Origin of the sequence: Hymenobacter norwichensis DSM 15439 (assembly GCF_000420705.1) — a bacterium.
In the GTDB taxonomy this organism is placed as follows: Bacteria; Bacteroidota; Bacteroidia; order Cytophagales; family Hymenobacteraceae; genus Hymenobacter; species Hymenobacter norwichensis.
In genome coordinates this window covers 515,718-573,388 of record NZ_ATVL01000008.1, presented here as the reverse complement: position 1 = coordinate 573,388, position 57,671 = coordinate 515,718, and the positions used below count along the sequence as shown (strand labels likewise).

Genomic DNA, 57,671 nt, shown 5'->3' with positions numbered 1-57,671 from the left:
CCCCGTAGCCCAGCGCTGAGCGGGCGCAAAGTTCGGCTGTTCCCAGCCCTCCACAGGCTTCTTGAACGTGTAGTGCGCGGAATACGGCTGCTCTTGCACCGTGGGGATGATGGCGCGGTAGGAGGGAGCCGCCTTGCCCAGGAACTGATAGGCTTTGCCATCTACCCGCACCACGCCCTCCAACGACTGTGGCTGCCCAGTCCAGTGGTGTGTGGGAGCTGCCGTGAGCGTATCGTTGAACGCCCATATGCTGAAGTATGGGTCGTGGGTGATGAGCGGATACGCAGGTGGGCGGACTTGCTGGGCCTGTGCAGTTGCTACCAGAAGCAGCGCCGCAGATAGCACTGCCAGAACGCTACGCTGGCAAAGAAGGAGAGATAGACGCATAAATAGGTAGGAACTGGGTGGGTGGCAAGAAATGAGGCGAGCAACTCTTATAAAGATGGGTGGCGCTAACGAGAAAACAAGGCAAGACCCCAGACTTGGCTAACACAAACGATTTACTCACGATTCTGTGAACATCAAGAACACATATATAGAATATGATGATTGTGTGAATATTATGAATAGTGTGCAAATTTTTTTCTTCGTAAACGTTTGTGTATTACTTTATTTCCATAATATTGAACACTCCGATGCTGAAATCATGAGGAAGTGTATTCGACAGACACTGCTTGAAGCATAGAAGGAGCGGTCGGATAGCTTGAAAACTTCTCTCAATATTACGTGATTGGCGCAAACGTTTGTCTAGCTCAATTTCACAAACGATTGTGTTGCCTTGGGTATAGTTGCTTTCACATTTTGCTCACCTGATATATAGCCTCAAGTAGCTTAAAACACACTAATAGGAGCTCCTCCTCTCCTGAAGAAAATCAGCAAACAACTCACAAAACCCACCAGAATGAAACCAGATCTACGAATGCAAAGCAGATGGTTCGGAGTGCGGCGTACATTGCTTCCCACTGCACTGTGCGCAACATTAGGCCTAGCCAGCCAAGTGCCGGTTAGCGCTTCTTCAATGGCTGCCATGGAGTCACTCACCCCAGCCGCCGATGTGGTTGTGCGCGGGGTAGTCACCGACGATAAAGGCGAGGCCCTACCCGGCGTGAACGTGGTAGTGAAAGGCACCACCCGCGGCACCACCACCGATGCCCAAGGGATGTTCAGCATCAGTGTACCGCAAGAAGGCGCCATGCTGGTATTCTCCTTTATTGGATTTACCACTCAAGAAGTAGCTGGCAGCTCTACCGCGCGTATGTCGGTGAAGCTGAGCGCCGATGATAAGTCGTTGGATGAGGTGGTGGTAGTAGGCTACGGCACCCAGTCGCGCGCTACTGTAACAGGGGCCGTAGGCAAAGTGGAAAGCGCCGACCTGCTGCGCACGCCCGCCGTAACGGCCACTAGTGCGCTGGTAGGGCGCATTCCGGGCATTACGGCTCGGCAGCCCGACGCGCGCCCTGGCAATGGTACCAACATCCAGATTCGTAATCTGGGCGACCCGCTCTACGTTATCGATGGCATTGTTTCGGATGTGGGGCAGTTCAACAACCTGGGCATCACCGACATTGATAACATCTCGATCCTGAAAGACGCCTCAGCGGCCATCTACGGCATGCGGGCTGCCAACGGGGTAGTGCTGGTGACCACCAAACGGGGCCGCGCCGGCAGCAAGCCGGTTATCAACCTCAATGGCTACTATGGCGTCCAGAACTTCACGCAGTTTCCTAAGCCCGCCAACGCCTACCAACACCAGCGGGCACTGATTGAATCCGAGCAGAACCGGGCGCAGCTGGAGCGACGGGCGCCCAACGTCGTGTCGGACCCTGTAACGGGTATCCGGCTGATACCGGAGGAATTGGAAAAGTGGCGCGCTGGCACCGAATCGGGTTACAAGAGCTATGACTACCACGACATGGTGTTTCGCAGCAACGTGCCGCAGTCCTTCGTAAACGCCAGCGTATCAGGCGGCACTGATAATGTGACCTACTACCTGTCGGGCAGCTACCTGTCGCAGCAGGCTCTGATGAAGGACTACCACTTCAAACGCTACAACCTGCAATCCAACATCGAGGCCAAGGTAACGCCGCGCCTGAAAGTCGGCACCCAAATCAGCACCCGCTACGAAGACCGGCACCAGGCGGGGGTACCAGGAACGGATGACTACTTCAATCCGCTGCTGAGCGTGTTTTCGATGTGGCCTACCGAGTCGCCTTACGCCAACGACAACCCGCTCTACGTCAACCAGACCCACAACATCAACGTCAACCCGGCCACCTACGCCGAAGACATAACGGGCTATATTCAGGAAGACTGGCGTGCAGGTAAGATCAACTTGTTTTCGGAGTATAATTTTGATTTTGGGTTGAGTGCCCGAGTTACGGGCTCGTACAACTTCACCAACTTCAACTTCGACGGCTTCGAATACACCTACAATGGCTACCGCTACGACAAAGCCACCGATACCTACAACATTGTACCGGGTGGGGGCAACCAAAACCCTTGGCGCGAAACGCGGCGGCGCAACGTTATCGACCGGTTCGGGCAGGTGCAGCTTTCCTACAACAAGCAGTTCGGCGACCACGGCATTGCGGCGGTAGCGGCCTATGAGCGTTACGACACCGATAACCGCTTCAACGTTATTCACTCGGTTCCGCCTAACAACTACATTCCACTGCAGCTGTTCGCCAACCAGGATTATCTGGCCGACGAACGGTTTGAAACGGCCCGGGCGGGTTACGTGGCCCGCGTAGGCTACAACTACAAGCAGAAATACATAGTGGACGTGCTGGGCCGCTACGATGGCTCCTGGCTGTTTGCACCGGGTAGCCGCTACGGCTTCTTCCCGGCCGCTACAGCCGGTTGGCGCGTGAGCGAGGAACCCTTCCTGAAAAACAGTATCGGCAACACGCTCACCGAGCTGAAGCTACGCGGCAGCTACGGCCGGACGGGCAGTGACCCAGATGGTCTGAATGCCTACAGCTACCTGCAGGGCTACGATTTCAACAATGGCAACGCCATCTTCAACGGTGTGTATACCAGCGGTGTCCGGCCGCGCGGCCTGCCTATTACCACCCTCTCATGGGTGCGTAATTCCACTGCCAACATCGGTCTTGACTTTGGCCTGTGGGGTGGCAAGGTGTCGGGCGCATTCGATATTTTCGAGCGCCGCCGCAACGGGCTGCCCGGTGCCCGCTACGACGTAGTGGTGCCGAACGAAGTGGGCTACGGCCTGCCCGCTGAAAACCTGAACTCGGATGCCACCCGGGGTCTGGAGGGTGTGCTGACCTACGCCAGCAATGCCGGTGCCCTGACCTACTCAGTAAGTGGGCACGGTACGCTAGCTCGCCGCCGCGACATCTATTTCTATAAGCAGCGCTTCGGGAACTCCTGGGAAGAATACCGCGGGATCTACTCAGACCGCTGGGCCGATGTCGGCTGGGGCTATCAAGTACTAGGTCAATTCCAGTCGGAAGAACAGATTGGCGATTACCAAATTGACAACGACGGACAGGGCAACCGCACGCAGCTGCCCGGCGACCTGATGTATAAGGATGTCAACGGCGACAAGGTGATTAACTACCTCGATGAGCGCCCCATTGGCTACCGGCAGGGGGGTACGCCGCTCGTGACCTATGGCCTGAACACTAGCCTCGGCTACAAGAACTTCACGTTCAACTTCGACATTGTGGGCGCGGGTATGCAAACCTACCAGCGTGAAACGGAACTGTTGATTCCTTTCCAGAACAACGGGACTTCGCCTAACTACACCTTTGAGGACCGGTGGCATCACGAAGACCCCTTCAACGCCGACAGCCCCTGGATACCCGGCAAGTACCCGGCCATCCGCCGCGACAATGCCGGCCACGCCAACTTCAACCGCCGCAATGACTTCTGGATTCGTAACGTGAACTACATCCGGCTGCGCAACGTGGAGCTAGCCTACAACCTGCCCAAGCCTTGGCTAAGCAAGATTGGTGCCTCTGGTCTGCGGGTATATGTAAACGCCACCAACCTGTTCGTCATCAGTACTCTTGACGATATCGACATCGACCCAGAAGTGGCCTCCGGCAACGGGCTGGCATATCCGCAGCAGCGCTTGATTAACACGGGCTTCTCCATCTCTTTCTAAACGCCATCCACCCGCTTTCTCATGAAATTCTCGTTTAAAACCCTGGTGGTAGGGGCTGGTCTGCTAACGGGCCTCTCGGCTTGCGAAAAGGATTTTCTGGACCGCAACCCACCTAATATTATTGTTGACTCTCAGCTCTGGAACGACCCTGTGCTGATTACCGGGGTGCTGGCCAACTACTACGACCGGCTGCCCTCCCACACGCAGATAGATGCTGGCTGGGACCAGTACGCCGCCTACGATGAGGCTATGTGGTCGGGTAACGGCAACGGCCCCAACGACCTGTTCACTTTCAATGCCTTCCGGTGGAACTATTGGGATTACGGCCTAGTGCGCGACATCAACCTCGCCTTAGATAATATTGACAAGCTGAGCACCAGCCTTTCCAATGACCAGAAAACGCAGTTCAAGTCGGAACTGCGCTTTCTGCGGGCCTACGTGTATTTTGAAATGGTGAAACGCTACGGCGGTGTGCCACTAGTAACCAACCAGCTGATTTACGACTTCAGCGGCGACACCACGCCGCTGCAAGTGGCGCGTAGCAAGGAAAGTGACGCCTACGATTTCATTGCCAATGAGCTAGATGAAATCAAGGGCACACTGGGTAATAACGGGAGCAACTCCCGCGCCAACCGCTACACGGCTATGGCCCTTAAGAGCCGCGCCATGCTCTACGCCGGCTCCATAGCCAAATACAACGCACAGTCGGGCCTCAACATCCAGACGGCGGGCGGTGAGGTGGGCATTCCGGCCAGCCAGGCCGCAAGCTATTACCAGAAGGCGTTGGATGCGGCCAAGGAAGTATTGACTGGGCCGTACTCGCTGTATCGGGCGAATCCGAACCCGGGGGAAAATTTCTTTGAGGCCCTGACCAAGAAAACCAACAACTCGGAGGTGATTCTAGCCAAGGACTTCCTGACGGCCAAAGACCGCCGCCACGGCTTCAGCTACGACAACATTCCGCGCGGTATCCGGGAAGATAACCTGGGGTCGTCGTCCTTGTCGCCGATTCTGAATCTGGTGGAAGCCTACGAGAACCTGAACGGCACCTCCAGCCAGATAGCCACCCGCAATGCCACCGATACCGACTACATCTACTACACTACCCTGAACGAACCTTTCGCGGGTAGGGATGCCCGCCTCTACGGCACCATCATCTACCCCGGCACCACGTTCAAAGGGCAGGAAGTGCAGCTGCAGGCCGGTGTGAAATTGTGGAATACGGCCAACAACTCATACCAGACCATTGAAGGAGGTCTGGGCAGTGTGTATGGCGGAACGGCTTTCCCCAACGGCGACAACAAGCTGCTTACCGGCACCTCGGGCCCGATTGCCAACCAGCCCGAAGTATCAAACAGCGGCTTCTATATCCGCAAGTACCTCGACCCGGCGGGTGGATCCAGCACCCGTGGTATCCGCAGCGACATTTGGTGGGTGCGTTTCCGGTTAGGTGAAGTACTGCTTAATGCCAGTGAAGCAGCATTTGAACTGGGTAATACCACCGAAGCCCTGACCTACGTGAACCGCGTACGGGAGCGAGCCGGCTTCCCAGCCAACAGCCTCACCACACTTACGCTGGCGCGCCTGCAAAACGAGCGCCGGGTAGAGCTAGCCTTCGAAGACCACCGGGTATGGGACTTGAAGCGCTGGCGCATTGCGCACCAGATTTGGGATGGTAACCCCAACAACTACAACGCAGTGGCTTACGTGCTTTACCCATACCGCGTAGTACGCCCTGGCAGCCCGCAGGACGGGAAATACGTGTTCGACCGAAAGGTTGCTCCCCGCTTCCGGACCCCGCGTAACTTTCAGTTGTTCAACTACTACAACTTCATTGGAAACGGTATCCTCAACAACAACCCTAAGATTGTTCGCAATCCTTTTGAATAGCCTTCCACTCATGAAACAATTACTAACTCTTCTGGCTGGTCTGTTCCTTTTGGCGGGCTGCGAAACAGACAACTTCGATCCGCCCAAGTCGCAACTGACTGGCCGGGTAATCTATCAGGATGATGCTGTGGGCGTGCGCATGCAAGGTGTACAACTGGAGCTGTGGCAGCGCGGCTATGCCTTTTTCAACAAGATTCCGCTAAACGTAGCTCAGGATGGTAGTTTCTCGGCCACGCTGTTCGATGGTACCTACAAGCTGACGCGCCTCCGTGATAATGGCCCCTGGATGAACAACACGGATAGCATCACTGTGGAGGTGCGCGGCAATACCGTCGTGGACGTACCAGTGCAACCTTACTTTGTGGTGCGCAACGCTACATTCAACAAGTCGGGCAACGTGGTAACGGCTAGCTGCCAGGTTAGCCAGGCCACCACCGGCCGCAATATTGAGTCGGTGACCATGTTCGTGAATACCACGCAGTTTGTGGATACCAACAACAGCCTGGTTGGGCGCGACAATAAAACCGGTACGGCGCTGAGCAACCTGAGTCAGCCGCTGAACTTCTCATTCACGCTGCCCTCCAATGTGCGTAGTGTTTGTTACGTGCGCATTGGTGTAAAAACGCAAGGCGTAGGCGAACTGTATTACTCGCCGGTGCAAAAGATAATGCTCTAAGCATCGGGCATAAGGATACAAAAACAGGCGGCCAGTGGCCGCCTGTTTTTGTTTGTGGATAGAACCACAAAGGCAGATTTTACGCCGTCCGCACCTGTCCGTTGCCGCGCACTAGCCACTTGTAGCTGGTAAGCTCTTCCAGGCCCATGGGGCCGCGGGCGTGCAGCTTCTGGGTGCTGATGCCGATTTCGGCGCCGAGGCCAAACTGACCGCCGTCGGTGAAGGCGGTGGAGGCGTTGGCGTACACGGCGGCGGCATCTACGCTATTAAGAAACCGCTCAATGTGCGCGGCGTCTTCGGAAATAATAGCTTCGCTGTGCTTGGAACTATGGGCCATGATATGAGCCAAGGCTTCATCAAGGCCACCAACAGTTTTGATGGCCATTTTCAGCGACAAAAACTCGGTGCCGAAGTGCTCAGGCTGAGCGGGCTGCAAAAGCTGGCTGGGATAGAGGCCGCGCAACGCTGCGTAGGCGGGCTCGTCGGCGTAGATGGTTACACCGGCTTGCGCTAGCGGAGCCGCCAAGGTAGGCAGGTCAATCAGGCGGGCTTCGTGGAGCAGCATGCAGTCCAGGGAGTTGCAGACGCTCACGCGGCGGGTTTTGGCATTAGCGATGATGGCGCGGCCCTTGGCTAGGTCGGCCGTTTCATCGAAGTAGGTGTGCACGATGCCCGCGCCGGTTTCAATAACTGGGACTTTGGCATTTTTGCGCACGTACTCAATCAGCCCCTGGCTGCCGCGGGGAATCAGCACGTCCACGTAGCCGACGGCCTGGAGCAGGGCCTCGGTGGCTTGGCGGTCGGGGGGGAGCAGGCTGGCGCAGTAGGGCAGCAAGTCGTGGCGGCAGAGGACTTCGTGAATTACGGAGATGATGGCCTCGTTGGAGAAGCTGGCGTCGGAACCGCCTTTGAGCAGACAGGCATTGCCAGTTTTTAGGCATAGCGCTACCACGTCGAAGGTTACGTTGGGGCGGGCTTCGTAGATGATGCCGACCACGCCGAGCGGCACTCGCACTTTGGAAATCTGGAGGCCGTTGGGCATCTCTTTTTTCAGCAGCACCGTGCCCAGCGGGGAGGGCAGGGCGGCTACGCTTTCCATGTCCTGCGCAATGCCTTCGAGGCGGGCCTTGGTGAGTTGTAGCCGGTCGTAGTTGGGGTTGTCAGGGGCCATATGGGCCAGGTCCTTGGCGTTTTCGCTGAGTAGAAACGGCGTTTGCGCCAGGATAGCTCCGGCCAAATCGAGCAAAAGCGTATTCACCTTGGCCGGCGTGAGCAAGCCGAGGGTACGGCTGGCTACCTGGGTGGCTCGGAAGCTGGCTTGTAAATCCATAGCGGGGAAAAGTGGAAGAAGCTGCGGTAGTGTAGTTTGTATTCTTGATAATAACCAGAACGTCATGCAGAGCATGTGGCGCATCAAGCGAGATGCTTCGTCCCTGGCTTGATGCGCCACATGCTCTGCATGACGTTCTGGTTAGTTAACGCGTGCCTACTTAGCTGATTTCCGTACTTAGAAACAGGTAATCGTAGTGCACCAGGGGCTTCTGGTGTTGGAGGCCGAGGCGCTCCAGGGCTTTGTCGGCGCCGTATTCGGCTATGCCTAGCCCTATGGTTTTGCCGGCGTCGTCGAGCAGCTTGATGATGTCGCCCTTCTGGAACGTGCCCACGATGCCCAACAAGCCCACCGGCAACAAACTAATTGCTTTGCCGGGCGTGGTGAGAGCCGCTTTGGCACCCGCGTTGAGCTGCACGGCGCCCTTGGCGGCCGGTTCGGCGTGCGCCAGCCACTTCTTTTTGCGCGACGCGGTGCGGTTGGCCACAAACTTGGTGCTGACCACGTCTTCGCTCAGAATGCGCGGCAGGATGTTTTCGGTTTTACCGTTGGCAATGTGCACCGCTATGCCCAGTTGCGCCACTTTGTTGGCCATGTGGCACTTGGTAATCATGCCGCCACGCCCGAACTGGGAACGTTGCGTTGTCACGAAACCGGAGAAGCTGGTGGTGCTGGGCTCGATGACGGGAATCAGCTGGGCGCCGGGCGCTTTCGGGTCGCCGTCGTAAATGCCGTCCACGTTGCTGAGAATCAGCAGCGCGTCGGCATCGAGCATGGAGGCGACTAGGCCGGCCAGTTCGTCGTTGTCGGTGAACATCAGCTCGGTCACGGAAATAACGTCGTTTTCGTTGACCACCGGGATGATGTTGTTCTGGAGCAGCGCCTGAAAGCAGTTCTGCATGTTCAGGTAGTGCTGCCGGTCGCGGAAGTCCTCCTTGGTTACGAGCACCTGCGCGCACACCAGCTCGTGCTGCCCGAATAGCTCGGCGTAGGTAGCCAGCAGCTTCACTTGGCCTACGGCGGCCAGCAACTGGCGGTTGCTTACAGCGTCGGCTTTATCGGACACCTGTACCAAGCTGCGCCCCGCTGCCACCGCCCCCGACGACACCACAATTACTTCTTTGCCCGCTTTTTTAAGCGCGGCAATCTGGTCGACTAAGTGCTGGATGCGGGCTTGATCGGGGAGGCCATTTTCCTGCGTGAGGACGTTGGAACCGATTTTAACGATGATTCTCTGGTAAGCAAGCGCCATATTACTGGTGGTTTCTGCGCTGTTAAGGTAGGCACAGAATGCAACCACCACCTTCACCTTTTCCACGTTACCTGCTTATGCGCCGTTTAGGAAGCCTACTCTGGGGCCTGCTGCTGGTCGTGCTTGGGGCTAGTACCTGTGAGCAAACTGCTACGCACCAACAAACTGCTACGCACCAAACGGTTGCTTCTGCCGGCGCTGTTTCCTCTCAACCCAGCCCCATTATGAAAGCCGATCCAAAGCAGCTGCACGCCGACGTTGAGTTTCTGACCACGCTGCAACCCGCCCGCCATTACCGCAACCTGAAGTCGCTTAAACAGGCCGCCGATTATATAAAAGCCGCTTTCGAGAAGCTGCCTGATGGCCACATAGAAGAGCAAACCTTCAAGGCCGACGGCCGGCAGTACCGCAACATCATTGTGTGGTTTGGGCCCGCCGATGCGCCGCGCCTGGTGGTCGGTGCCCACTACGACGTATGCGGCGACCAGCCCGGCGCCGACGACAACGCCAGCGCCGTGGCCGGCCTGCTGGAAACGGCCCGCCTGCTGCAACAGCACGGCTCGAACCCAAAGTACCGGGTGGAACTGGTGGCGTACCCCAACGAGGAGCCGCCTTACTTCGCTACCGAGTACATGGGCAGCGCCGTGCACGCCAAGTCGCTGCACGATGCCAAGGTGCCGGTGCGGGCCATGCTGTGCTACGAAATGATTGGCTACTTCCGCGACGAGCCCGGCTCCCAGCGGTTCCCGAACGAGCAACTGGCCGCGCTCTACCCCAACACCGGCAACTTCATAATAGCCGTGGGCCGCACGGGGCAGGAGCGCTTCACCCAACAAGTGCAGGAACTGATGAAGACCAAGGCCGACATCGACGTTCAGCGCATCAATCTGCCCATCGAAATGGGCTTGGCCAGCCTATCCGACCACCGTAACTACTGGAAATACGGCTACGAGGCCCTGATGATCAACGACACGTCGTTCCTGCGCAACCCCAACTATCACCTCCCCTCCGACACCATCGACACGCTGGATTTCAAGCGCATGGCCGAAGTGGTAAACGGCGTGTACGCGGCTATATTGGGGTTATAGGGTTTCAACTCTTGACTTCCTTACTCAATGAGCCGAGTACAACTAACTATACTATCTGGACAGTAAGCAAACACAAACACAATTTTCCTCAACGCCACTAGGCCGTCATGCAGAGCGCAGCGAAGCATCTCGCGTGCTGACATTGTAGCCAGAAACCAAACGATTCAAGCGAGATGCTTCGCTGTGCTCTGCATGACGGCCTTTTAGCTGAAGAGTACTTGCATAATGGTTATTCTTCACGTGTCCAAGCACAAGCTATACAAACAGAGAGGCCCGCTGATTATTCAGCGGGCCTCTCTGTTTAGGGGTTAGTTTTTACTTTTCATTGCGCACATCAGGCAAAGGAGCTGAGGTTTACAGAAGCTCCTCTTCCAAGTCTTCCGGTTCGTCGGCCGCTGATGCAGTAGCGAAACGGCCTTTGAAGCGGGCGTACAGGGCATTCACGGCTAGCAGCAGCAACCCCATCAGGATGAAGACGATGGCGCGGGTGATGGTGCCGCTCTGCTTCAAGTCATATAGGCCCAGCCGAGCTAAACACGCCACGAGGCCCACCAGTGACGCATAGCGTAGGTCTTGCCGGCGCAGCATTAGGCTACTGATGAAGGCAGCCATTACTTCCAGCATCAGCAACACCGTCAGCACCGAGTGGTCGAAAGACTGGACCAGCAGTACCATAAGCGCCACGAATGAGGGGTAGAGCAGGGTGGGAACCAGTACCGGCCAGGTCAGCTGACCGAGTGCAGCCAGCGGGGCCAGCCACGCCGGCCAATACGCCTCGTCGCGGGCCAGCGGCGGCTTGTTGAAGGCCACGGCGGCATACACGAACAGCAGCGCTACGGTACTGGCCGCAACCAGCCAACGGGCCGTCAGGAGTTGGCCTGGCGCTATGTAGGTTAGGGCCACGTAGCTGCTCCAGAGCACAGCCGCCCCGAAGAAGAACACGCCGTACACTTGTAGGCGCCGGAGCCGGTAGGGGAGTTGCTGTCCGCCCAAGGTGAGCAGCAACGCCGCAGCTATCCAGAGCAAAGATTGCCATTCCGTTGCCACTTCCCACCAGAGGGTAAACGCCGAGAAAAGCAGGGCCAATTCCGGCAGGATGGGTTGCAGATATTGGGTGGAACGATACAGCGGCTCGGTGGTAGGCAGCCGTTGCCACGAAAAACCAGCTAGCGCCAGTACCAGCGCCGCCGCGGTGAAACGACGGGCCGGCAAGCCCAGTAGCAACTCAGTAGAGCTGGCTGCCAGCAAGTCGAAGTGGCCGAACAAGGCCAGCGTAAGCAGGGCGTAGGTGAGGTGCAGCAGGAACCGGTCGGGGTGGCCGTGGCGGGCCAGGGCTTCAGCGGAAGCGAAGCGCTGCCGCACCACGTAGGCCGTGGTGGCAGCTGCTGCGGCCAGGAGTATCCACAGCAATACGGGTACGGCTTCGGTATGAGGGGCAAAGGCCGCCCAAACGGTGACTGTGGCGTGCAAACCCAGCAAATACAGCCACGGCCAGCGCACATGCTGCTGTCGGCCTTCCCACCAAGAGCAGAACAGCCCAGCCCCCGACAGCAGCAGCAACGGCAGCAAGTAGCCTAGTACCAAGAACGGTTGAAACAGCTTGCCAATCGGGAGAACGTGGCTCCATTGTAGCCCGTGGTAGCCTACGCTCAGCAATAGCAACCCCAGCCACAAGCCCGGTACGGCTACGTATTTGCGCAACAGCAGGAGCGTAGCCCCAAGCCCGGCTAGAGCCCAACCGGCCCACGTATGCTCGTACACCAAGCCACTCGCCGCCAGCAACAGCAGGCCCGCCAACGTACCCAACACCCGCAACCGATACAGCGGATTGTAGGAAAGGGGTACTGCATCGAGCACCGGGGCTTGCCAGCGGTGGAGCAACATTTGAGCGCCTACCGTGGCCAGCGCTGCCCCCGTTAGCAGCAACGCCCGCAACGTGTCGGGTAGCAAGCCCGGACTGGTTCGGTACACCAGCGGCGCCAATCCGGCGGCCAAAGCCAGCGAACAGTAGAACAGCACTCGGTACACTAGCCACTCTTGGTAGCGGGCTAGCAGGAGCGTGAGGGCCAGGGCTTCCAAATAGAGCAGTGTGAGCGTGACGGGCCAGGAGAGGCCAGCCTCATGTAAGCCTAGGATGGCTACGGTGAGCAGCAACTGCCCAAGCAACAGGTGCAGCGGCCGGAACCAGCCAGGGGTGCCGCGCATCCACCAGGCCAACCCGAATAAGCCGCCTGCCGTAGCTGCCGCGCCTCCAATTAGGGCCGATACCGGGGGCGTATTCATGCCGAATAGCGCCTGCGTCAGTAACAGCGTCGCACCCACATATAATACACCAGTCAGGACCCGTAGGCCAGCGTGCAGGCTCCGGTCGTTGGGGTCGAAGAGCAGGCCCGCCAACTGAGGCAGGCGACCCACCAAGTGCAGCACAACGGAACTGCCGAAGGCGGGAACCAGCAGCAACAGGATGTTGCGGTGCAGTTCGGGGCCGGTGAGATGCAGCATCAGCGTGGTAGTAGCCAGCAGGAGCCAACCCCCGCTGAGCACGGTAGCTACCAGCATGGTGCGGTAGGCGGGTAGTTCGTTGCTGCGGCCGAAGAGGCCGGCTAGCAGCAGACTTTCCAGGTATAGCACCATCGCCACGGCAGGCCTTACCAACCCCAACTTATGAAACCCCAGAACAGCCACTAGCAGCAACGCCTGACCGCACAGTAGATGCATGGTTCGGAACCAACCTTTGGTGTCACGCAGCCACCACGCCACCCCAAACAGCAGGCCTGCCGCCGCGGCCGTGCCGCCTAGCAGCCCAGCTACCGGGGGCTTCGGAACCCCAAACAACGCCTGCACCAACAACGCCGCGCCGCCCAGGTACAACGCCCCAACCAAGCCGCTGAAGCCTCGGTAGAGTTCCTGCCCGCGGATATCATCTTGGTTGTCGAGCAGCCCTTGCCGTTCCACTAAGCGGTGGTAGCCCGCGCCCAGCCAACCGGCCAGCAGCAGCAAAAAGGCATTGCGGTGCAGCTCAGTGGGGGTGTAAGTGTTGATTTGTGAAACGTTCAGAATCAAGAGCCCTACGCCAGCCAGCATGGCCCCGGCCGAAGCCACTTGGAATACCACCGTTTCCCGCTCGCGAGCCATGATGAAAGCCACCAACAGCGTTTCGAGCAGCATAAAGAGCAGCACCAGCGTACCTGTCGCGTGCCAGCCTTGCAAAGAGAAGGCCGCGAACAAACCCAGCATCAAGGAAATAATACTGTCGGTGCGGAACAGCCACCGGATACCGAGCTGCCGCGCTTGCCGGGCCACCCAGAACGTGAGCAAGGCACCCAAGCCAAGCGGAATAGTTTTCCAGGGTGAGCCGGTGCTGTATTGGTATAGATTGATGCCTAGGCAGGTCCAGTTGAGCAGGTGGGCCACAAATAGCAGCACATCGAACCGCACGCTGGCGTACACCTTCCGGTACTGCACCACGGCCGCTGCCACGCCTACCAGCAGCACCAGCGCCATTGCACCCAGCCGCACCAAATTAGAGGGCGGCGCCAGTGATACTAGAGAATAATGCCAGTACTGATGGAAAACGAAAAAGCTGACGATACTCAACAGCAGCTGGTATTTCCAGCGCTGCCGGTATGTAATGGCAACACTGAACGCCGTCACGCCCGCTGCCGAGGCCAACGTCAGCAAATCATGCGGCAATACAGCCAGGGCCACCAAACTCAACACTCCGTGCAACGTGGCTACCGATTCGCGGCTGGCGTCCCAGGCCAGCCATAGGTTGGCCGCCACGCCGGCTAGCAGCAGCACGTAGCTAAACGGAGCTTGCACCCATTGCAAGCCGGGCACACTCACGGCCCCCACGCAGGCAAACAGAAACACCGCCGCTGCGCTGCTTTGCAGCCATACGTGCAGCTGGGCCGCAAATGGCTTGGCCCGCAGGTAATGATGAGCGCCGAGCAGGGCCGCGGCAAAAGCGGTAATCATGCCGAAGCGGGCGGGTGCGCTAACCCGCAGCGCCGTATACACCCCCAGAAACCCAATGCCCGTCACGAGCACCACGGCTCCGAGGATACCGGTCCAGTTGTCGAGAAAAAGCTGTTCAACTCGGTCCCACCACGTGGGGCCCGCCGGGGCAACTGCTACGGGCGCGGGAATGGAACGCGGGGCTTGGCGCTGCGCAATGGCTGGTGCCGGCACTGGCCGGGGCGCAGGAGCAGAAGGAGCCTTGGGGATAACCGGAGTGAGAGCTTCGGTAGGGGTAGGAACTGGTGCTAGGGCAGTTAATTCGGGTTCGGTGGCGAGAGGTGCGGCCAGCGGCGCCGGCGTTGGAGTGGGTTCTGATGTTGGTGCCACGGACGCAGCAGGTTCTGTTGCAGCAGGCTCTACTGCGGGAGTTGCTACTGCGGGAGCCTCTATTGGCGGCTCTACCACTGGCGGTGCCTGAGCGGCAGTAGCTGGTGGCGGAGAAGCGGCGGTTTCTGGCCGATACCATTCCAGCGCAGACGGAGGGGCTACTACTGTCGGGGGAGGGGCAACTGGTGCGGGCGTTTCGACCTCCTGCGGCGGCTCGGGGTGAGGACTGGCTTTGAGCTGTTGCAACTCCTGGCGCAGGCGTTCCACTGTCAGGGAAAGGGCGAGGTGCTCGTCTTCGCGCTTTTGTAGGCGCTGACTTAGCTCCCGCACGTGTTTGGTAAAGGCCTGATACAGCAGGCCGCCAACAATGGCAGCCAGCATCAGCAGGGTGGTTTCCATACCGGTAATGGTTAAGAATAAAACACAAAGTGGCTGCCGTCAAGCAACCGATAATAGCGCAGGGTAGGCGCGGCGGATAGCGTAATAGCGGCGGCCAACACCCTGCAATAGCATAGGGACCGGAACTTACAGATTGTTATTTGTATACCACACAAGTTAATGACAAAATTTTGTACAAAATATACGAATAGCCTCTTTCAATCCCCTCAATCCTTGTTTCAGGCAACACCAACCAAGCTGGCATTGAGGGGAGTTGTATCAACAGGGTAGTAGGTACTCATTCAATATTATATACTTGGAAGGAGGCCCAGGGCTATTAGGCAGCACAAATAGGATGTGTGTTGTTGCCATCCAAGCAAGTGGCAACGGTAACAAAAACGCGAGCCTCCTATTTAGGAAACTCGCGTTTGAATGGACTTGTGAAACGGGTGCAGCGCTAATACGCAAACATCACGCGGCGGAAGAACTTCACTCTAAATAAAATCAGCCAACAAACTAGGCCCGCCACTACCCCTGCTGTATTGAGTAGCACATCGTCGATGTCGGGTATGCCTATCTGAAAAAGATATTGGGTTAGCTCTATGGCAATGCTGAGGCCTGCTCCAATCAGGATAACCGTGTATTTGTTGGTGATTCTGAAAAGAATTATCAAGATGAACGGCAGCGGCATAAACAATGCTACGTTACCAAACAGATTGGTGAAGAAGTCCCATTGGCCCTTTGGGGGCATGTAGTGCAGCTGGTGGTAGCCCTGGATAGTGTGAATAAAAGGCACCAGGTTCAGAAAATCATCGTGCCAGACAAGTTGCTCCCTTCTCCTGGCGAAGAAAACGATGTACGTGAGTAGTGAGAAGTAAACTATGGAGAGCAACCATTTTAATGCTTTCATTCATTCGTTTTTAGGTGTCAATAGCAGATAACAGGTGGATATACGGTAGCCAGATAGCACTTTCAGAACGCAAAATTACATTGATAATCCTTTAGGTTCTGCTGACCTGCTTGGGCAGTAGCTAGATGATGTCCCACACGAAGAACAACTACAACCAACACTCGAGCCAGCTTTTAGTAGCCAACCACTGTAGCTCTTATAGCCTCAGCCCCCAGAGTGTTATACGTCTTTTCGAGAACTAACGGTCGTTAGTACTTTAGGCGTGAAAGAGTTAATTGTGAATCATTGTAAGGATATGGTATTAATTTTTAGGGGGTAAATGTAAAATATATAGCAATTGTCTCTATTTTGCCCCTCGAAAAGCAGGTGTAAACGAGAAATACTGTATGGATTCTGTTTCTAAGAGGCTAACTAGCTTAAGTATGTTTTCCTTGGTGGCGCTTGTGGTTGCAACCGCCGTAGCTGCCTTTGTGGACGTACCACACCCAGCGGCTGCCGCCGGCTCCATCAACGCTGCCGATGTAGCCTGGATGCTGACAGCTACGGCACTGGTACTACTTATGACTCCTGGCTTGTCGTTTTTCTACGGTGGTATGGTGCGACCCAAAAACGTTATCAGCACCATGCTGCAAAGCTTCGTGGCTATGGGCGTTATAACGGTGCTCTTCTACTTCGTGGGTTTCTCGCTGGCTTACGGCGACTCTTGGCACGGGCTAATTGGCAACCCCTTTACGTTTGCCATGCTGCGCAACGTGGGTACGGCGCCAAATCCGGCATTTGCTGCCACCATTCCGTTCGTGCTCTACTTCGCGTTTCAGTTGAAGTTTGCCATCATCACCCCGGCCCTGATTACCGGCTCGTTTGCCGAGCGGGTACGCTTTAAGGGCTATTTGGCCTTTATGGTGCTCTTTAGCTTGCTGATTTACTGTCCGTTGGCTCACTGGACCTGGCATCCTGAAGGTTTCCTGCACAAGTGGGGAGTCCTCGACTTCGCTGGTGGTACCGTGGTACACATTTCGGCGGGGGTAGCGGCGCTGGCGGGCGCTACGGTGCTCGGCCGCCGGGCCACGCACCTCACCAATACCGTTTTCTCGACCCCAAACGTGCCCTACGTATTGCTGGGTACGGGTTTGCTGTGGTTTGGCTGGTTCGGCTTCAATGCTGGTTCGGCGCTGGGAGCCAATGAATTGGCTGTGTCGGCTTTCGTGAACACCAACTTGGCTTCCGGTGCGGCGCTGGTGGCCTGGATGTTGGCCGACCTAGTGCGGGGTGGCAAACCAACGGCCATGGGCGTGTGCATTGGGGCCGTGGTAGGGCTGGTGGCCATTACGCCGGCCGCTGGCTACGTTACCTACGGCCAAAGCCTGCTGATTGGGGTAGTTGGCAGCCTCATCAGCTATGCCGCCGTGCATTGGCAGAACAGCCGCACCACCATCGACGATACGCTGGATGTGTTTCCTTGCCACGGGCTGGGTGGCATCGTGGGGATGCTGCTTACCGGCGTCTTTGCCGATAAAGTGGGCTTGGTACACGGGTCGGTCACTGTGTTTGGCTACCACTTGCTCGGACTGCTGATTGTGGTAGCATATTCCTTTATAGGCTCTTGGTTGCTGCTCAAACTCACCGATCGGGTGTTTGGCCTGCGCGTGAAGCCACAAGAAGAACGGCTGGGCCTCGACCTGAGCCAGCACGAAGAGTCCACCTACCATATTGATGAAGATTTCGAGCGCACCTACCGCAAAGAACTGGTAAAGGAAAGCGTGTAAGTACCCCTGCGCGCAGTAGTATCTGAGGAGTGAGTACAGCGCCAGGGTAGTTGACCAAGGAGTATTTGTGGGAGAAAAAGCCGCCAGATGGGGGACCTGGCGGCTTTTTCATGTCTGGGTGGTGAGGTGATTAGGTAGTGAACTTGATGTTCTGTTCCCGCGAATGGCGTCGGCAGAATACCGAACTCACTACCATCTTACTGTCAATCCATCTTGCTCAGGAAAAAGGAAACCAGGAAACCGACCACCGTAATTAGGCCGGTAAAATTGTGGGCCGTTTCAAAGGCTTCCGGAATCATGGTATCGGCAATCATAGCCAGTACTGCGCCGGCCGATACGGCCATGGTGGCTGCTACTACCTCGTCGGAGAAGCCGCTGAACAACGTGTAGCCCACCAGCGACGACACACCCGAAATCAAGGCAATTCCGGCCCATAGTAGAAACACGTAACGAGCCGAGCGCCCCGCTTTCTTCATGCCCGCCGCACTGGAAAGGCCTTCGGGTAGGTTGGAAAGGAAAATAGCCACTACGGCTACCATGCTCACTGCCCCACCAGCCAGCATGCTTAGCCCAATCACAATACTTTCCGGAATGCCATCGAGCAAGGCCCCAATGGCCAGCGCCAACCCATTGTCGTCGCCTGATTCGTTGCCGCTGGTTTCGCCCTGTTGCACCGCCGTGCGCTCTTGGTTTTGGTGCTCGCCGGAGCGTTTGCGGTGCTTGGCGCCGTACCGGGCTAGCATCCAGTTGGCTAGCGTATAGGCCGCTGCACCACCTACAAAGCCGAGGGCTGTGGCTGGAAGTCCGCCTTTGCGGTAGGCTTCTTCCATCAGCTCCAAAGAAAGGGTAGAAATCAGTACGCCGCTGCCAAAAGCCATAACGGCCGCAATAAGCCGCTGGGGTACCTTCGCAAAGTATCCCAAGGCCGCTCCTACCAGCAGCGCCGACCCCGATACTAGTCCCCAGAAACCTGCTACTGCCCAAGTAGGAAACGCCATAACTTATAGATTACCCAGCCAAAGCAGCTGTGCCCGCTTATACGAGCAGTGCCACTAAAGTTGCGGGTTCTTTCCCTGGAGGTAGTCAAAAGCTGCAATTGGCGGCTGGCGTGCGTGCTGTTGCTGAGGTTACGGCCTGAATCTTAACCGGGGTTAGCTACTGCTTGCTGCACTATAGCTAGTACAGCAGCTTCGTCTAGGCCGCTTATTTCCACTTTCTTAAATGGGGCCGTGTGGCCGCTTACCAGCGTTACGGCTGTTCTGCTTACCCCAAACACCTGTGCTAAGTAGGCCAGCAAGCAAATGTTAGCCTTGCCATCCTGCGCCGGGGCCTTCAAACGCACCGTTAGAGTACCATCGGGTGCAACCAAAAGCTGGTTGGCGCGGGCGTTGGGCTTGGCTTTAAGGTGCAGAAAAACAGGCACTGCGCGGGTAGATTCTGAGCTGAGGTAATAACCATAGCGCCTTGGCTACGCGGGGTCGTTGTAGGCGTCGTACACGTTCCAGGCCCAGATAACGAAGGGCACAACGAACGTCCAAGCTAGCAGAAAGCCTACCACGCCACCCACGGCCCAAATTAAAAAGGCTTTCAGAATCTGGCCCTTAATGAGCTGCCCCAAACCAGGGATAAAAAACGAGAGCAAAGCGGGCACGCCATAGGTCTGCTTCATGACAATAAGAGAATAACAGGTTGGAAATGAAAATCTGGAGTACATACGTAGCCACCAACTTTTCGCTCATTGCCAGCGGCGGCAATTGCGCCAGTTGCTTTATAAGTCGGTCAGCTAGTAGCTATCTAACCCGCTCCTGCCCGAAGGGGCACTGGTCGAGTACCACGCACCGGCCGCAGGCAGGCGTGTGGAAGTAGCAACACTTTTGCCCATGATACATGAACGCCTCGTGGTGGTCGTACACTTGCTGGGCATCCCAATCGGGTGGCAATAAGGCTTCGAGCAACGCATGCGCGGCTCCTTCACCTACCTTCGGGCCAATGAGGCCTAACCGTTGCGCTACCCGATGATGGTGGCTGTCAACGGGCATAGCAGCAATGCGTAGCTTGCTGAAAAGCAGCACCGCGGCGCTGGTTTTAGGCCCAACCCCCGATATGGATTCCAGCCAGGCCCGCGCCTCTTTCACCGATTTATCGGCCAGAAATGCCAGGTCGCAGGGGCCACCGCATCGCTCACTTATCTCGCGCAGCACGGCTTGGATACGCGGCGCTTTCTGCTCGGGCCAAGTGCAGGGGCTAATAGCAGCTTGCACTTCCTCGGTAGGCGCATCGCGCACCAAATCCCAGGTGGGAAAGCGAGCCACCAATTGCTGATAAGCGCGGTGCGAATCTTGGTTGCGGGTGCGGTGCGAAAGCAAGGCGCTGACCAACTCGCTTAGCGGGTCTTTGGTGCTGAAGAATCGAAATGGAGCCCCGTATTCAGTGCACAAACGGGCATGAACCAGCAACGCCTTTTCTTGGCGGCTCTCGAAAGAGGCTTCAGGGGCTTTTATAGTAGGCACAACCTTAGCTACGCAAGGATACAGTGTTGGTTGATGCGCGGTAGCTGATACTTGTTGGTTGAGGTTGATGTTTTGGCTAACCGCTAACAGCCAACAGGTATCAATCAACAATCAATCACCACCTCACACCTCGTCTCGCCAAATGGCTACCACTGGTTCCTCGTCGCCCACTATATAGGCGCGGCGCATCACATTGCAGTTACACTCCAACGCAATGTTGCCTTGTATGTCGATGCCAATAATACCCTTATCGCCCTGTAAATCGTCGTTGCGCAGGTTGATGGCCTCACGGCAGGCTTCCGCAATAGCTAAGCCTTTGTACTTCACTAGCGCATACACTTCGTGAGCCAGCGCGCCGCGCAAAATCACTTCACCGTCGCCGGTGCAGGAGGCCGCGCAGGCGTCGTTGCTGGCGTAGCTGCCGCCACCCAGCACCGGACTGTCGCCGATGCGGCCTTTGAGTTGCCCCTCAATACCGCCGGTGCTAGTGGCCACGGCTACGTTGCCATGCTGGTCGAGGGCCACGGCCCCTACAGTGTCTTGCTGCCGCGGCCCGGCTTGCTGCTGAACAATTTCCAGCCACTGCTTGCGCGTTTTTTTCACTTCAAAGTAATCGGGCGAGGCCATTTCTAGGCCTTCGCGCAATGCAAACTCCACGGCTCCTTCCCCGGCCAAATACACGTGCTGGCCTTTATCGAGCACGGCGCGCGCTAGCCGGATGGGGTTCTTCACGTACCTGACGCTGTTTACGGCTCCGGCTTTTAGGTTCCGGCCGTCCATGATGCTGGCATCCATTTGCACCTCGCCTTGTAAGTTGAGGCTGCTACCCCGCCCGGCGTTGAAATGCTCGTTGTCTTCGAGGCTACTAACGGCAGCTTGCACGGCATCGAGGGCGGTGCCGCCGTGGTGCAGAATAGCCCAGCCTGCCTGCACCGCTTGGCGTAGGCCCTCCCGCTGTTGCGCTTCTTCCTCTGGCGTTAGCTCGCCGGGTTTCATTGTTACGGCCCCGCCGTGTATCACAATGGCATACTTGCTCATAAGGTGAGGGCTCCTCAAGAATGGATGTATAGGCTGTCAGCAAAAAGCCTCAGCCCCACGCCAGATACTAGCGCAAAGACTGAGGCCGTTTTCAATTGAGCTACTCCCATGATGAGCAGCTATGCGAGTACAACGCGCTGCTTAGGTGAATAAGGCCGAAGAAGCTACTACAAAGTTGCGGGCAATACTCTTCACCGTAGCGGCATCTAGCGGCTCATCGAAGGCTTCGGAAGCAGCAGCGGGCGTGATACCAGCCGTGTTGGTAGTGATGTCAACGCCAGCATGCGTGGTGTTGCTTTCGGCGGGGAAGAAGATAGCCGTAGGCGCGCCCGTAGCCGGGTTGCCAGCATTGTATGTTGGAGCTGTAGAAGGGGTGGTGCTCGGTGAAGGTCCACCACCGTCAGTACCTGAAATCCAGCTCTTAGGCCGGCCGGTTTTGCCGCTGAGGTTGTTCAGGTCGCCAGCAATTGTAGTAGCACCTTGGCCACTCTGGCCAGCGGCTAAGCCGCGGCGCACTGTGCGCACGTGCGACGAGTGCCGAGCTTCTACAGAGTGAATGTTGAGAGCCGCTTCCAGCAGGTCTTTATTTGGCATCAGGGTAGGGGCGCCACCTTTGTAAGCGCGTACTCCGGTATCCACAAAGGCCTGCGACGAGCCCAAGAACAAGGCATAATCATTTACTAGGGCCGCTGCAAAAGGACCATTACCAGGACCTTTCGCACCGCTATAGTCAAAGGCGGCACGGGTAGGATCGGCAATTGCCTGGGAGCCTAGTGCCTCACGTAGCACCTTGATGTGGCCAGATTCGTCGTTACGAATCTTCACGAATGCGGGCTGGTCGGCAGGTGGAATCAAGCCAGTTGCTTTCAGACCACTGTCATAGAAGTAGTATTCTAAGTATTCCAAGCTCAGTGCCAGGTTCAGCACCGCCACGATGTCAGGCGACAGGTTGGAGGTTTGGCCGTAGGCGCGTTGGAAAATGCCGCTTACCAAGCCGGGTAGCACAGCAGCCGTTACAGCTTTGCCAGCCAGGCCGAAATGCTTGAATACACGCCGGCGCGAATCGAGACGGTCATAAATTTCAGGGTCAACCTTCTCGATTTCGGTGATAATTTTAAATAAATCCATGGGAGGAAAGACGATTTGGACGTGGAGGAATAGCCGCGGCTAGATTAGTTGAAGCTCTTGGCGCTAAGCTTGGAGCCTTCTTTCAAATACTGATTGGCCGCTTCCAGCACCTCTGAGGGCTTCTTCGACTTTTCTTTGCCCGTGCCCTCGCCAGCACCCGGAGCCGAGGTAGCGGAGGTCGGCGTGAACAGGTCTACCACGTCGCTATCTACGAAGCTGTTGTAGTTGCGTAAGTCACGGATAAGAGCCGCGTGGCGCGCTTCCACCGACACAATTTTGCCGGCAATAACTAGGTTGGCAGCCGACTCGATATAACGCCCAGCGCCGTTGTAAGCGGCCACACCCAAATCCTCAAACGTCTGGGCGGCCCGCAGTACCTCGTCCCGGCTGTCGAAGTTGATAGCACCAAATTCAGGTTCCAGCGCCTTAATAGCACTACCACCCAGGGCTGCCTTAAAGAAGTTGGCGTGCGCCAGTTCATGCAAAGCTAAATCGTCGAGGATCTGTTTTTCGGCAGCATTGGCGCCGGCATAGTACTGGCCAGTTTTCACCCGCGCATAGAAGGCAGCTTCCAGTTGCTCAAGCGCATAGGCGTAGTTCAGTACGCCCGTGTCGCCGGAGCCAACATCAAGGCGGTTGTCGTCTTCGCTGTCATCGTCGCAGCCAGCTAGTACGAGGCCGGTGAGCGCAACGCCAGCTCCAGTGTAACGCAGAAAGGAGCGACGGGAAGTGGAAGTCAGCTTATCGGCTGACTCCGGAGGAAGGAGAAGCTTGGTCATAGTAAATAGGTACATCAGATGTGAAACATGACTGATGTACGGCCCCCTCTATGGCCTTTGCTTCGGAATGAAGAGTAATTACGTGTTTGTTGGTACGGAATTACGTGTTTACTACGATAGGCGATTATGTTTTGTATTTTGTGTATAAAATTTATGCTTCGTAATTTTATAAGAGCACGTTGAAATGTTCTAGTCGTTACACAATAAAAGCCGCTTTAAACTCGTATGTAAACAAATTCAAAGCGTAATTTTGTTGGTGAGTGACAAATTAGCAAGGTGAAAGTATAAGCTCAACAATAGGAATATAAAGTTGTGTTAAGCTCGGCTATATAGCACTGGATCGGCCGTAAACTTAAGGTTCACAGCCGATCCAGTGCCCGATACACATGCTACTCTCAGTGCCTTATCAGCAAGCTCGCCGCTGCTTTACGCTGGCACAGCTACCTGGTCTGGCGTATCAATGCGGTTACCAATGGGGGCCTGCACCGGAGCCACGGTTACTATCACAAACTTCGAGGTGGGGGTGTTGCTCTTGTAGGCCACGCTGCCGATGGGTACCAGCACGTTGCCCTCGGGGAAATACATGGCGCAGTTGCCCTTCGGAATGTCGTAGGGCACGGCAATGAACTTCTCGGCGTGCCGCTGCTGCCCCTCGAAATGGCTGGTGATGTTCACCAGGTCTTTAGCTTTGATGCCCCGCACGGCCATATCCTCGGGGTTGAGGAAGATAACGCGCCGCTCGCCATGCACGCCCCGGTACCGGTCGTTGTAGTCGTACACGGTGGTATTGAACTGGTCGTGGCTGCGCATGGTCATCATCACCAGTTGGTCGGGCTCCAGTACATGCTTTTCGTAGGGCGTGCAGGTGAAGTTGGCCTTGCCGTTGTCGGTGGTGAATACCCGCTCTCGGGGGCCATTGGGCAGGTAGAACCCGCCGGGGTGGCGCACCTTCTCGTTGAACTGCTCGAAGCCCGGAATGGTCCGCTCCACGTAGTCCCGAATCAGGTCGTAGTTCTCGGTGCAGCCCACCCAATCCACGGTGCTCCGGCCATCGAGGGTGGCAATGGCCATGCCGCACACAATGGCTACCTCGCTCAGCATTTCGCCGGGTATGGGTTCCAGCACGCCTTTGCTCATGCTTACCACGCCCATCGTATTCTCGCAGCTCATAAACTGCTGCCCCGATTTCTGCATGTCAATATCGGTGCGCGACAAGCAGGGCAGCAGCAGCGCCATTTCGCCATTCACGAGGTGGCTGCGGTTGAGCTTGGGCGTGATGTGCACCGAGAGGCGCAGCTTGCGCATGCCTTCGGCCACAAACTCGGTATCGGAGCAGGCTGAGAGCATGTTGCCGCCCAGCGCCACAAATACCTTCACCTGGCCGTCGTGCAGGGCTTTCACGGCTTCCACCGTGTCCCAGCCAAACTCGCGCGGCGGCTCGAAGTTGAATTCCTTGGCCAGCGCATCCAGGAAGTTTTGGGTGGGCCGCTCCCAGATGCCCATCGTCCGGTCGCCTTGCACGTTGGAGTGGCCGCGCACCGGACACAGCCCCGCCCCCGGAATGCCCACCGCGCCCTTCAGGAAGTGCATGTTGGTGATTTCCTCGATGGTGTACACGCCGTTTTTCTGCTGCGTGAGGCCCATAGCCCAGCACGTAATGATTTTCTTGTGGCGCGCAATCAGGCTGGCGGCTTCCTGAATCTGGCTCCGCAACAGGCCACTGGTTTCCTCTATGTCCTCCCAGCTGGTGTTATTCAGGTTTTCCAGTAGCTCGGTGTAGCCCGTGGTGTACTCCGTGATAAAAGCGTGGTTGAGCACCATGCCGGGGTTGAGGGCTTCCATTTCCAGCAAGCACTTCATCAGCCCGCGCAGCACCAGCTGGTCACTGTTGATGCGCACTTGCAGGAAAATGTCGGTGATGGGCGTGCCGTCGCCGATTAAAGTGCCCAGGGCCTTGATGGGGTTCATGAAGTCCTGGGGGTTTTTGAAGTGGTTGAGGCCGGCTTCAATCAGGGGGTTGATGCTGATGATTTTGGCGCCGTTGCGTTTGGCCTTCTGCAAAGCCGTGAGCATGCGCGGGTGGTTGGTGCCGGGGTTCTGCCCAATAATGAGGATGACTTCGGCCTCATAGAAGTCGTTGAGCGTAACCGACGCCTTGCCCAGCCCGATGGTGTTGGTGAGGGCCGCGCCGCTGCTTTCGTGGCACATATTGGAGCAGTCGGGCAGGTTGTTGGTACCGAACTGCCGCACAAACAACTGGTACAGATACGCCGGCTCGTTGGGCACCTTACCCGAGGTATAGAAAATGGCTTCGTCCGGCGACTTCAGCGCGTTCAGTTCCTCACCCACCAATGCAAACGCCTCATGCCACGAAATAGGCGTGTAGTGCGTGGCGCCCGGCCGCAGCACCATCGGGTGCGTAATGCGGCCCGCGTTGTTGAGGTCCCGGTCGGTCATGTGCGACAAGTCCACCAGGCTGTGTTGGGCGAAGAACTCCGGCCCCACCGGGTCGGTCTGCGAGTCGGAGGTGGTGGCCTTGGCGCCGTTTTCGCAGAACTCGGCTACGGAGCGGTGGTCGTCGGGGTCGGGCCAGGCGCAGCTGGAGCAGTCGAAACCGTCTTTCTGGTTGAGCTTGAGCAGCGCGTGCGTACCCCGTATCGGCCCCTCGTAGCCCACCGCAAAAGCCCCCGATTTCAGCACCGCCGTTAAGCCCGCCGCCACCTTGGCCCGCGGCCCCAGCGTGAGGCCAGTGAACTGCTCGGGCGGCTGCGCCAGAATAGGGTGCTGGCGCTTGGCCCCGAGCGTGTCGGGCGCTTCCATGATGCGCTTGTCGGCGTCGGGCTTGTCGGAAGTGGCCCAGTGGTCGTTGGTGGGGGCGGCGCCTTGGTCGGGCCGCTCGCCACTTTTGGGCACGTTGTTGCTAGCCGTTTGCTGTTCGGTTTTGCCGGCTTTGCTGGGGTCTTCGGCAGGAGATTTTTCCATGATGTTAGAGCTTGGAAAAGGAGTGTCGTGAGGAGCGAAACAGCCGGCTCGGCAACGCCAGAACTAAACCTAAACGTCATGCTTCCTCCGGCGGGCGCCAGAAAAAGCATGACGTTCTGAGGCAAGCAAACTGGCGGGCGTGCGGCTGATTAGAGCTTACAGGTTCATCGTGTCCTTGATGTTGCCCATAATGGTGTCCGTCAGCGTCATCTGCTCGGTTTGAGCGTGGCCTTCGGGTACGGGCGGCGCCAGCTTGGGCTCGCCACCCAGCGGCGCGGCTTTCTTGACGTGGAACTCGCCTTTGCCGTCAATAGAAGGTCCCGAGGCCCAGCGCCCGGCCGGTGTGCTACCGTCGCCGCTGTTGATGTAGGTGCTCACGAAAGCGTAGTTGAAGTCCTGCACTTCCTGGCTTTGCGGGAAGGAATTCGGAATAGGGTGCACGTTTTGTAAGCCGCCCAGGTCCTCAATCACGGCTAGCCACTGATTTTGGTGCATGGTGTCGCGAGCAATCAGGAACGAAAGCATGTCTTTCATGCCGGGGTCGTCGGTCATTTCCCAGAGGCGGGTGGCCAGCAGCCGGCCTGTGCTTTCGGCCATTACGTTGGCATACATATCGGCAGCGGTATTGCCGCTACCTACCACCCAAGAGCCGTTGAAAGGCACTCCATTGGCATCAGTAGCCAGGGCCGCCATGCCCGAGGAAAGTAGGTGGCGCGGGTCCATGCCACCCATGATGGCGCCTACCACTTTGTCTTGGGCCATTTCATCTTTCAGGCTGGTGGGGGCGCCTTCCAGGTTCAGGGCCACGGCGGTGGCCAGCATTTCGATGTGGGCTATTTCTTCGGTACCGGTTTCCAGTAGCATGTCGCGGTACTTCACCGGGCCGCGCGCGCCCCAAGCCTGAAACAGGTATTGCAAACAGACGCGAATTTCGCCCTCAATGCCGCCAATGGCCTGCTGTAGCATGCGCGCAAAAACGGGGCTAGGCTTGTCAACCCGTACTTTGTACTGAAGTTCTCTGTCGTGGTAGAACATGGACTGAAAGTGGTTAAGTAAAGAGTGCACCCACCAGCCGGTAGGCCCACTTTTATACGTCTCGCCTTCCGGTGCCAGCCGCGGGAGAAACCCGTAATTAGCCTGCGGTTCGCCGCAAAATTATCGTCATATATACTTAGTAGTCAGGTTTAAATGGCTGAGCTTGGTGGTGTTGCCAGTGCCAGCGCTGCTTAGTTGAGCTGGGCATTGATGGTGCAGAGTAGCCGGGTGGCCCCCTCGCGCAGCACCCAGTTGCCGGGCTGCCCGGTCCAGTGCAAATTGCCGTCAGCGCTGAAGTGGTTGGTGAAGTTCAGGGAGTGCACGCGCAGAGTTTCGGTGCCCACCTGCTGCACGCGCAAGTGTTCCACGTATTGCAGTTCCAGCTTACCTGAGTCGAGGCAGCTGGGGTGCAAAGCCAAGTTGTGCGCCAAAGACGGCATGGCCGCCGAGGGGTACAGCAGCCCATCAAACGACGAGCCCAACTCACAAGCTTCGGCCACCGCAATAGACAGCCGGTAATGGTGCGCCGTATCGGGCGACACGGGCCGGGTGAAGGCCTTGGTCAAGAAAGCGGCAGCGTCGCGCACTGGCATAGGCATCTGCGCCAATACGTGCCGCAGTGCTTCGTCCCGGTCGGCGTGGGGGTCGTCGGGGCACTGGTCGGCGGGGTGGAAGCTAACCAGGCGCAGCGGCTGCCGACTAATCCAGCGGCTAATCAGGATTTCGTCGTTGGGCTGCACGCCGGCCTCGAAGAACGGCGGGTGCCAGGTGGCGCTGGCGTAGAACATGGGCGCCCCGGCCCGGTTGGCCCGTTGGTTGTGGGCCACTCGCTCCGGCGGCGGATAGGATACCTGCTGCACTTGGCTGGGAAGCTCCTGGCACGGCACGCCGCGGTACACCAGAGTGCCAGCGGGCAGTTGCAGGCAGCGCATAACCGGCTCCATGAGTAGACGCCGGACGTAACTGGAAAGTTGTTCGATGGAATGCCGCCGGCAACTCAGTTGCCGCAGCCTCCTAAGTTGCCGGCGAAGGCCAGCTTCAGCGAGGAGGGTGGGCAGTTGAACATTCATTTGTTGTAAAGGAATCTTGATTGGGTGGAATCCGGGAACTGATCTTGCAGCAGCAGAGGAGGGCCTTTGTAATTGGCCGCTGGTTGCAGACATAGCAGCAAGTTTAGCCCACTGGCCGCTAGCTGTTCCAGTACGGCCCCACTCATGCCGCACCAATGCAAAGTCACGCCGTTCACGTGGGCCAGACGATCGGCGTTCAGAATGGCGCGCTGACCCTGCCAAGTCATAGGCATGAGGCGCTGGCAATCAATCCAGACAACCAGTAATCTGCTGGCAATGGCTTCCTGGAGGGCGCATTCCAGTTGCCGGGCCGCTACCGCATCGGTGCAGGCCCCACGTAGGCTGACTCCTACATTCCCGCCAATTCGTTGAACATGCGCATTAAAGTCGTTCATCATCCATCAGCACGAATCCAATTATCTTCCCAACAAAGCTATTTACTCGTTGGGCCGCCTTAGTAAGGAGAAATGCTGATTTGCGGCTGCGGCTTACGCTGATTCTGGCACTGCGTACTCGCCCGGCGCTCGGTGCCCAGCCGCAAGGCAGCCCGGCGGTTTGGTTTAGCCCTGGGCCTATTGCGCAGCAAACCATAGCAAAGGGCCACAAACACGGTTTGTGGCCCTTTGCAGCAACTAAGCTAAGCAATGTGTGGCGCTTACTCGGCTTTCTCGTTGATGTAGTTTTTGGCCAAGTCGTTGAGCTTGGTGTCCGCCAGCTGCTCTTCTTCCAGCGTTTTGCGCAGCAAGTCGGCGGCTTCGGTGTGGCCCAGGCGCTCGGCAAAGTGCGCTGCCGTGCCGTAGCCGGAAATTTCGTAGTGCTCGATGCGTTGCGAAGCGGCAATCAGAGCCGCATCCATTACCTCCTCCGTGGCATTCTCCGACATGGTTTCCTGGCCTTCGGCAATCAGGCCTTCCATGGCTTTGCAGGTGTGCCCGCCCAGATCAAGCTCCAGGTCTTGGCTGATTTGTTCTAGCCGGGCCACTTGGTTTTCGGTTTCGCGCAGGTGCCGCTCGAAACCGCGGCGTAAGCGGCCATCTTTGGCGGCTTCGGCCATCTGCGGCAGCGCCTTCACCAGTTGGTTTTCGGCACTGTACAAGTCCTTCAGTTGCATCTCAAACAGGTCGTCGAGGGTTTCAAGCTTTTCAAACAACATAACGTGGGAAAGTAAGGTGGAATAAAAAATCAGCCGACGATATCCGTGGCTGATTTTTTTACGCCTAGGCTCACCCATCGTTTCTACTCAGGCTGCCGCTGCAAACTGTCTAAAGCTCAACTAATAAATAAGTAAAGTGCTAGGTAATATATTGAAAAACAATGTGATATAAGGATGTGTCTGTTTATCCAGCGAAAATGGTGCCTACTGGTAATACCCCAAAATCCGTACTTCTTGCAAACATTTCAGTACAAGTCGCACAGTACGTAGTTGGAGCACTTAGAGGCCCCGGTTGTACACGCTAATAGCCTGCCGCGTATTGTTCTGGCTTTTGCCACCGAGCACCAGCGGCACCAGCAGAAACGGAATGCTACCGTAGAGCAACGGCGAGATAGTAGGGCCAGTGTTGGAGTTCAGCGTGGAGGCCAGCCCCGCTATAATCAGGCCCCCGGCGGCTACGTAGCTCAGGGTGGTGTAGCGCTGGTAGTTGCGGGCCTGCAGCAGCAGGTTGGTAGAAGTTTGGTTGTCGGCAGTGGCCAGCAGCAGGTTGCGCACACTCAGGTCTTCAATCGGGCCGTTGTCTTTGCTGAAATACTCGGTTTTGGTGGTGCGATACATGGGACCACCGTAGCCGTAGGGCCCGCCAAAGCCTCCGTAGCGGCCGTATCCGCCATAGCCGAAGGGGCCACCCATACCGTTGCCAGCATACTGGGTGCTGGTAATAGAATACAAACTGATGCGCCCCACTTTGTCGCGGCGCAACGTGGTTTCGCGCTTCGAGCGGCCGGGCAAAGTGGTGCGCACGTAAAAGCCGGTTTCGTCTTCGTAATAGCGCACCGCGTCCAGGTCAAAGCGCTGCTGCCCGTCTACGAGCAAAAACGAGCGGCCTAGCAGTGGCTGTTTCACTAGCACATCGTAGGCTCGGTACACCTGCCCGGTTTTCAGTCCCACGGCGTAGCGCGTAGTATTGGCTGGCGGAAGCACCGTCTGCTGTTGCTGACGCTGCTGCTCCCGCACCGAGTCGGGCAGCACCGGCGGCGACGCTAGTTGGCGTGGCGCGGCGCGGCGGGTGGTATCGGGGCGGGCCGGTGCGGCGGGCGGCAGCGTGTTAAGCTGGCGCGGGCTTTCCTGGGCTTGCGTGGCAATGGGTAGCGCCAAGCCAAAACTCATCACCAACAAGGAAACCGAACGATGCATCATGGTGGGCAACAAATTTAAAAGGAAAGGTGCGTTAGAGCCAATGGCGGTACAATAAATGCCCATTTTAGGTTTATTAACGTGCGGCTGGTGTTGGTCTGAACTTTAGGTTGTAATCAACGATTGCCTGCTGAATATTTTCTTCCTTTTTACTGCCAATCAGCAGCGGAATAGCAATGAGAGGTAAGCCCCCATAAACAAGAGGTGAAATAGCTGGCTTGGAATCGGAATTAGGATCAACAGTTGCTACAAGACCGGCTAATAATAGGCTCCCGCCTGCTATATAACAGATAGTGGAATACGCTTGTTGACGTCGAGTTTTTAGCAGCAAGTTAGTTGAGGCTGGATTTTCGGTTGTAGATAACAGCAGGTTTCTCAAATTAAGACTTTTGATAGGGCCGTCATCTTTGGTGAAATATAAGGCATTACTTACGTTGTAATAAACTGAGAATCTATCGAAGCCATTATAATGAGACTCTGTAATGCAATAAGATTTAATGCGGCCTAATGCATTGAGCCGCAACGTCTTCTCATGCTTAGAGCGGTCAGATAACATAGCCCGCACATAAAAGCCAGTTCCGTCTTCGTAATAACGTACCGTATTTAAATCAAATCGCTGCTTTCCATCAAGCACCAGTACAGGCCCACCTAAAAATGGCTGCTCAGTATCAATGCGATAAGCGTTGTACACTTGCCCAGTTTTTAGGCCCACAGAATAGGAGTATCTAATTGTATCCGGCAGCTGAGTTCTATGCTGTAGCATCTGATTTACTACCTCTGTGATAGTAGGCAGTGTGGTAGTAGCCTGCTGTGGTTGATGAGTAGGTTCTGTAATTGAAGTTTGAGAATTTAGTTGACGTACCGCTCCCTGACGTGTAGTATCCTGTTTTAACGATGGCAGCGTGTTAAGTTGGCGCGGCCCGTCCTGGGCTTGCGTGGCAACGGGCAGCGCCAATCCAAAACCAACCACCAGAAACAAGGCCGAACGATGCATCATAACAGACAGGCAACAGGATAGAAAGTGCAGAAACAAGGTAACGCCCGAAAGGCAAAAGCCGGTATCCTGATAAGCGCTGGGCCCACCAGCCGGGGCGCTATTTTAGCAGCTTTTCCAGCAAACTCATGCTATCTACCATATCAGCCGACGTTTCGAAGTCCAGAGGCTTCAGAATGTAGCCGCTCACGCCCAGGTTTTGCGCGTTCAGCCGGTCCATATCCAGGGCCGAGGTGGTAGTAATAAACACCGGAATATCTGCTAGCTCAGGGTTTTTGCGGATTTCCGCCAGAAACTCGTGGCCGTTCATTTTGGGCATGTTCAAGTCCAGCAGTATCACTTCGGGCAGTGGCCGGATGGGCTCCGCACCGTTTTGCCCAAGCAGCAAATCGAGGGCCTCCAAGCCGTTGAACGCCGTGTAGAGCTGGTGCTGCACACTGAATTTCTCGAAAGATTTCTTGACGGTCATCGTGTCAAAAAAGTCGTCTTCAACAAGCAGAACAGAACGCATAAGGGAGAATGATGAAGTTGTGAAGAGGGAAGTTGCGAACGATGAGGTGGAAAAACGATGAGTTTAACGTGCTACCGGCGCCACTTGCGCAGATTGTGAAGACGCGTTGAACTCACCATTGTATTAGCTCACTATCTCACTACTTGGGCCATGTGAAAACGAACGTGGTGCCCTGGCCGGGGGATGATTCAACGTGGATGGTGCCTTTTTGCTCGTCGATGATTTTCTTGACAATGCTAAGCCCAATACCGGTGCTTTCGGCTGTGTGCCGGTCGCGTAAGGTCTGGAAAATCAGAAATATTTTCTCGTGGTACTCGGGCGCAATACCCGGTCCGTCGTCTTGCACCCGAAACTCGTAGCAGCGCCCCACGTCCTGGCAGCCGATGGTGATGATGCCGGTGGGTTGGTGGTGGTACTTCACGGCGTTGCCCATCAGGTTGGTGAATACCTGCTCCAAGCCCAGCCGGTCGGTGAAGAACGTAGGCAACGGGTCGGGGCGTAGCACCCGGAAGTGGGCAGGTACTACCATATCGGCCACGTTGCTCACCAATTGGTTGACGTTTACCTCGGTGTTTTCTTGATTGGCCCGGCCGGCGCGCGCGTAGGCTAGCAGCCCGTTAATCAGGTCCTCTAGCCGGTGAAGCCGCCCTTTCATCATGCCCAAATACTGGCTCATTTGAGGGCTCAGCTCGTTGGCTAGTTCGTCTTCAATCCATTTCACTACCGTAGTTACGCCTCGTAACGGCGCTTTGAGGTCGTGGGCGGCCACATAGGCAAACTGGTCAAGCTCTTTGTTGCGGTTTTGCAGAGCCGTGAAGTTTTCTTCCAGCGTTTGAGTCATGCGGTTCAACGACGTGGCTAGGTTGCCAAGGCTGTCCTGCTGGTCTTCGTTCCTGATTTTCACGGTGTAGTCGCCCTGCACCACCCGGTCGGCTAGCCCCTCAATGATGTCGATGCGGCGTGCGGTATCATCGTTTACTTGGCTTAACTCAGTTTGCAAATCCTGGTTGGCCTTCAGCTCTTTAGAAATCTTCACGAACAGCCACAACACGATGATGATGGCCAGCACCGCCGCCACCACAATGGCTACTGGCGTAGTGTTTTCATAGAAATCTTGGTTTTGCATTCGCTCCCGCAATAGCACCTCCTCGGAGCTGCGCATGCGCGTAAGCACCATCCGCAACTGGTTGAGGTTGTATTGGTCGGCCCGCACTAAGTCTCGGGCCGTGAAGGGGGAAGGAGCCATGCGGGCCCATTGCCCCAGAAAAGCCCGTTCCTCGCCCACCATGCGGCGCAGCGTATCCAATCGGGCCTGCTGCTCGGGATTGTCGCGCACGAGCAGTTGCAGTGAATCAAAGTTTTCTTTCGATGCCTGAAATCCGTCGTTGAAAGGCAGCAGGTAGGTGGCGTCGCTGAGTAGCAGGTAATTGCGCACGGCGTTTTGCGCATCCCGGATTTTGGTGCGCAGGTCGGAGGTATGCTGAAGCACCTGGTTGGTGTGCTCGACCTGCCGCGTGTAAAATGAAAGCTGCTCAATGCTCTTGTATGCCCCCAACGACGTGAGTAGCAGAACCGACAAGGCAAGGCCAAAGCCCAGGATAATTTTGGTGTTGAGCTTCAGGCGCATCGAGGCAAAAACATAGAAACAAAGGTGAAGGCGCTTACGCACCTGTAACGATAACGGTTCAGTTCAAACCAACCGTGGGTTAACTGCCAAGCGTGGGTAGTGGCCGGTGCCGCGCGTATCTTCGCCCGCTCGTGCTTTCCTGCTTTGCCGCTATGCCTGCTCCCGACCCCATTACCAGTCCTCAGAATCCGCGCATCAAAAACCTGCTCAAGCTCCAACAAAAATCGTCGGAGCGCCGCGCGCAGGACCTTACCATCGTGGAAGGGCACCGCGAGCTAACTATTGCCCACGGCGCGGGCGTGCCCATTACGGCCCTGTTTGTGTGCCCGGCATTGACCAGCGAAACCCAGCTGCGGGAACTGCGCGCTTTGCTCGGCAGCGGCACTACCGAGTGGTTTGAGGTATCGAAGGCGGTGTTCGAGAAAGTGGCCTATCGGGAAGGCTCCGATGGGGTGCTGGCTTTGGTGCAGCCGCCGCGCCTCACGCTGGAAAGCCTGAATCTGCCCGCCGCGCCGCTGCTGCTGGTGCTGGAGTCGGTGGAGAAACCCGGCAACCTGGGCGCCATCCTGCGGACTGCTGACGCTGCCCAAGCCACAGCCGTTATCGTCTGTGACCCACGCACCGACCTCTACAACCCCAACGCCATCCGGTCCAGCATCGGGTGTAGCTTCACAGTGCCCACGGTGGCTACCACCCGCGCCGAACTGCTAGCCTGGTGTCACCAACACGGCATCCGAACCTACGCCGCCGCCCTCACCAACCACGCCGTACCCTACACCACCTGCGACTTCCGCGGCCCCACGGCCCTCGTGATGGGCACCGAAGCCGACGGTCTTACCCCCGAGCTAATGCAGGCCTGCGACCAGACTATCATCATTCCTATGCGCGGCGCCATTGATTCTCTCAACGTTAGTACCGCCACCGCTATTCTCACCTTTGAAGCCGTGCGCCAGCGGGAATAGCGGAGTGGCGTATACAACCTGAAGCTATTCGTGCCACTGCAGCTCGCCGGCCCGCGCCGTGGCACGTGGGCGCAGTTGCTCATCAAACAGCCAGAAGTCGGCGCGGTAGCCGGCCGCCAAGGTGCCTACTTCAGAGGCCAGCCCCAGCACGCGGGCCGGGTATAGCGAGGCCATGCGCAGCGCTTCGGGTAGCGGCAAGCCCACGTGCTGCACGCAGTTGCGCACGGCTAGCGGCAGCGTCAGGGCCGACCCCGCCAGTACGCCCTGGGTATCCACGTAGTGGTCGGCTTGGCGCTGGAACTGGTAGGCACCTTGCTGGCTGTCGGTTACGGCATCGGTAATCAGAAAAAGCCGCTCCCCCATGATTCTCTGACTGATGCGCACCGCCGCAAAGTCGCAGTGCACGCCGTCGGCAATAATGCTGGCATAAGTGGTATCGGCATTGTACACGGCCCCCACTAGCCCCGGCTCCCGTCCCTGTAGCGCCGACATGGCATTGAACAGGTGCGTAGCCGCCGTAAAACCCGCCCGAAAACCCGCTGTCGCCTGCGCATACGTGGCATTCGAGTGGCCCGCCGATAGCACTACGCCCGCTTCCAAGAGTCGCGCCAGCACGGCGGGCGTTGCTACCTCGGGCGCCAGCGTTATCATTTTTAGTACGCCTTCCCCAACTTTTAGCAGCTCCTCAATTTCCGCTACCGTAGGCACTTTGATGAATTCCAGCTGATGCGCACCCTTTTTTATGGGGTTGATGTATGGCCCTTCCAGATGGATACCTAGCAAGCCGGGCTGCTGCCGCTGAAATTCTCGGCCAACTTCCAGGGCGGTCCGCATCATGGCGCCGGAGTTGGTGGGCATGGTAGCCAACAAACCAGTGGTGCCGTGCCGGAAGGCGTGCGTGGTAAGGGTGGCCAAGGCTTCCTGGCTGGGCTCCACCGAAAAAAGCTGCCCATTGGCCCCGTACACCTGCAAATCGAGCAGAGCCGGAGCTACGCTCAGGCCGCGCCCGTCCACCAGTGGTATATCACTTGGGGTATCCGTTTCAGGTAGTACTGCCACTATGCGCCCGGCTTCAACAAGTAGCGCGTGATGGGGCAAAACTGCCGCACCGGTGTATACTGTACAGTTTCGGAGCAGGTAGCGCATGGCAGGTATAAGTGAGGGTGAAACCAGCGCGAGTTGTGAAACTGGCAACTGGGCATGAATGAAATCAGTGGCTGGTAAAGGCCTGGCCACCCCAAACCGCGTATGAGCAGCAGGCCGCCGCAAGTTTGCGGTTTGATTTGCCATCCACAAAAGTTACCTGCCGCATGAGCATCGAACACCGCACCTACCAGATACACGGCCGTGTGCAGGGCGTATTCTACCGCCAAAGTGCCCGCGCCGAAGCGCAGCGCTTGGGCCTTACCGGCTTCGCCCGCAACAACCCCAACGGCACCGTCACGATTGAAGCAGAAGGCCATACCGAAGCCTTAGATGCTCTGGAAGCCTGGTGCCACCAAGGACCACCCACCGCCCGCGTAGACAAAGTGGAAGTTACTTCCGGCTCGGTACAGGGGTACCCCGTATTTGAAGTGCGCCACTAAGCGCCCGTCGAAGCAAGCACTTAGTGGCGCAGATTATTCGCGGAGTTGGTACTGGCTGTTAGCGGGTAATTTCCAGCCAGCCCTTGTAGTTAATGCCGCATTCAGGCCGGGTGGCCAAATAGTAATATAAGCCTGCCGGTTGGGTGCCGCCTTGCCAGGTGTTGTCGTAGCGGCGCGAGTAGTACACCTCCTTGCCCCAGCGGTTGAACACACGTAGCTCAGCGCCTTGCAGCGGCCCTAGCAGCTTAAATTGGTCGTTTTTGGTGTCGTAGTTAGGCGTAATAATGTTGGGAGGGCGCCGGAAGGTCAGGGGCTTTATCTCGAACCGCTTCTCGGCTATGCACAGGCCGGGCGTAGCGGTAGCCACCGAGTAAGTACCTGGCTCTGATACGCTAATGCTGCGGGTGGTTTCACCCGTATTCCAAAGGTAAGTGCCCGTGCCACCGGCATCCAGTACAATCGGCTCGCCACACTTCACTGAGTCGGTACGGACCTGGGGTGGAAGGGGCGTAGTAGCCACCACCAGTATAGAAGTGGTATCTGTGTTGTTGCTGCACTGCAGAGGTGGACGGACTTCCAGCCGTACTCGGTAGCGCCCTTCTGTGGCAAAGCTATGCAGAGGCGCAAAAGAAGTATCGATGGGAGAACCATCACCGAAGTTCCAACGGTAGCTGCTACCCCCAGTGCTGGTGTTCGTGAACTGAACCAGTAGGGGGGCGCAGCCTGGTAATACCGGAGCTATCGACGCCCGTAAGGGCGCAAGCCCTCCCGAAAACGAAAATTTGAATATGCCGCCGGCATTGCTGGCAGTGCCTATTCGAGTGGGAGCATATACGCCGGGTGTGGTCGGGAACTGGTTGGAGGTGGTGCATTCCACGTGGTACAAGTCGCCGGTACGGGTAATCTGGTTGGATGCGGCAAAGTGCAGGTGTGTTTGGGATATTGTGGAACCTCCTGCTTGTGGGCCACCGAAATAGGAGCCGTACACTAAGGTTCTGGCATCGCCCAACAGCGCGCACAGATATAAGCTGCGTGGGTTGCGTTGCAACGCATCAGTGGAGAGAGGAGCCGATTGAACTGTGGTGTAAGCACTGAATAATATCCGGCCGCAGGCATCAGTGCCAAACCCTGTAATGTAGTTGGAGTCCAGGAAGTTAGTAGCGTTGTTAATCCCAATTTGAGTGGCAAAGGCGGTTTGCGTTAGGGCTGGGTTCAGGCAATGTATAAATACCCGCCCCGTGGCCGTGAGCGACTGAAACACCCCCGCAGTAGTAGGATACCCCCCGAGCGTGGCGCCCGCCACCAGAATGCGGCCACTAGCATCGATGTCTACGAAACGCGCTATATCTGCCTGGTTGGTGCCCAGATACGTGCCACTTGCTACGCTGTTGCCGGTGCCGCTGAGGTTCAGTACGAAGCCATCTGTATTCCCAAACGTTACGCGGTTGAGGCCAACGGCTCCTAGCGGAAAATTGGAGCTGGCAGTGGAACCGCACACGTAAAGTGAGCCATTGGCGGCCAATACCATGTCATTTACTTGGTCTTCCCCACTGCCACCCAAGTACGTCGACCAGATGAGCGTGTTGAGGTTGCCATCCAGCCGGGCCACAACTCCCTCAACGCTTGAGGTGCTGGGGCGGGTATTTTGCAAGCCGTTGCGGGTAGGAAAGTCGTTGGAAGTGGTGATGCCGCCTACCAGCACGTCGCCGTTTGGCGCTACTACGATGCTGGACGCCTTAGCCGACAGGGAACTGCCTTCCATGCCTGCGCCGCCCAGATAGGTGGAACCCCGCAGCTGGGTGCCGGCTGTGTTAAAGCGGGTAATCACGTAATCTTGGTTTCCTGCGTTGGTTCGGTCGTACCCACCACTTGGCAGCAGCGGGTAGTTGCTTGAGCTGGAAATGTTCAGCAGGATAGGCTCTTGGTTGCTGCCGAAAGCAATATCAAGCGGATATTCCTGGCCACTGCCCCCCAGATAAGTAGCAAATAAGAGCGCCGTACCTGCCGGATTAAGCTTCAGCAGCCCAATGTTAAGCCCTTGCTGTTGCGTTTGGTAGGCCCCCACCGTAACCGGGAAAGGAGCAAGAATTACGTACCCCGCCGTATACACCTGGCCCTGCGCGTCGGCGGCGGCTACGTTGGCCGATAAGCTCCCGCTAGCACTGGAATACGTACTGAATATCAACGCCGGATCAATGGTGAGGGCCCAGCGAGGATTGCGCTGGAGCACGGTAAAATGCACTTCGTGCCCAGCTAGTACGTACTGGCACTCCACGGGGTGGCGTCGGCCACTAGCGTCGGTTTGCCAGGCTATGGGTGCTTGCTCCGTAATTACGCCCAGCGAAGTGTGTAGTTGCAGCGCTCCATTCACTACTTCCAGCCCGTCGAGACCTTCGTATTGCAGCCTGATAATTTCAGGGTCGGTGCCAGGGGCTAACTCGTAGTCGTATTTCAGCTGGCTAGCAGCCGTGTGCCATACCATATCCACGCCGGGGTAGAGTTGCCGGTAGCGGACAGCTGCAAATAGCGGCACTTGCGTGGCCCATTGGCTGGGCTGGTTGCCGATAAAGTAGTTATGGTAGGTGGGTAGCACTTGTTCACCCACCGCTGCACTCATTGATTGAGCCCCCAATAGGCGAGTACGGAACGCATGCCCCCGAATTAGTTGAGGTGCACTGTCGTCGGCGTGGTGGCCGTCTTCCTGCGCTTGCAAATTGTAAGAAAACCCGGTTGGCTCCAAGAAGAGCCGGCCCCCCGGTATATCAGCGGCAAACTGCACCTGCGCTGGCCATTGCCCTTTGTTGGCGATAAACTGATAGGGGGCTGCCGCATGCATACTGAATGCAATAAGTACGGCCCAAAGCGTGAATAGAAGTTTCTTCATTGGTAGCTGCTCCAGCCGATTACTGGTAGCCTATAGGATAATGGGGGAGGAATTTAATGCGTTAAATATAGAGTAATGATACCGCGCAAATTCCATTCCGAAAATGGTGTTTTCAAGCGAAAGGCAAAGCCACCGAAATGCCTGCTCAATTTGTATTGACGGCACTCTGACAGAACCCAAAGCCGTACGTGTGAATGGAAAATAGCATAGACAGATATAGCAACTTCCCTACTCAGACAGCTATATTGAACCTACTCCAAGCCTGTTTTATGTTTGCTATGCGCCTGTTTCTGCTAGTACTAAGTTTGCCTATAGGACTGCTAGCTTGCTCAACTAAATCAGAACAGCCAGCGGCCATAATGTCTTCGACGCCGGCATCAGCTGAGTTTACGCGCTACTGGTACAGCGGACAAGCCGAGCTAAGCCGCTACCAGCTGTTGCAAAACCGTTACGATGATGTGCATCCGGGGGAGGCAATATTGGTATTCGTGACCGAAGATTTCCTGCCGGGCAAGCAAGTGAAAATGGAAGGCGGGCCCACTAGGGAAACTAGCACCTCAGTATTGAAAATGAACCAGATGCGCCGCTTTGCCACCGGCATCTACGACTATTCTATCAACACGTCGGTGTTCACGCCCATTAGTGCCGGCCAGTTTCCGCGCACGCTCAAAGTGGCTACCTCAGTGCAGGATTGGTGCGGCCAGACGTATACTCAGCTCAACCTACGCCGCAATACATACCAACTCGAAGCGCATTCCTACTTTCAGCAGGAAGCCGACCAAACCGATTCGCTCGACGCCGTGGTGTTGGAAGATGAGTTGTGGACCCGCTTGCGCCTTGACCCGAAAACCCTGCCGCTAGGTGACGTGCGCATTATCCCAGGCACGGTGGCGTCGCGGCTACGGCACCAGCCGCTACACGTGGAAACAGCCCACGCCGAACTGACGCGTTATAATGGTCCTGTCTTCAAGCCTGCTCAGGCTGGTGCTGCGCTGCAAGCCTACACGCTTACATACCCAGCCACCAACCGGACCCTTCGCATTGTGTTCGAGGAGGCTTTCCCTTATCTTATTGCTGGTTGGGAGGATACCTATGATGGTCAGATGAAGCTAGGAAACCAGACTTATGGCAGTTCCAAGCTCCTAACAACCCGCGCCATTCGTACGGCTACCCTTAAATCCGACTATTGGCAGCGCCATACCCCCGCTGATTCAGTGTTGCGCCAGCAGTTGGGCACCACCGGATTTGGCAAGCCATAGGTACTCACGCAGCAGCGAAATACGCCTTCAGCATTAATGTAGCATCGTGAGTTGAGGAAGAACGTGGTGCTATACGCGCCGTAACTCTTTTATCCACACTTCCAATGGCTCGGCGGCATACAACAGGGGCGGCCCCACCGGCGTTGGGAGGCCGTGGGCTTCTACCAGCGTCGAGTCCCACTCGCTCAAAGTAGCTTCCCGTAACGTCCAAGGCTCGTGGTAGAGCTGGCCGCGCCAGAGGTTGGTGCCGCGGATGTCCTGTAGTAGATTAGGACCCGCGGTGTACAGAAAATACCGCTCCGTCAGGAAATGTGCCAACGAGCCGGGCCGGGCCGGCGGTAGCAAGTTGCCCGGCTTCCAAGAGGCCGCAAATGTAGCCGGCGCCGCGCCTTGGTGGGTACGTTCCGCTATGGCCCGGAACGTGCCATTGGTTTCCTGCAAACTGATGTGGGCGTGCAGATACGGGAGATGAAACAGCGTGCGGGCGGCCCACACGCCCAGCGGGTTGGTGGCATCCAGGGAGAGAAACCACACGCCCGGTATCCCGTCCAGCCGGGCGTACGTGCGCACGTTCAGTTCGTGTAGGTGGTTCAGGCCCGGCACGGCCGGCAACCCCAGCGGCCGAATGCCGCTCATCGTGAAAGGCACCACGCCCAGCCACGCCTGTCCTTCAAACAAATCTAGCTCTAACCGCTCCGGCAAATAGGGCCGCAACAGTTCCGGTGCTACCGGCCAATGCGCGAATAATAGTTCACTCCACCGCTGCCGCATTAGAGGTAGGCGGGGGCGGATAGGAGATACGAAAGAAGTAGTAGGCATGAAAATGAAAAGGACGAATCCATTCTACAACACAGCGAAGTCGGCTTGTTCTTGCCAAGCGCAACAAAAAAGGGGACGACCACCGGCCGTCCCCTTTTTCTATAAATAGTAATTTGAAAGCTAGTCTACTTTCTTGGCGTAGCGCAGACGCTCGTTTTCGTCGAGCAGAATCTTGCGCATCCGTACCGATTTCGGGGTCACTTCCAGGTACTCATCCTTCTGGATGTATTCCATGGCTTCTTCCAGCGAGAACTGACGTTTTGGAACAATTTTCGCGTTTTCATCCGAACCGGAAGCACGCATGTTCGTGAGCTTCTTGCCTTTCTGGATGTTGATGGTCAAGTCATTCGGGCGGGTGTGCTCGCCGATAACCTGGCCAGCGTATACTTCCTCACCTGGATCAACGAAGAACTCACCACGGTCCTGCATCTTGTCGATGGTGTAAGCGGTGCCAGCACCCGTGTCCATCGAAATCAACGAACCAGAGATACGGCCAGGAATTACACCTTTGTACGGCTCGTAAGCCGAGAAACGGTGGTTCATGATGGCCTCACCAGCAGTAGCAGTCAATACGTTGTTACGCAAGCCGATCAAGCCACGAGCGGGGATGTTGAACTCCAGGTGCTGCAAGTCGCCTTTTGGCTCCATGATAGTGAGCTCGCCTTTGCGCATCGTCACCAGTTCAATCACCTTGCCGGCAGTTTCCTCGGGTACGTCTACCACCAAGTGCTCCACTGGCTCCAAGCGGTTGCCGTTATCGTCTTCTTTGAAGAGAACCTGAGGCTGGCCTACCTGCAATTCGAACCCTTCGCGACGCATGGTCTCGATGAGTACCGACAAGTGAAGGATACCGCGGCCGTACACCAAGAAGGTGTCTTCCTTGTCGGTTTCCTTCACGCGCAATGCTAGGTTTTTCTCGGTCTCTTTGAAAAGACGGTCCCGCAAGTGACGCGACGTTACAAACTTGCCCTCCTTACCGAAGAACGGCGAGTTGTTGATGGTGAACAGCATGTTCATCGTCGGCTCGTCGATGCTGATGGTAGCCAGACCTTCTGGGTTTTCAGCGTCAGCCAGCGTATCGCCGATGTCGAAGCCTTCGATACCGGTTACAGCGCAGATTTCACCGGAGCTAACCTCGGCTACTTTCGTGCGGCCCAGACCCTCGAATACTTGCAATTCTTTGATTTTCACCTTCTTAATGGTGCCATCACGCTTCACAAGGCTCATGTTGGCGCCTTCTTTCAGCGTGCCGCGGTGTACCCGGCCAATGGCGATACGGCCCACGAACGACGAGTAGTCGAGCGAGGTAACCTGCATTTGCGGGGTACCATCCAAGGTCGGCGCTGCTGGAATCGAAGCTACAACGGCATCCAAAAGCGGAATGATATTGTCGGTCTTCACTTTCCAGTCGGTGCTCATCCAGCCCTGCTTCGAAGAGCCGTATAGCGTCACGAAGTCCAGTTGGTCTTCGTTGGCGCCGAGGTTGAACATCAGGTCGAACACCTGCTCGTGCACCTCATCGGGACGGCAGTTTTCTTTGTCCACCTTGTTCACCACCACAATCGGCTTCAAGCCCAGGTCGATGGCTTTGCCCAGCACAAAACGCGTCTGGGGCATGGCGCCTTCGAAGGCATCGACGAGCAGCAATACGCCGTCGGCCATCTTCAGTACGCGCTCCACCTCACCACCAAAGTCGGCGTGACCGGGGGTGTCGATGATGTTGATTTTTACGTCTTTGTAACGCACCGAAACGTTTTTCGATACGATGGTGATGCCTCGCTCACGCTCCAGGTCGTTATTGTCGAGGATCAAGTCGTCGAAGTGCTGGTGGTCGTCGAAAAGCTTCGAGGCGTGGATGATCTTGTCCACGAGCGTGGTCTTGCCGTGGTCAACGTGCGCAATGATTGCGATATTCCGGATGTTCTGCATACAATGGGTTTTCCGGGTGCAAAGGTAAGCAATTTCAAACGCAAAATCCTGGCTACTTGAAAAGTTAACTTCCTGACACAGAAACCAAGGCGCTCTAGCACGAACCGAACGTATAGCTGGCTGCGTATGTTCTTGCATAAGCCCGACACTACGGTTTGGCTTGCTGAAATTCTTATCTGCTTCACCACATGCGCTCTTCCCTTCTGATTCTGCTCTTATCAGCTCTGACCTTGAACTCGGCCTGCTCGCAGAAAAAAAGCAACCGCGACGCCAAAATGGACGCCTCGGACTCACCTACTACCGGGGCTACACCCGTGAAGGCTGTGGCAGCCAAATACCCGGTTCCGAAGGTGGTAACCGGTAAGCCCGACGAGTTTCCGGTGCGCAAAACCGACGCCGAATGGAAAAAGCAGCTCACACCTGCCCAATACTTCATTCTGCGCCAGCAAGGTACCGAGCGGCCCTTCGTGAACAAGTATGCCGACAACCACGAGAAAGGCAATTACTACTGCGCCGCCGACCACAACCTGCTATTCTCGTCGGAAACCAAGTTTGAGTCGGGTACGGGTTGGCCGAGCTTCTGGGCCCCAGCCGCAGAAGGCAGCCTGAAAGTAACTGCTGATAATAGCCTGGGTATGAGCCGCGACGAACTGGTGTGCGCCAAGTGCGGCGGCCACCTCGGCCACGTCTTCAACGACGGCCCCAAGCCTACCGGCCAGCGCTATTGCATGGACTCCGACGGCATGTTGTTCGAGAAAGCCAAATAATCCGGTTTACGTAAATACCAGTAGCCCATTGGCCATTGCAAGCCAATGGGCTACTTTTTTTGTTGTTAAGCTGAAGCGTAGCAAACGCCACTTATCTTCTTCAACTATGCACACCCAAGTTCAAGACCCTATTCTGCATTTGCAGGAACAACTGGCCCCCCTGCGGGCGCAACTGGTAGCCCACGATGTGTATCGTGCCTTACACTCGCTGGAAGATTTGCAGGTGTTTATGCAGCACCACGTATTTGCGGTGTGGGATTTTATGTCGCTGCTGAAAACCTTACAGCGCGACCTAACCTGCGTGACGGTGCCGTGGGTGCCGCAGGGCAATCCTGCCACGCGCCGGCTCATCAATGAGATAGTGCTGGAAGAGGAAACCGACGTGGACCAGCAAGGCCAGCCTGCCAGCCACTTCGAAATGTACTTGCGCGCCATGGAAGAGTGCGGCGCTGATACTGCCCCTGTGCACCGCATGATTGGCGCGTTGGCCGTAGGAGAAACCATGGAGCGGGCCTTGGAAATAGCTGATGCGCCTGAATCGGTGCGGGGCTTCGTGCTGGAAACGTTTCGGATTATCAACTCCGGCCAGACCCACGCCGTGGCAGCGGCCTTTACGTTCGGGCGCGAAGACGTCATTCCCGATATGTTCCGCCACCTCGTCAACGACTTGCGCCAGCGTTTCCCCAGCCAACTCGACACGTTCACGTACTACCTCGACCGGCACATTCAGTTGGATGAGGAAGTGCACACGCCGTTGGCCCAACAAATGGTGCGCGAACTGTGCGGCACCGATGCGCAACGCTGGCAGGAATGCCAGGACGTAGCCGCGGGCTGCATGCAGGCCCGGCTAGCTCTCTGGGACGGGGTTCGGGCAGCAGTAACAGCGCCGGTAAGCCAGTAAATATCAATCAATAAGCCAACCCCACGGTGGGCTGATGCGTTGTAAGGAAAAGCCGCTCCAATCGTTGGGGCGGCTTTATTTTTCAACCGATGAAAAACATTTTCTCCCGTCTGCTTACCGGTGCGCTTCTGCTGGGTGTTGGCAGTCTTACCACCTCCTGTTTCACCACTCAGGAAAGCGCCGCCGAAGTGGACCGCCCCCGCGTATCAAACCAGATTACCACCGATGCCGAGCGGCAGGCGGCCTATAATAGCGGGGCCGGCTACGGCGGCTCGGTGCCCGATGCCACCCCCGGCCGGGTTCGGTTGGGCGAGCAGGCCAGCGGTATTAACTCGCGCAAGCGGCCCGAAACCCTGAATACCAACGACCCCAACACCACCCCCAACGAAACTCGCCTGAACCGTCTCAATGGGGCTCCCGCGCAAGCAGTACCGCGGCCCTAGCCTCCACCAGCTTAAAACCATCAACGGCCCGCGGCTTCCACTTGGAAAGCAGCGGGCCGTTGATGGTTTTAAGCTGGTAATGTGAGGTTATTGTGGGTCGGCGGCGGTGCCAGGATTATCAGTGGCGGCATCCAGGTTGGCGGTGGAAACTGGGGCGGGTGCTGCCTTTGCGCGGCTGCGCCGAGGGGCAGGTGTGGTAGCAGCCGGCTTGGCAGCAGCGGGCTTAGACGTGCTGTTGTTCTTAGTAGCGGCGGCGGGCTTAGGTGAACTGCTGCTCTTGGCGGGCGCGGCCGGTTTAAGGCTTGCTTTGGTGGGGACAGTAGGAGCCGGTACGGCGGCAATGCTGTCGGAAGCGGCGGGCGTGCCGTTGCCTTGCTGCTGCACAATGTTGTGCAATGCTTGCTCAAACAGCTGTGCGGTGTCCACGTCGAGACGCTGCGTGGCTTCTTTCACCACAGCTTTCAGTTTGTCTTTTGTTTCTTTGCGGATGCGCTTCACCACTTCACTCATGCGCTGGTCCAGTTCCTTTTGCAGTTGCTTGGCTGCCAGCTTCAATGCTTTCTTTTGATTCGCCTTCTTGCCCGTACTAGAGTCTGAAATAGTGTCTGTGGCTTTAGTAGCCGCTTTTTCTGCTTTACGCTGCGCTTTCTCTTCGGGCGTTTTCTTGGCAGAAACTTTTTTAGCCTTTTTCTCTGGCTGTTCTTGTTCAGACTTTTTCATTGGTAGCAATGTGTGAGTGAATTTTTTAGTGAGAAGACGCCATTAATAGTCGAGCTGCTCAAATATAGAAGAAATTACGAGCGGCTTTTGTTGTCGCTATAGTACCGCTCACGTTTGCCAGTAGCTTTTTTCGGCTCCGGCCGATTCCCTTCCTGATTCTCTGTTTTCTTTCTTCTTTTTTCTAAATGCAACCTGATCCTCAACGCTATACCGTCACGGCGGCGCTGCCCTACGCCAACGGGCCAGTGCACATTGGCCACTTGGCGGGCGTGTACTTACCGGCCGATATCTACGTGCGCTACCTGCGTGCCGCCGGCCGCGACGTGAAGTTTATCTGCGGCTCCGATGAGCACGGCGTACCCATTACCATCCGGGCTCAGAAAGAAGGCGTTACGCCCCAGCAAGTGGTGGATAAGTACCACGCCATCATCCGCGACTCGTTCCAGGATTTTGGGGTATCGTTCGATATTTACTCGCGCACTTCCTCTAAAACGCACAGCGAAGTAGCCAGCGGCTTTTTCAAGAAGCTCTACGAAGAAGGCAAGTTCATCGAGCAGGTTTCGCAGCAGTACTACGATGAGAAAGCCGACCAGTTTTTGGCCGACCGCTACATTGTGGGCACCTGCCCGAACTGCGGCAACGAAAACGCCTACGGCGACCAGTGCGAGCGGTGCGGCTCGTCGTTGAGCCCCACGGAACTGATTAATCCGCACTCCATGCTGAGCGGCAACCAGCCGGTACTGCGCGAAACCAAGCACTGGTATTTGCCCCTCGACCAGTACGAGCCTTGGCTGCGCGAGTGGATTGTGGAAGGCCACAAGCAAGACTGGAAAACCAACGTGTACGGTCAGTGCAAATCCTGGATCGACCAGGGCCTGCACCCCCGCGCCGTAACCCGCGACCTAGATTGGGGTGTGCCCGTGCCGGTAGCTGGGGCCGAAGGCAAGGTGCTCTACGTGTGGTTCGATGCGCCCATCGGCTACATTTCGGCCACCAAAGACCTGCTGCCTGACACCTGGGAAACCTATTGGAAAGATGCTGGTACCAAGCTGGTGCACTTCATCGGCAAAGACAACATCGTGTTCCACTGCATCATTTTCCCCACGATGCTCAAGGCCCACGGCGACTATATCCTGCCTGACAACGTGCCCGCCAACGAGTTCCTTAACCTGGAAGGCGACAAAATCAGTACGTCCCGCAACTGGGCCGTGTGGCTGCACGAGTACCTCCAAGACTTTCCTGGCAAAGCCGATGTGCTCCGCTACGTGCTCTGCGCCAACGCCCCCGAAACCAAGGACAACGACTTCACCTGGAAAGACTTTCAGACGCGCAACAACAGTGAGCTAGTGGGCAACCTCGGCAACTTTGTGAATCGTGTGTTGGTGCTCACGCACAAGCATTTCAATGGCGCGGTACCGGCGGCCGGCCCCTTCACCGATGCCGACCAAGAGGTGCTAACCCAACTCACCGAGTTTCCGGCCCGCATCGGTAGCCTGATTGACAACTACCACTTCCGCGACGCGCTGAGCGAATTGATGAATCTGACGCGCCTCGGCAACAAGTACCTAGCCGATACGGAGCCGTGGAAGCTTATCAAGCACGACGAAGCCCGTACCGGTACCGTGTTGCACGTAGCGCTGCAATTGGCCGCCAGCCTGGTCACCCTGATGGAGCCGTTCCTGCCCGCCGCCGCCGCTGATTTGGGCGGAATGCTAAACACCACGAAAGGGGAGTGGGCCACGGCCGGTAACCCCAGCGCGTTGACTGCTGGCCACGCGCTGGGTGCCAATCCGCATCTGCTCTTCGATAAAATCGAAGACAAAACCGTGGAAGCCCAAGTGCAGAAACTGCTCGATACCAAAAAGGCCAACGAACTGGCCAACGCCAAAGCCGCGCCACCTAAAGAAGATATCAGCTTCGAGCAGTTCCAGACTATGGATTTGCGCGTGGGTACCATTGTAGCTGCCGAGAAAGTTGCCAAAACCAAGAAGCTGCTTAAACTTTCGGTAGACCTTGGTTTGGCCGAGCCCCGCACCATTGTGAGCGGTATTGCCGAGCACTTCATTCCCGAAGCCCTCATCGGCCAGCAGGTGCAGGTGCTGCTCAACCTAGCTCCGCGCGAAATCAAAGGCATCCAAAGCCAAGGTATGCTCCTCATGGCCGAAAACGCCGATGGTTCTATAGCCCTGATGCAGCCTGGCCACCCCGTAGTGCCCGGTTCGGGAGTAGCGTAAACGGGTTAGTTTAACAATAAAAAAGCCGGCTCACATTAGTGTGGGCCGGCTTTTTTATTCACCTAACAGCTGAAGCAATGTATTGTACTGCTGGTTAGGAAAAGGGTGTTCTACCCATTTCTCAAGGTATCGTTCATAGCCGTGCTCTAACTATAGTTCAGTGAGGATGCGTTTGACTATTGTGGCAAATTCTAAAGCCGTTGATTCCGTTTTGAACAGGAGACTATATCTATCCTGAGGATACATGTTCCAACTGGCCCAATCATCATACCAGCGTAATTCTACCAGTAATATATCCTTCTGAAACGGAGTTAAGATAAGTTGATGTTCACCTGGCTCGTCCATGAAGACGACAACTTTCTCTGTAGGCAGGCTGGTGAGTAATAGATACAGCTACATCCGCTAAGTTGCTTAAGCTGTCATGTATGTAGGAAACGTTGCCACTTATTTGTTGCTGACCATCACCTAGAGTGACATCTACCCAGCCTGTTCCACTAATTCTATAGTCGATGAATAAAGGCATGAAATCCTCCTGGCTACTTCGTATTCACCACATTCATCGTGCGCTCTAATCCAATCGTGCCGAAACTCAGGATAGCATCAGCGGCCCGCTCGATGTGAGTGGACAGGTCGATCCGCTCATCAGCAGAGAACTGTTCCAGCACATAATCCACCTGCCGACCTTTCGAGAAATTAGCATCTACGCCGAAGCGCAGGCGAGCGTATTCGTCGCTGCCAATGGATTCTTGGATGCTTTTCAAGCCGTTGTGCCCGCCGGCCGAGCCTTTGCCTTTCAGGCGCAGCTTGCCGTAGGGTAGAGCCAAATCGTCGGTCACAACTACCATGCTTTCCTTTTCCAGCTTGAGGCTACTCAAGTAATGCGCTGCTGCCTTGCCGCTCAAGTTCATATAGGTGGTCGGCTTCACTAGCACAAAAATTTTGCCTTTGTGCTTGATTTCGGTGGTGAAGGCGTGGCGGCCCAGTTCGAACCGGGCGCCGTGCTTGGCGGCCAGAAAATCAGCCACCATAAACCCAATATTGTGGCGGGTGTCAGCATATTCCGGCCCGATGTTGCCGAGGGCGAGAACCAGGTATTTCATAGAATCACGGATTGAAACGAGTTTTCGGATTATCCCGATGCAGTATATGGCGGTGCCGCTTAGGCCGCTGGCACAAATAAAAAAGCCGTCCTGTTAGCAGGACGGCTTTTTGCGGTTGGTCGATTGGCTGGAAACACGAAATCCGTGTTGCCCCGCCAAGTCGCTTCAATCCGTGATTTACTTGTCGCCTTGCATCTGGCCTTTCAGTGCACGTGGGATGGCCACGGTAGCAATTGGAGCCTGGGCGTTGGTGAGGATAGTGAAGTTTTTCTCTTCCACTTTGGCTACTTTGATCGACTTACCAAGGCCGAGGTCCGAAATGTCAACTTCTACGAAGTCGGGCAGGTTTTCGGGAGTAGCCTTCACTTTCAGCTTACGTAGCTTGCTTACCAGCTTGCCACCAGCCAATACGCCTGGTGAAACACCAACGTACTTCACGGGCACGTCCATTTTCACTTCTTTGCCGTCAGCTAGCTCCAAGAAGTCAACGTGCAACAGCATTTCGTTTACAGGGTGGAACTGCGCATCCTGCACAATGGCGCGGTAGTGCGTACCCTCCACGTTCAAGTCCACAATGTGAACTTCGGGGGTGTACAGCAATTCGCGGAAGAGGATAGCGGGGGCCGTGAAATGGACCTGCTCAGCGCCACCGTACAATACGCACGGCACGTACGACTCAAGGCGAACCGCCTTGGAATCCTTCTTACCGAGATTCGCTCTTTTAAACCCTACAATCTCGAGGCTTTTCATAAAAGAAGTGTTTTTGAGGAAATTGAACCACTTGCCAAAGTGGCAAACGGGCCGCAAAGATAGGCAATAGATAGTGTAGTTGCTATGGCTGCTCTATTTAAAGTAGTTTGTAGAGTGCTGCGTGGCTAGAAAATGATCTATAGAAGCGCGTTCTTTGAAGGACACGCTCTGAGTTCTTTTGTGTCTCGCTCTTCTTCAACCACCACTAACTACTATATGAAATCAACTGCTTTGCTGTTTTGGCTGCTGCTTTGTTGCGCGCCCTTGTTTGCGCAAACCCCTACTGCGCCGAGCTACGCCCAGGAACACTACACTAAAAAGGAGGTGTACGTGACCATGCGCGACGGTATAAAACTGTTCACGGCCATTTACACGCCCAAAGATGCAACCGCCGGCAAAAAGTACCCCATCATGATGCAGCGCACTTGCTACAGCGTGGCACCCTATGGCACCACCAAATTTCCGGCGCGCCTTGGCCCCTCCGAAACCATGATGAAGCAGGGCTACATTTTCGTGTACCAAGATGTGCGTGGTCGCTGGAAAAGCGAAGGTACCTGGACCAACATGACGCCCGTCATCGACAAAAAGAAAGGTAAAAAAGACGTAGACGAAGGTTCTGATACCTTCGATACCATTGATTGGCTTGTCAAGAAAGTAGCTAATAATAATGGCCGGGTAGGGCAGTGGGGCATTTCGTATCCTGGGTTCTACACCGCCGCCGGCATTCTTTCCGACCACCCGGCCTTGAAAGCCTCTTCCCCACAAGCGCCGGTATCCGACTTCTTCTTCGACGACTTCCACCACAATGGTGCCTTCTTGGAGTCGTACATCTTCACGTATCCGGTATTCGGCGTGCAGAAGCAGGATACCACCAGCAAAGCCTGGTACGGCGCCCAAAACATCAAAGCCAACACCAAGGATGGATACCAGTTCCTACTGGACTTAGGCCCCCTCAAGAATGCTGATAAGTACTACGCCAATAACTTCTTCTGGCAGGAAACCGTCAACCACCCCAACTACGACGAGTTCTGGCAGAAGCGTGGCCTACCCGAGCACTACACCTCCGGCATAAAGCCCGCCGTAATGACTGTTGGTGGCTGGTTTGATGCCGAAGATCTCCGCGGCCCGCTCACTATCTACAAAACCATCGAGAAGAAAAGCCCCGATACCTACAACACGCTGGTGATGGGCCCTTTCGGGCACGGCCGTTGGTCGCGTGAAACGGGCCACACCATGCACAGCAATGTGTACTTCGGCGACAGTATTGCCACGTTCTACCAGCGTAACATCGAGGCGAAGTTCTTCGCGCACTTTCTGAAAGGCAGCGGCGACAAAAACTCGGGCCTTCCTGAAGCCTATATGTTTGATACCGGCAAAAAGCAGTGGGAAACCTTCCCCAAGTGGCCCGCTACGGAAGCCACTCACCTCAAAATGTATTTAAGCGCCGATGGCAAGCTAGAGAAGCAGTCCGCTGCCACTCCGGGCACCAAAAGCTTCGTGAGTGACCCACTCAAGCCGGTGCCCTACACCGAAGACTTGACCACTACCATGGGCTTCACTCCGCACAACTACATGAGCGAAGACCAGCGCTTTGCCGGCCGCCGCCCTGATGTGCTCGTGTACCAAACCGACGTGCTAACCGATGACGTGACACTAGGCGGCGAAATCATGGCCAACCTCAAAGTAGCTACCTCCGGCACCGACGCCGATTGGGTGGTGAAGCTCATCGACGTGTATCCGCCCGACGAGCCCAACCACGAATACATGCCCAACAAAAACATCATGCTTAGCAACTACCAGCAGATGGTGCGCTCTGAGGTGATGCCGGCTCGTTTCCGCAACAGCTTCGAGAAGCCCGAGGCCATGGTAGCCAACCAGAAAACCGACGTGAATTTTCGCCTACAGGATGTGCTGCACACCTTCAAGAAAGGCCACCGCATCATGGTGCAGGTGCAGAGTACGTGGTTCCCGTTCATTGCCCGCAACCCGCAGAAATTCGTTGAGAATCCCTACAAAGCCAACGAGAGTGACTATATCCAAGCAACCCACACCGTACACGGCGACAGTTTTATTGATGTAGAAGTGCTGTCAACTACCAAGCCGCAGGTGCCTTAAGCATCAACCACTAACAAAAAAAGCGCCGCTCAATCCCAGGATTGAGCGGCGCTTTTTTTGTTAGTGAAGCTACAGCTTACACGAATAGGGAGCTAATCGATTCGTGCGTAACCACGTTGCGGATGGCACTAGCAAACAGGTTAGCCACGGAAATCACCCGGATTTTATGGTTCTCTTCTTTCAGCGGAATCGTGTCAGTAATCACCAGTTCTTCGAGCGCCGAATTACGAATCCGCTCGTGGGCGGGGCCGCTGAGCAGGCCGTGCGTAATCACCGCCCTCACTGACTTGGCGCCGCGCTCCATCAGCAGCTCGGCTGCTTTGCAGATGGTACCGGCCGTATCCACAATGTCGTCTACCAGCACCACGTTCATGCCCGTCACGTCGCCGATAACCTGCATCGACGCAATTTCATTGGCCCGCAAACGCATTTTGTCGCAGACCACAATCTCAGCCCCGAATTTCTTGGCAAAAGCCCGGGTCCGCACCACACCGCCTACGTCGGGCGACGCAAAAATCAGATCGTCGAGGTTCAGTGACTTGATGTAGGGGGCCGTTACGGTGGCACCGTCAAGGTGGTCAACCGGAATGTCGAAGAAGCCCTGAATCTGGCCGGCGTGTAGGTCGCAGGTCATCATCCGGTCAGTGCCCACACTCTGAATGAAATCGGCTACCACCTTGGCGCCAATGCTCACGCGCGGTTTGTCTTTGCGGTCTTGACGAGCATAGCCCATGTATGGCATCACAATGTTCACCTTATAGGCCGAGGCCCGTTTGGCGGCATCTACCATCAGCATCAACTCCATCAGGTTTTCGGCGGGTGGGGTGGTGCTTTGAATCAAGAACACTGCGCAGCCCCGCACGCTTTCGTTGAAACTCGGGCCCAACTCAGTGTCGGCAAAGCGCTGAATGCTCAGGTCGCCGAGGGGCTGACCGTACGCGGCGGCTATTTTTTCACCAAGATCATGAGACGCGTTGCCCGCGAAGATTTTTACCTGCTGTGCCATGAGACAATTGAAAATGAAAAGGGTAGAAGTCAGGATTGTGCTGATAGTGCCTCTGAGCAAAGCGGAACGGTTGCAGTAGCCAAGGGCGGACGCCGAAAACTAAAAAAGCGAAAGGCGCTAACTCTTCGGAAGAAGAATCAGCGCCTTTCGCTTACTTTAGTCGGTTGTCCGACCAGGGCTCGAACCTGGACTTTCTTGAATCAAAATCAAGCGTGTTGCCAGTTACACCATCGGACAATTTCCCCTCGGTTTCCGTTGCCGGTGTGCCGTTTGGGTGTGCAAATGTACTAGTGCTTTTTTTCAAGGCAAACTTTCGTGGAAATATTTTTCATAATTTTTTCAGCGATGCTACCGCCCGATGCCTCTTTTCAGGGCCTGAGTAACTGATTTTCAGGCCAAAAACTATCATCTTAACGAAGGTGAACTTTCGTGTCGGCTCTGCTTTGGTGAAGCGGGGATTAAGCCGTAGTTTTGCGGCCTGAAAACGTTGCCCCACTACCTATAAAGAACCGCAATGGCGAATACCGGCAAAATCACCCAGGTTATTGGTCCCGTCGTGGACGTGAGCTTCGCGGGTGAAAACGCAAAGCTTCCTAATATTCTCGACGCCCTCGAAGTTACAAAAGACAACGGTCAGGTAGTCGTCCTGGAGTGTCAGCAACACCTGGGCGAAGACCGTGTGCGCACCATTGCCATGGACTCAACCGAGGGCCTCACCCGCGGCGCCGAAGTGCGCAGCCTAGGCGCACCCATGTCGATGCCCACGGGCGAAGGCGTGAAAGGCCGTCTTTTCAACGTAATCGGCCACGCCATCGACGGCATTCCGCAGCCCAAGAGCGACGGTCCGATGTCGATTCACCGCCAGCCGCCGCCCTTCGAGGATCTGGCTACGTCGTCGGAAATCCTCTTCACTGGTATCAAAGTAATCGACTTGCTGGCTCCTTATGTAAAGGGTGGTAAAATCGGTTTGTTTGGTGGTGCCGGCGTAGGCAAAACCGTACTCATCATGGAGCTGGTAAACAACATCGCCAAGGCCTACGAAGGCCTGTCGGTATTTGCTGGCGTAGGTGAGCGTACCCGTGAGGGCAACGACTTGCTGCGTGAATTCATCGAGTCCGACATCATCAAATACGGTGAGGAGTTCAAGCACTCGATGGAAGCTGGCGGCTGGGACCTGACCAAGGTAGACCAGAACGAGCTGTTGAAGTCGCAGGCTACTCTGGTGTTCGGCCAGATGAACGAGCCCCCCGGAGCCCGTGCCCGTGTGGCCCTGTCGGGTCTGACCATTGCCGAGAACTTCCGCGACGGTGACGGTTCCGGTGCCGGTCGCGACATTCTGTTCTTCATCGACAACATCTTCCGCTTCACGCAGGCGGGTTCCGAAGTATCGGCTCTGTTGGGTCGGATGCCTTCGGCAGTGGGTTACCAGCCTACGCTGGCTACTGAAATGGGTGCCATGCAGGAGCGGATTACCTCTACTAAGCGCGGTTCTATCACGTCGGTACAGGCCGTATATGTGCCTGCCGATGACTTGACTGACCCGGCTCCGGCTAACACCTTTGCTCACTTGGACGCTACAACGGTATTGAGCCGTAAGATTGCCGAGCTAGGTATCTATCCCGCCGTTGACCCGCTGGACTCCACCTCACGCATTCTGTCGATTGAGGTGCTGGGTGCTGAGCACTACAACACGGCTCAGCGTGTGAAAGAGATTTTGCAGCGCTACAAAGAACTGCAGGACATTATCGCCATCTTGGGTATGGATGAACTCAGCGAAGAAGACAAGCTGACCGTAACGCGTGCCCGTCGGGTACAGCGTTTCCTGTCGCAGCCCTTCTTCGTGGCCGAGCAGTTCACGGGCCTCGCCGGTGTACTGGTTGACATCAAGGATACCATCAAAGGCTTCAACGCCATCATTGACGGTACCTATGACCACCTGCCCGAGGCTGCCTTCAACTTGGTAGGTACCATTGAAGACGCCATTGCAAAAGGTGAGAAGCTGATTGCCGAAGCGAAGTAATTTTTTGAGCTGTTAGCTGTTAGCTATTGGCTGTTAGCTCCAAACATTTGCCGACAGAAAGTAGCTAACAGCTAGCAGCTATCAGCTAATAGCTCAAAAGAATATGCATCTAGAAATCATCACGCCGGACCGGAAAGTATTTGAAGGCGAAGTAACGTCGGCACAGTTTCCGGGCTCTGATGGCTTATTTGAAGTGCTGAACAACCACGCGCCACTTATTTCGGCGCTGAAAGCCGGTGATGTGGTGCTAACTAGCACTGCGGGTCGCACAGCTTTCCACATCGAAGGCGGCGTGGTAGAGGTGCTGCGCAATAATGTGATTGTGTTGGCTGAAGGCGCTAGCGCATAGCTTAGCCCACTACTATAAGTGAAGCAAACCCCGCTACCAGCTTTGGTAGCGGGGTTTTGCGTTTTGAAGGCAGACACATAAACGGTAGCTTGCTGCGGTTTCAACTGAAGCAAAGCAGAAGCGTAGCATTATTTGGCTCAGTTTATCAAATGTCTCATGCAAACGAAGTAGTCCGTAATTGCATGAGAAATTTACTTTGCTTGCCCAATACAACCTTATGGACATTAAGCCCAAAATAACCCCCATTTATCAATCGTCGGTTTTCAAGTTCGAGGACCTCAACGAGTTAGAGTTGTACTTCGGGGAGCCCGGCAGTCGCTACCTGTATTCGCGCAACGGCAACCCCAATTCCGACGAGCTGGCCGATGCAGTGAATGCGCTGGAAGGTGGGGCGGGCGCGGTAGCTACGGGCTCGGGTATGGCGGCCATCTTCGTGGCGCTGCTGGTGTATTGCCAGGCCGGCGACCATGTGCTGTGCGCCGCTGATATCTACGGCGGCTCATCATCATTGCTGAACAACGAATTAAGCCGCATGGGTATTTCGGTGACGTACGTGCCGTTCGAGCAGATATATGACCTGAAGCAATTCGTGCAGCCAACCACCCGCCTGCTGCTGGCCGAAACCATGAGCAACCCATTGCTGCGCGTGGCCGACCTGCGCCGCCTAGCCAACGAATGCCACCAGCTAGGGTTGAAGCTGGTGGTGGATAATACCTTCGCTACGCCCATCCTGACTAAACCGCTGACATTGGGTGCTGATGTAGTGCTGCACAGCGTCACGAAATACATTGCTGGGCACTCCGACGTGACGGCTGGCGTGGTGGTAGCCGCGGACCTGGAAGTAGCAGCGCGGCTCAAGCAAATGGGGGTGCTTTATGGCCTGACGTTGAGCCCCATGGAAAGCTGGCTGGCAGTACGCGGCCTCAAAACCCTGCACTTACGTATGCCGGCTCACAGCCATAACGCGTTGACTGTTGCCAAATTTTTGCAGCAGCAGCCGGCCGTGCGCGCCGTGTATTACGCCGGCCTGCCTGACCACCCCCACCACGAATTGGCTAGGCAGCAGGGCGGTGGGCTGTTCGGGGGTATGATGTCCATCTTGCTGGCTGATGATGCCGAAACAGTGAACCGCTTTATGCAGCGGAGTCAACGGTTTCCCTTCGCGCCGTCGTTGGCTGGGGTTGATTCGTCGCTGTCTTATCCGCTAGGCACCTCGCACCGCTACCTCACGCCGGAACAGCAAACCGATTTAGGTATTACAGTTGGGCTGGTACGGTTGTCGATTGGTATCGAGCCAGTAGAAGTATTACGAGCTGACCTGGAATACGCACTAGAGTAGAATAAAAGCTGCTGTTGGTCTTATACTAATGCCGAAAGCCTTGTACTTGCTGCGCGTTGCTTTGTGCTACTAGGACTGCCAATGGAACTTTATGTACTGCCTGGTTCAGAATTATACCAAAATAGGGTTGCTAAGCTGTTGGGAATAGCTCTATTATAGCCTCTGCAACGCGCTCCAAGTCCTGTTCTGTCATAGCGGTGCCCGACGGCAGGCACAAGCCTCTGGTAAATAAATCGGTACAAACTGCTCCGCCGTACATAGGAGCACCCTGAAAGAGCGGCTGCAAGTGCAGCGGTTTCCAGAGCGGGCGGCTTTCGATGTTGCGGGTTTCCAGGTGCAGCCGCAGTTGCTCCGGCGTGACGTCTGATGCAGCGGGGTTGAGCAGAACGGTCGTAAGCCACTGGTTGCTGCGGCTTCCTACTGGTTCAATGGGAGCAAATGTTAGGGCAGGCAGATTAGGAGGTGTTAACAGTAGGTATTATGTTTGGGACATGGACTATTTGTTGACCGATGTGCAGTGGGCGCGGCTTGCGCCGCTGCTGCCAGGGCGAGTCGGCACCAAAGGTGGCCGCGGGCAGGACAACCGCCGGTTTGTGGAAGCGGTGCTGTGGCTAGCCCGTAACGGGTGCCGGTGGCGGGCCTTGCCGGCCGAATGGGGCAACTGGCACACCACGTACACGCGCTTCCAGCGCTGGACC

Annotated in this window: 47 protein-coding genes and 1 tRNA gene (1 of these 48 only partly in view); 17 read left to right on the top strand and 31 right to left on the bottom strand. The window is 56.2% G+C overall.

Features of this window, described 5'->3' with window-relative positions:
- On the bottom strand, nucleotides 1–387 hold the beginning of the coding sequence (locus G536_RS0113450; protein WP_026880155.1) for a glutaminase family protein. Its footprint begins 2,112 nt before the window's first position; only the first 387 of its 2,499 coding nucleotides appear in the window; its start codon is at nucleotides 385–387; its stop codon lies beyond the left edge, outside the window.
- Between the two features lie 640 nt (nucleotides 388–1,027).
- On the opposite strand from G536_RS0113450, the gene G536_RS0113445 reads away from it, so the two are divergent.
- The 3 genes from G536_RS0113445 to G536_RS0113435 are packed head-to-tail and all read left to right on the top strand — an operon-like array spanning nucleotide 1,028 to nucleotide 6,695.
- Nucleotides 1,028–4,129: a SusC/RagA family TonB-linked outer membrane protein gene (locus G536_RS0113445; protein WP_245575822.1), complete on the top strand. Its 3,102-nt coding sequence runs from the start codon at nucleotides 1,028–1,030 to the stop codon at nucleotides 4,127–4,129.
- A gap of 21 nt (nucleotides 4,130–4,150) precedes the next feature.
- Nucleotides 4,151–6,019, top strand: a complete 1,869-nt coding sequence (locus tag G536_RS0113440; RefSeq protein WP_022824119.1) for a RagB/SusD family nutrient uptake outer membrane protein — start codon at nucleotides 4,151–4,153, stop codon at nucleotides 6,017–6,019.
- Between the two features lie 10 nt (nucleotides 6,020–6,029).
- The gene (locus G536_RS0113435; protein ID WP_022824118.1) at nucleotides 6,030–6,695 is read left to right on the top strand and encodes a DUF3823 domain-containing protein; all 666 of its coding nucleotides are present in this window, start codon (nucleotides 6,030–6,032) and stop codon (nucleotides 6,693–6,695) included.
- A 79-nt stretch (nucleotides 6,696–6,774) separates the two neighbouring features.
- On the opposite strand, the gene G536_RS0113430 is transcribed toward G536_RS0113435, so the two are convergent.
- Nucleotides 6,775–8,025, bottom strand: a complete 1,251-nt coding sequence (locus G536_RS0113430) for a glutamate-5-semialdehyde dehydrogenase (protein ID WP_022824117.1) — start codon at nucleotides 8,023–8,025, stop codon at nucleotides 6,775–6,777.
- Between the two features lie 160 nt (nucleotides 8,026–8,185).
- A complete protein-coding gene (proB, locus tag G536_RS0113425; RefSeq protein ID WP_022824116.1) occupies nucleotides 8,186–9,277 on the bottom strand; it encodes a glutamate 5-kinase in 1,092 nt (363 codons plus the stop codon).
- A gap of 77 nt (nucleotides 9,278–9,354) precedes the next feature.
- On the opposite strand from proB, the gene G536_RS0113420 reads away from it, so the two are divergent.
- The gene (locus G536_RS0113420) at nucleotides 9,355–10,365 is read left to right on the top strand and encodes a M28 family peptidase (protein WP_022824115.1); all 1,011 of its coding nucleotides are present in this window, start codon (nucleotides 9,355–9,357) and stop codon (nucleotides 10,363–10,365) included.
- A 354-nt stretch (nucleotides 10,366–10,719) separates the two neighbouring features.
- Here G536_RS0113420 and G536_RS30675 read toward each other — a convergent pair whose 3' ends face one another.
- Both G536_RS30675 and G536_RS27770 read right to left on the bottom strand, forming a co-directional pair.
- A complete protein-coding gene (locus G536_RS30675; RefSeq protein WP_022824114.1) occupies nucleotides 10,720–15,111 on the bottom strand; it encodes a DUF2339 domain-containing protein in 4,392 nt (1,463 codons plus the stop codon).
- Nucleotides 15,112–15,547: 436 nt separating this feature from the next.
- Nucleotides 15,548–16,000, bottom strand: coding sequence for a VanZ family protein (locus G536_RS27770; protein ID WP_022824113.1), 453 nt, complete (start codon nucleotides 15,998–16,000; stop codon nucleotides 15,548–15,550).
- 386 nt (nucleotides 16,001–16,386) lie between these two features.
- Between G536_RS27770 and G536_RS27765 the strand changes: the two genes are divergently transcribed.
- Entirely contained in the window at nucleotides 16,387–17,766 is a 1,380-nt protein-coding gene (locus G536_RS27765) for an ammonium transporter (RefSeq protein ID WP_425402137.1), read from the top strand.
- Nucleotides 17,767–17,969: 203 nt separating this feature from the next.
- Here the strand turns inward: G536_RS27765 and G536_RS0113400 are convergent, their stop codons facing one another.
- The 16 genes from G536_RS0113400 to G536_RS30670 all read right to left on the bottom strand — a co-directional run bounded on the left by G536_RS0113400 (nucleotide 17,970) and on the right by G536_RS30670 (nucleotide 33,790).
- The gene (locus G536_RS0113400; RefSeq protein ID WP_022824111.1) at nucleotides 17,970–18,764 is read right to left on the bottom strand and encodes a ZIP family metal transporter; all 795 of its coding nucleotides are present in this window, start codon (nucleotides 18,762–18,764) and stop codon (nucleotides 17,970–17,972) included.
- A 143-nt stretch (nucleotides 18,765–18,907) separates the two neighbouring features.
- Nucleotides 18,908–19,189 (bottom strand): DUF167 domain-containing protein, encoded by a 282-nt coding sequence (locus G536_RS27760; protein WP_022824110.1) that lies wholly within the window; start codon nucleotides 19,187–19,189, stop codon nucleotides 18,908–18,910.
- A gap of 45 nt (nucleotides 19,190–19,234) precedes the next feature.
- Nucleotides 19,235–19,435 carry a hypothetical protein gene (locus tag G536_RS0113390; protein WP_022824109.1) on the bottom strand — a complete coding sequence of 67 codons (201 nt, stop codon included), beginning with the start codon at nucleotides 19,433–19,435 and terminating at the stop codon, nucleotides 19,235–19,237.
- 121 nt (nucleotides 19,436–19,556) lie between these two features.
- A complete protein-coding gene (locus G536_RS0113385; RefSeq protein ID WP_245575820.1) occupies nucleotides 19,557–20,276 on the bottom strand; it encodes an endonuclease III domain-containing protein in 720 nt (239 codons plus the stop codon).
- Between the two features lie 123 nt (nucleotides 20,277–20,399).
- Complete coding sequence (locus G536_RS0113380; protein WP_022824107.1) at nucleotides 20,400–21,314, bottom strand: isoaspartyl peptidase/L-asparaginase family protein; 915 nt, start codon at nucleotides 21,312–21,314, stop codon at nucleotides 20,400–20,402.
- 141 nt (nucleotides 21,315–21,455) lie between these two features.
- A complete protein-coding gene (locus G536_RS0113375) occupies nucleotides 21,456–22,442 on the bottom strand; it encodes a ferritin-like domain-containing protein (protein WP_022824106.1) in 987 nt (328 codons plus the stop codon).
- Between the two features lie 44 nt (nucleotides 22,443–22,486).
- A complete protein-coding gene (locus tag G536_RS0113370) occupies nucleotides 22,487–23,221 on the bottom strand; it encodes a ferritin-like domain-containing protein (RefSeq protein WP_022824105.1) in 735 nt (244 codons plus the stop codon).
- Between the two features lie 426 nt (nucleotides 23,222–23,647).
- Nucleotides 23,648–26,203: an FdhF/YdeP family oxidoreductase gene (locus G536_RS27755; RefSeq protein WP_022824104.1), complete on the bottom strand. Its 2,556-nt coding sequence runs from the start codon at nucleotides 26,201–26,203 to the stop codon at nucleotides 23,648–23,650.
- A gap of 156 nt (nucleotides 26,204–26,359) precedes the next feature.
- Nucleotides 26,360–27,238 (bottom strand): manganese catalase family protein, encoded by an 879-nt coding sequence (locus G536_RS0113360; protein WP_022824103.1) that lies wholly within the window; start codon nucleotides 27,236–27,238, stop codon nucleotides 26,360–26,362.
- A 191-nt stretch (nucleotides 27,239–27,429) separates the two neighbouring features.
- On the bottom strand, nucleotides 27,430–28,308 hold the full coding sequence (locus tag G536_RS0113355; RefSeq protein WP_169515097.1) for an RES domain-containing protein: 879 nt from the start codon (nucleotides 28,306–28,308) through the stop codon (nucleotides 27,430–27,432).
- Nucleotides 28,305–28,706, bottom strand: a complete 402-nt coding sequence (locus G536_RS32190; RefSeq protein WP_022824101.1) for a hypothetical protein — start codon at nucleotides 28,704–28,706, stop codon at nucleotides 28,305–28,307. The genes G536_RS0113355 and G536_RS32190 overlap by 4 nt, the downstream gene beginning before the upstream one ends.
- A 257-nt stretch (nucleotides 28,707–28,963) precedes the next feature.
- Nucleotides 28,964–29,461, bottom strand: coding sequence for a YciE/YciF ferroxidase family protein (locus G536_RS0113345; protein WP_022824100.1), 498 nt, complete (start codon nucleotides 29,459–29,461; stop codon nucleotides 28,964–28,966).
- A 279-nt stretch (nucleotides 29,462–29,740) separates the two neighbouring features.
- A complete protein-coding gene (locus tag G536_RS0113340) occupies nucleotides 29,741–30,661 on the bottom strand; it encodes a hypothetical protein (protein WP_157530613.1) in 921 nt (306 codons plus the stop codon).
- A gap of 73 nt (nucleotides 30,662–30,734) precedes the next feature.
- A complete protein-coding gene (locus tag G536_RS27750; RefSeq protein WP_033370117.1) occupies nucleotides 30,735–31,655 on the bottom strand; it encodes a hypothetical protein in 921 nt (306 codons plus the stop codon).
- A 97-nt stretch (nucleotides 31,656–31,752) separates the two neighbouring features.
- Nucleotides 31,753–32,163, bottom strand: coding sequence for a response regulator (locus G536_RS0113335; RefSeq protein ID WP_022824098.1), 411 nt, complete (start codon nucleotides 32,161–32,163; stop codon nucleotides 31,753–31,755).
- Nucleotides 32,164–32,302: 139 nt separating this feature from the next.
- A complete protein-coding gene (locus G536_RS30670; protein WP_022824097.1) occupies nucleotides 32,303–33,790 on the bottom strand; it encodes a sensor histidine kinase in 1,488 nt (495 codons plus the stop codon).
- A gap of 152 nt (nucleotides 33,791–33,942) precedes the next feature.
- Here G536_RS30670 and G536_RS0113325 point away from each other — a divergent pair, with 152 nt between their 5' ends.
- The gene (locus G536_RS0113325; protein WP_022824096.1) at nucleotides 33,943–34,752 is read left to right on the top strand and encodes a TrmH family RNA methyltransferase; all 810 of its coding nucleotides are present in this window, start codon (nucleotides 33,943–33,945) and stop codon (nucleotides 34,750–34,752) included.
- Between the two features lie 24 nt (nucleotides 34,753–34,776).
- Here G536_RS0113325 and nagA read toward each other — a convergent pair whose 3' ends face one another.
- Nucleotides 34,777–35,898, bottom strand: coding sequence for an N-acetylglucosamine-6-phosphate deacetylase (gene nagA, locus G536_RS0113320; RefSeq protein WP_022824095.1), 1,122 nt, complete (start codon nucleotides 35,896–35,898; stop codon nucleotides 34,777–34,779).
- Between the two features lie 164 nt (nucleotides 35,899–36,062).
- On the opposite strand from nagA, the gene G536_RS0113315 reads away from it, so the two are divergent.
- A complete protein-coding gene (locus G536_RS0113315) occupies nucleotides 36,063–36,338 on the top strand; it encodes an acylphosphatase (protein ID WP_022824094.1) in 276 nt (91 codons plus the stop codon).
- Between the two features lie 58 nt (nucleotides 36,339–36,396).
- On the opposite strand, the gene G536_RS0113310 is transcribed toward G536_RS0113315, so the two are convergent.
- Complete coding sequence (locus G536_RS0113310) at nucleotides 36,397–39,222, bottom strand: DUF7948 domain-containing protein (RefSeq protein WP_022824093.1); 2,826 nt, start codon at nucleotides 39,220–39,222, stop codon at nucleotides 36,397–36,399.
- A gap of 359 nt (nucleotides 39,223–39,581) precedes the next feature.
- Between G536_RS0113310 and G536_RS0113305 the strand changes: the two genes are divergently transcribed.
- Complete coding sequence (locus tag G536_RS0113305; RefSeq protein WP_051166951.1) at nucleotides 39,582–40,481, top strand: hypothetical protein; 900 nt, start codon at nucleotides 39,582–39,584, stop codon at nucleotides 40,479–40,481.
- A 69-nt stretch (nucleotides 40,482–40,550) separates the two neighbouring features.
- Here the strand turns inward: G536_RS0113305 and G536_RS0113300 are convergent, their stop codons facing one another.
- Both G536_RS0113300 and typA read right to left on the bottom strand, forming a co-directional pair.
- Nucleotides 40,551–41,300 (bottom strand): YqjF family protein, encoded by a 750-nt coding sequence (locus G536_RS0113300; protein ID WP_022824091.1) that lies wholly within the window; start codon nucleotides 41,298–41,300, stop codon nucleotides 40,551–40,553.
- A gap of 120 nt (nucleotides 41,301–41,420) precedes the next feature.
- A complete protein-coding gene (gene typA / locus G536_RS0113295; RefSeq protein ID WP_022824090.1) occupies nucleotides 41,421–43,229 on the bottom strand; it encodes a translational GTPase TypA in 1,809 nt (602 codons plus the stop codon).
- Nucleotides 43,230–43,417: 188 nt separating this feature from the next.
- On the opposite strand from typA, the gene msrB reads away from it, so the two are divergent.
- The 3 genes from msrB (at nucleotide 43,418) to G536_RS0113280 (ending at nucleotide 45,340) form a co-directional block, all read left to right on the top strand.
- Nucleotides 43,418–43,996 carry a peptide-methionine (R)-S-oxide reductase MsrB gene (gene msrB / locus G536_RS0113290; RefSeq protein WP_022824089.1) on the top strand — a complete coding sequence of 193 codons (579 nt, stop codon included), beginning with the start codon at nucleotides 43,418–43,420 and terminating at the stop codon, nucleotides 43,994–43,996.
- A gap of 106 nt (nucleotides 43,997–44,102) precedes the next feature.
- Nucleotides 44,103–44,897: a DUF3050 domain-containing protein gene (locus tag G536_RS0113285; RefSeq protein WP_022824088.1), complete on the top strand. Its 795-nt coding sequence runs from the start codon at nucleotides 44,103–44,105 to the stop codon at nucleotides 44,895–44,897.
- Between the two features lie 89 nt (nucleotides 44,898–44,986).
- A complete protein-coding gene (locus tag G536_RS0113280; protein WP_022824087.1) occupies nucleotides 44,987–45,340 on the top strand; it encodes a hypothetical protein in 354 nt (117 codons plus the stop codon).
- 87 nt (nucleotides 45,341–45,427) lie between these two features.
- On the opposite strand, the gene G536_RS0113275 is transcribed toward G536_RS0113280, so the two are convergent.
- Nucleotides 45,428–46,060, bottom strand: a complete 633-nt coding sequence (locus tag G536_RS0113275; protein WP_022824086.1) for a hypothetical protein — start codon at nucleotides 46,058–46,060, stop codon at nucleotides 45,428–45,430.
- Between the two features lie 185 nt (nucleotides 46,061–46,245).
- Here G536_RS0113275 and metG point away from each other — a divergent pair, with 185 nt between their 5' ends.
- Nucleotides 46,246–48,294, top strand: coding sequence for a methionine--tRNA ligase (metG, locus tag G536_RS0113270; RefSeq protein ID WP_022824085.1), 2,049 nt, complete (start codon nucleotides 46,246–46,248; stop codon nucleotides 48,292–48,294).
- Between the two features lie 536 nt (nucleotides 48,295–48,830).
- On the opposite strand, the gene pth is transcribed toward metG, so the two are convergent.
- Both pth and G536_RS0113255 read right to left on the bottom strand, forming a co-directional pair.
- Nucleotides 48,831–49,394 carry an aminoacyl-tRNA hydrolase gene (gene pth / locus G536_RS0113260; RefSeq protein ID WP_022824083.1) on the bottom strand — a complete coding sequence of 188 codons (564 nt, stop codon included), beginning with the start codon at nucleotides 49,392–49,394 and terminating at the stop codon, nucleotides 48,831–48,833.
- Between the two features lie 177 nt (nucleotides 49,395–49,571).
- The gene (locus tag G536_RS0113255; RefSeq protein WP_026880151.1) at nucleotides 49,572–50,144 is read right to left on the bottom strand and encodes a 50S ribosomal protein L25/general stress protein Ctc; all 573 of its coding nucleotides are present in this window, start codon (nucleotides 50,142–50,144) and stop codon (nucleotides 49,572–49,574) included.
- A gap of 216 nt (nucleotides 50,145–50,360) precedes the next feature.
- Here G536_RS0113255 and G536_RS0113250 point away from each other — a divergent pair, with 216 nt between their 5' ends.
- The gene (locus G536_RS0113250; RefSeq protein WP_022824081.1) at nucleotides 50,361–52,259 is read left to right on the top strand and encodes a CocE/NonD family hydrolase; all 1,899 of its coding nucleotides are present in this window, start codon (nucleotides 50,361–50,363) and stop codon (nucleotides 52,257–52,259) included.
- Nucleotides 52,260–52,335: 76 nt separating this feature from the next.
- On the opposite strand, the gene G536_RS0113245 is transcribed toward G536_RS0113250, so the two are convergent.
- Both G536_RS0113245 and G536_RS0113240 read right to left on the bottom strand, forming a co-directional pair.
- Entirely contained in the window at nucleotides 52,336–53,265 is a 930-nt protein-coding gene (locus G536_RS0113245) for a ribose-phosphate pyrophosphokinase (protein ID WP_022824080.1), read from the bottom strand.
- A 164-nt stretch (nucleotides 53,266–53,429) separates the two neighbouring features.
- A tRNA-Gln gene (locus tag G536_RS0113240) sits at nucleotides 53,430–53,502 on the bottom strand.
- 277 nt (nucleotides 53,503–53,779) lie between these two features.
- On the opposite strand from G536_RS0113240, the gene atpD reads away from it, so the two are divergent.
- The 3 genes from atpD to G536_RS0113225 all read left to right on the top strand — a co-directional run bounded on the left by atpD (nucleotide 53,780) and on the right by G536_RS0113225 (nucleotide 56,973).
- Nucleotides 53,780–55,285 (top strand): F0F1 ATP synthase subunit beta, encoded by a 1,506-nt coding sequence (atpD, locus tag G536_RS0113235; protein WP_022824079.1) that lies wholly within the window; start codon nucleotides 53,780–53,782, stop codon nucleotides 55,283–55,285.
- Between the two features lie 103 nt (nucleotides 55,286–55,388).
- Nucleotides 55,389–55,634 carry an ATP synthase F1 subunit epsilon gene (gene atpC, locus G536_RS0113230; protein WP_022824078.1) on the top strand — a complete coding sequence of 82 codons (246 nt, stop codon included), beginning with the start codon at nucleotides 55,389–55,391 and terminating at the stop codon, nucleotides 55,632–55,634.
- Nucleotides 55,635–55,851: 217 nt separating this feature from the next.
- Nucleotides 55,852–56,973, top strand: coding sequence for a trans-sulfuration enzyme family protein (locus G536_RS0113225; protein ID WP_022824077.1), 1,122 nt, complete (start codon nucleotides 55,852–55,854; stop codon nucleotides 56,971–56,973).
- A 130-nt stretch (nucleotides 56,974–57,103) separates the two neighbouring features.
- Here G536_RS0113225 and G536_RS31465 read toward each other — a convergent pair whose 3' ends face one another.
- Entirely contained in the window at nucleotides 57,104–57,403 is a 300-nt protein-coding gene (locus G536_RS31465; RefSeq protein WP_281170617.1) for a DegT/DnrJ/EryC1/StrS family aminotransferase, read from the bottom strand.
- A gap of 61 nt (nucleotides 57,404–57,464) precedes the next feature.
- Here G536_RS31465 and G536_RS33075 point away from each other — a divergent pair.
- On the top strand, nucleotides 57,465–57,671 hold a 207-nt coding region (locus tag G536_RS33075; RefSeq protein ID WP_211223331.1), incomplete at its 3' end, for a transposase.

Bases quoted from the DNA above. Each gene is read 5' to 3' on its own strand.
- G536_RS0113445 (WP_245575822.1), top strand. From the start codon at position 1,028: ATGGAGTCACTCACCCCAGCCGCCGATGTGGTTGTGCGCGGGGTAGTC.
- G536_RS0113440 (WP_022824119.1), top strand. From the start codon at position 4,151: ATGAAATTCTCGTTTAAAACCCTGGTGGTAGGGGCTGGTCTGCTAACG.
- G536_RS0113435 (WP_022824118.1), top strand. From the start codon at position 6,030: ATGAAACAATTACTAACTCTTCTGGCTGGTCTGTTCCTTTTGGCGGGC.
- G536_RS0113430 (WP_022824117.1), bottom strand. From the start codon at position 8,025: ATGGATTTACAAGCCAGCTTCCGAGCCACCCAGGTAGCCAGCCGTACC.
- proB (WP_022824116.1), bottom strand. From the start codon at position 9,277: ATGGCGCTTGCTTACCAGAGAATCATCGTTAAAATCGGTTCCAACGTC.
- G536_RS0113420 (WP_022824115.1), top strand. From the start codon at position 9,355: ATGCGCCGTTTAGGAAGCCTACTCTGGGGCCTGCTGCTGGTCGTGCTT.
- G536_RS30675 (WP_022824114.1), bottom strand. From the start codon at position 15,111: ATGGAAACCACCCTGCTGATGCTGGCTGCCATTGTTGGCGGCCTGCTG.
- G536_RS27770 (WP_022824113.1), bottom strand. From the start codon at position 16,000: ATGAAAGCATTAAAATGGTTGCTCTCCATAGTTTACTTCTCACTACTC.
- G536_RS27765 (WP_425402137.1), top strand. From the start codon at position 16,387: ATGGATTCTGTTTCTAAGAGGCTAACTAGCTTAAGTATGTTTTCCTTG.
- G536_RS0113400 (WP_022824111.1), bottom strand. From the start codon at position 18,764: ATGGCGTTTCCTACTTGGGCAGTAGCAGGTTTCTGGGGACTAGTATCG.
- G536_RS0113390 (WP_022824109.1), bottom strand. From the start codon at position 19,435: ATGAAGCAGACCTATGGCGTGCCCGCTTTGCTCTCGTTTTTTATCCCT.
- G536_RS0113380 (WP_022824107.1), bottom strand. From the start codon at position 21,314: ATGAGCAAGTATGCCATTGTGATACACGGCGGGGCCGTAACAATGAAA.
- G536_RS0113375 (WP_022824106.1), bottom strand. From the start codon at position 22,442: ATGGATTTATTTAAAATTATCACCGAAATCGAGAAGGTTGACCCTGAA.
- G536_RS0113370 (WP_022824105.1), bottom strand. From the start codon at position 23,221: ATGACCAAGCTTCTCCTTCCTCCGGAGTCAGCCGATAAGCTGACTTCC.
- G536_RS27755 (WP_022824104.1), bottom strand. From the start codon at position 26,203: ATGGAAAAATCTCCTGCCGAAGACCCCAGCAAAGCCGGCAAAACCGAA.
- G536_RS0113360 (WP_022824103.1), bottom strand. From the start codon at position 27,238: ATGTTCTACCACGACAGAGAACTTCAGTACAAAGTACGGGTTGACAAG.
- G536_RS0113355 (WP_169515097.1), bottom strand. From the start codon at position 28,308: ATGAATGTTCAACTGCCCACCCTCCTCGCTGAAGCTGGCCTTCGCCGG.
- G536_RS32190 (WP_022824101.1), bottom strand. From the start codon at position 28,706: ATGATGAACGACTTTAATGCGCATGTTCAACGAATTGGCGGGAATGTA.
- G536_RS0113345 (WP_022824100.1), bottom strand. From the start codon at position 29,461: ATGTTGTTTGAAAAGCTTGAAACCCTCGACGACCTGTTTGAGATGCAA.
- G536_RS0113340 (WP_157530613.1), bottom strand. From the start codon at position 30,661: ATGATGCATCGTTCGGTTTCCTTGTTGGTGATGAGTTTTGGCTTGGCG.
- G536_RS27750 (WP_033370117.1), bottom strand. From the start codon at position 31,655: ATGATGCATCGTTCGGCCTTGTTTCTGGTGGTTGGTTTTGGATTGGCG.
- G536_RS0113335 (WP_022824098.1), bottom strand. From the start codon at position 32,163: ATGCGTTCTGTTCTGCTTGTTGAAGACGACTTTTTTGACACGATGACC.
- G536_RS30670 (WP_022824097.1), bottom strand. From the start codon at position 33,790: ATGCGCCTGAAGCTCAACACCAAAATTATCCTGGGCTTTGGCCTTGCC.
- G536_RS0113325 (WP_022824096.1), top strand. From the start codon at position 33,943: ATGCCTGCTCCCGACCCCATTACCAGTCCTCAGAATCCGCGCATCAAA.
- nagA (WP_022824095.1), bottom strand. From the start codon at position 35,898: ATGCGCTACCTGCTCCGAAACTGTACAGTATACACCGGTGCGGCAGTT.
- G536_RS0113315 (WP_022824094.1), top strand. From the start codon at position 36,063: ATGAGCATCGAACACCGCACCTACCAGATACACGGCCGTGTGCAGGGC.
- G536_RS0113310 (WP_022824093.1), bottom strand. From the start codon at position 39,222: ATGAAGAAACTTCTATTCACGCTTTGGGCCGTACTTATTGCATTCAGT.
- G536_RS0113305 (WP_051166951.1), top strand. From the start codon at position 39,582: ATGTCTTCGACGCCGGCATCAGCTGAGTTTACGCGCTACTGGTACAGC.
- G536_RS0113300 (WP_022824091.1), bottom strand. From the start codon at position 41,300: ATGCCTACTACTTCTTTCGTATCTCCTATCCGCCCCCGCCTACCTCTA.
- typA (WP_022824090.1), bottom strand. From the start codon at position 43,229: ATGCAGAACATCCGGAATATCGCAATCATTGCGCACGTTGACCACGGC.
- msrB (WP_022824089.1), top strand. From the start codon at position 43,418: ATGCGCTCTTCCCTTCTGATTCTGCTCTTATCAGCTCTGACCTTGAAC.
- G536_RS0113285 (WP_022824088.1), top strand. From the start codon at position 44,103: ATGCACACCCAAGTTCAAGACCCTATTCTGCATTTGCAGGAACAACTG.
- G536_RS0113280 (WP_022824087.1), top strand. From the start codon at position 44,987: ATGAAAAACATTTTCTCCCGTCTGCTTACCGGTGCGCTTCTGCTGGGT.
- G536_RS0113275 (WP_022824086.1), bottom strand. From the start codon at position 46,060: ATGAAAAAGTCTGAACAAGAACAGCCAGAGAAAAAGGCTAAAAAAGTT.
- metG (WP_022824085.1), top strand. From the start codon at position 46,246: ATGCAACCTGATCCTCAACGCTATACCGTCACGGCGGCGCTGCCCTAC.
- pth (WP_022824083.1), bottom strand. From the start codon at position 49,394: ATGAAATACCTGGTTCTCGCCCTCGGCAACATCGGGCCGGAATATGCT.
- G536_RS0113255 (WP_026880151.1), bottom strand. From the start codon at position 50,144: ATGAAAAGCCTCGAGATTGTAGGGTTTAAAAGAGCGAATCTCGGTAAG.
- G536_RS0113250 (WP_022824081.1), top strand. From the start codon at position 50,361: ATGAAATCAACTGCTTTGCTGTTTTGGCTGCTGCTTTGTTGCGCGCCC.
- G536_RS0113245 (WP_022824080.1), bottom strand. From the start codon at position 53,265: ATGGCACAGCAGGTAAAAATCTTCGCGGGCAACGCGTCTCATGATCTT.
- atpD (WP_022824079.1), top strand. From the start codon at position 53,780: ATGGCGAATACCGGCAAAATCACCCAGGTTATTGGTCCCGTCGTGGAC.
- atpC (WP_022824078.1), top strand. From the start codon at position 55,389: ATGCATCTAGAAATCATCACGCCGGACCGGAAAGTATTTGAAGGCGAA.
- G536_RS0113225 (WP_022824077.1), top strand. From the start codon at position 55,852: ATGGACATTAAGCCCAAAATAACCCCCATTTATCAATCGTCGGTTTTC.